59 protein-coding genes and 1 rRNA gene (1 of these 60 running past the window's edge) are annotated in these 57671 nt (G+C 46.3%); 58 read left to right on the top strand and 2 right to left on the bottom strand.

All coding sequences use genetic code 11. The features are described 5' to 3' along the window. Positions 1-75 (top strand): 5S ribosomal RNA (gene rrf / locus KJS52_RS28000); the annotation flags it as partial. Between the two features lie 165 nt (positions 76-240). Further along, a complete protein-coding gene (locus KJS52_RS26185) occupies positions 241-2439 on the top strand; it encodes an Ig-like domain-containing protein (protein WP_213520448.1) in 2199 nt (732 codons plus the stop codon). Positions 2440-2510: 71 nt separating this feature from the next. On the opposite strand, the gene KJS52_RS26190 is transcribed toward KJS52_RS26185, so the two are convergent. After that, complete coding sequence (locus tag KJS52_RS26190; RefSeq protein WP_213520451.1) at positions 2511-3050, bottom strand: transposase; 540 nt, start codon at positions 3048-3050, stop codon at positions 2511-2513. Positions 3051-3224: 174 nt separating this feature from the next. Here KJS52_RS26190 and KJS52_RS26195 point away from each other — a divergent pair, with 174 nt between their 5' ends. The 10 genes from KJS52_RS26195 (at position 3225) to rsmI (ending at position 10535) form a co-directional block, all read left to right on the top strand. Continuing rightward, a complete protein-coding gene (locus KJS52_RS26195) occupies positions 3225-3413 on the top strand; it encodes a sigma factor G inhibitor Gin (RefSeq protein ID WP_213520453.1) in 189 nt (62 codons plus the stop codon). 99 nt (positions 3414-3512) lie between these two features. Further along, on the top strand, positions 3513-5027 hold the full coding sequence (locus KJS52_RS26200; RefSeq protein WP_213520455.1) for an aminotransferase class I/II-fold pyridoxal phosphate-dependent enzyme: 1515 nt from the start codon (positions 3513-3515) through the stop codon (positions 5025-5027). 65 nt (positions 5028-5092) lie between these two features. Then, positions 5093-5731 (top strand): dTMP kinase, encoded by a 639-nt coding sequence (gene tmk / locus KJS52_RS26205; RefSeq protein WP_213520457.1) that lies wholly within the window; start codon positions 5093-5095, stop codon positions 5729-5731. Positions 5732-5837: 106 nt separating this feature from the next. Then, positions 5838-6167 carry a cyclic di-AMP receptor DarA gene (darA, locus tag KJS52_RS26210; RefSeq protein ID WP_213520459.1) on the top strand — a complete coding sequence of 110 codons (330 nt, stop codon included), beginning with the start codon at positions 5838-5840 and terminating at the stop codon, positions 6165-6167. Between the two features lie 17 nt (positions 6168-6184). Further along, positions 6185-6628: a YaaR family protein gene (locus tag KJS52_RS26215; RefSeq protein WP_213520461.1), complete on the top strand. Its 444-nt coding sequence runs from the start codon at positions 6185-6187 to the stop codon at positions 6626-6628. Between the two features lie 16 nt (positions 6629-6644). Further along, a complete protein-coding gene (gene holB, locus KJS52_RS26220) occupies positions 6645-7628 on the top strand; it encodes a DNA polymerase III subunit delta' (protein WP_213520463.1) in 984 nt (327 codons plus the stop codon). 3 nt (positions 7629-7631) lie between these two features. After that, entirely contained in the window at positions 7632-8435 is an 804-nt protein-coding gene (locus KJS52_RS26225) for a PSP1 domain-containing protein (protein WP_213520465.1), read from the top strand. Positions 8436-8482: 47 nt separating this feature from the next. Next, positions 8483-8857: an initiation-control protein YabA gene (locus KJS52_RS26230; protein ID WP_213520467.1), complete on the top strand. Its 375-nt coding sequence runs from the start codon at positions 8483-8485 to the stop codon at positions 8855-8857. A gap of 50 nt (positions 8858-8907) precedes the next feature. Beyond that, the gene (locus KJS52_RS26235; RefSeq protein WP_213520469.1) at positions 8908-9660 is read left to right on the top strand and encodes a tRNA1(Val) (adenine(37)-N6)-methyltransferase; all 753 of its coding nucleotides are present in this window, start codon (positions 8908-8910) and stop codon (positions 9658-9660) included. After that, positions 9657-10535: a 16S rRNA (cytidine(1402)-2'-O)-methyltransferase gene (gene rsmI / locus KJS52_RS26240; RefSeq protein ID WP_213520471.1), complete on the top strand. Its 879-nt coding sequence runs from the start codon at positions 9657-9659 to the stop codon at positions 10533-10535. The genes KJS52_RS26235 and rsmI overlap by 4 nt, the downstream gene beginning before the upstream one ends. Before the next feature lie 144 nt (positions 10536-10679). Here the strand turns inward: rsmI and KJS52_RS26245 are convergent, their stop codons facing one another. Beyond that, complete coding sequence (locus KJS52_RS26245; protein ID WP_213520473.1) at positions 10680-10934, bottom strand: AbrB/MazE/SpoVT family DNA-binding domain-containing protein; 255 nt, start codon at positions 10932-10934, stop codon at positions 10680-10682. Positions 10935-11200: 266 nt separating this feature from the next. Here KJS52_RS26245 and KJS52_RS26250 point away from each other — a divergent pair, with 266 nt between their 5' ends. The 46 genes from KJS52_RS26250 to dusB form a co-directional block, all read left to right on the top strand. Then, positions 11201-12520, top strand: a complete 1320-nt coding sequence (locus KJS52_RS26250) for an HD domain-containing protein (RefSeq protein WP_213520475.1) — start codon at positions 11201-11203, stop codon at positions 12518-12520. Beyond that, the gene (locus KJS52_RS26255) at positions 12513-13286 is read left to right on the top strand and encodes a TatD family hydrolase (protein ID WP_213520477.1); all 774 of its coding nucleotides are present in this window, start codon (positions 12513-12515) and stop codon (positions 13284-13286) included. Before KJS52_RS26250 ends, KJS52_RS26255 begins: the two co-directional genes overlap by 8 nt. A 555-nt stretch (positions 13287-13841) precedes the next feature. Beyond that, positions 13842-14861, top strand: a complete 1020-nt coding sequence (locus KJS52_RS26260) for a resuscitation-promoting factor (RefSeq protein WP_306433606.1) — start codon at positions 13842-13844, stop codon at positions 14859-14861. Between the two features lie 128 nt (positions 14862-14989). Then, positions 14990-15547 (top strand): ribonuclease M5, encoded by a 558-nt coding sequence (gene rnmV / locus KJS52_RS26265; protein WP_213520481.1) that lies wholly within the window; start codon positions 14990-14992, stop codon positions 15545-15547. Further along, positions 15544-16425, top strand: a complete 882-nt coding sequence (gene rsmA / locus KJS52_RS26270) for a 16S rRNA (adenine(1518)-N(6)/adenine(1519)-N(6))-dimethyltransferase RsmA (RefSeq protein ID WP_213520483.1) — start codon at positions 15544-15546, stop codon at positions 16423-16425. The genes rnmV and rsmA overlap by 4 nt, the downstream gene beginning before the upstream one ends. Before the next feature lie 69 nt (positions 16426-16494). Continuing rightward, a complete protein-coding gene (gene yabG, locus KJS52_RS26275; protein WP_213520485.1) occupies positions 16495-17358 on the top strand; it encodes a sporulation peptidase YabG in 864 nt (287 codons plus the stop codon). A 160-nt stretch (positions 17359-17518) separates the two neighbouring features. Next, positions 17519-17794, top strand: a complete 276-nt coding sequence (gene veg / locus KJS52_RS26280; protein ID WP_213520487.1) for a biofilm formation stimulator Veg — start codon at positions 17519-17521, stop codon at positions 17792-17794. Positions 17795-17971: 177 nt separating this feature from the next. Next, a complete protein-coding gene (locus KJS52_RS26285; RefSeq protein WP_213520489.1) occupies positions 17972-18151 on the top strand; it encodes a small, acid-soluble spore protein, alpha/beta type in 180 nt (59 codons plus the stop codon). A 106-nt stretch (positions 18152-18257) separates the two neighbouring features. Then, the gene (ispE, locus tag KJS52_RS26290; RefSeq protein WP_213520491.1) at positions 18258-19112 is read left to right on the top strand and encodes a 4-(cytidine 5'-diphospho)-2-C-methyl-D-erythritol kinase; all 855 of its coding nucleotides are present in this window, start codon (positions 18258-18260) and stop codon (positions 19110-19112) included. A 737-nt stretch (positions 19113-19849) separates the two neighbouring features. Then, positions 19850-20677, top strand: coding sequence for a pur operon repressor (gene purR / locus KJS52_RS26295; protein WP_213520492.1), 828 nt, complete (start codon positions 19850-19852; stop codon positions 20675-20677). A 248-nt stretch (positions 20678-20925) separates the two neighbouring features. After that, complete coding sequence (spoVG, locus tag KJS52_RS26300; RefSeq protein WP_213520565.1) at positions 20926-21207, top strand: septation regulator SpoVG; 282 nt, start codon at positions 20926-20928, stop codon at positions 21205-21207. Between the two features lie 119 nt (positions 21208-21326). Beyond that, positions 21327-22718, top strand: coding sequence for a bifunctional UDP-N-acetylglucosamine diphosphorylase/glucosamine-1-phosphate N-acetyltransferase GlmU (gene glmU / locus KJS52_RS26305; protein WP_213520495.1), 1392 nt, complete (start codon positions 21327-21329; stop codon positions 22716-22718). A 14-nt stretch (positions 22719-22732) separates the two neighbouring features. After that, positions 22733-23293, top strand: a complete 561-nt coding sequence (gene pth / locus KJS52_RS26310; RefSeq protein WP_213520497.1) for an aminoacyl-tRNA hydrolase — start codon at positions 22733-22735, stop codon at positions 23291-23293. Between the two features lie 57 nt (positions 23294-23350). Beyond that, positions 23351-23581, top strand: coding sequence for an anti-sigma-F factor Fin (fin, locus tag KJS52_RS26315; protein WP_213520499.1), 231 nt, complete (start codon positions 23351-23353; stop codon positions 23579-23581). Between the two features lie 143 nt (positions 23582-23724). Continuing rightward, positions 23725-27264: a transcription-repair coupling factor gene (gene mfd, locus KJS52_RS26320; protein WP_213520501.1), complete on the top strand. Its 3540-nt coding sequence runs from the start codon at positions 23725-23727 to the stop codon at positions 27262-27264. A gap of 134 nt (positions 27265-27398) precedes the next feature. Beyond that, on the top strand, positions 27399-28541 hold the full coding sequence (locus tag KJS52_RS26325; protein WP_213520503.1) for a foldase protein PrsA: 1143 nt from the start codon (positions 27399-27401) through the stop codon (positions 28539-28541). Between the two features lie 378 nt (positions 28542-28919). Beyond that, a complete protein-coding gene (gene spoVT, locus KJS52_RS26330; RefSeq protein ID WP_281425713.1) occupies positions 28920-29462 on the top strand; it encodes a stage V sporulation protein T in 543 nt (180 codons plus the stop codon). Between the two features lie 132 nt (positions 29463-29594). Beyond that, the gene (locus KJS52_RS26335; protein WP_213520504.1) at positions 29595-31160 is read left to right on the top strand and encodes a polysaccharide biosynthesis protein; all 1566 of its coding nucleotides are present in this window, start codon (positions 29595-29597) and stop codon (positions 31158-31160) included. Between the two features lie 101 nt (positions 31161-31261). Further along, on the top strand, positions 31262-32758 hold the full coding sequence (gene yabN / locus KJS52_RS26340; RefSeq protein ID WP_213520569.1) for a bifunctional methyltransferase/pyrophosphohydrolase YabN: 1497 nt from the start codon (positions 31262-31264) through the stop codon (positions 32756-32758). A 423-nt stretch (positions 32759-33181) separates the two neighbouring features. Further along, positions 33182-33454, top strand: a complete 273-nt coding sequence (locus KJS52_RS26345) for an HU family DNA-binding protein (protein WP_213520506.1) — start codon at positions 33182-33184, stop codon at positions 33452-33454. A 3-nt stretch (positions 33455-33457) separates the two neighbouring features. After that, a complete protein-coding gene (locus KJS52_RS26350) occupies positions 33458-33739 on the top strand; it encodes an RNA-binding S4 domain-containing protein (protein WP_213520508.1) in 282 nt (93 codons plus the stop codon). Positions 33740-33851: 112 nt separating this feature from the next. Next, the gene (yabP, locus tag KJS52_RS26355) at positions 33852-34136 is read left to right on the top strand and encodes a sporulation protein YabP (RefSeq protein WP_213520510.1); all 285 of its coding nucleotides are present in this window, start codon (positions 33852-33854) and stop codon (positions 34134-34136) included. After that, on the top strand, positions 34133-34744 hold the full coding sequence (gene yabQ, locus KJS52_RS26360; RefSeq protein WP_213520512.1) for a spore cortex biosynthesis protein YabQ: 612 nt from the start codon (positions 34133-34135) through the stop codon (positions 34742-34744). The genes yabP and yabQ overlap by 4 nt, the downstream gene beginning before the upstream one ends. Positions 34745-34747: 3 nt before the next feature. Next, positions 34748-35044: an FtsB family cell division protein gene (locus tag KJS52_RS26365; protein ID WP_213520514.1), complete on the top strand. Its 297-nt coding sequence runs from the start codon at positions 34748-34750 to the stop codon at positions 35042-35044. 123 nt (positions 35045-35167) lie between these two features. Next, entirely contained in the window at positions 35168-35659 is a 492-nt protein-coding gene (locus tag KJS52_RS26370; protein ID WP_213520516.1) for a S1 domain-containing RNA-binding protein, read from the top strand. A 415-nt stretch (positions 35660-36074) separates the two neighbouring features. Next, entirely contained in the window at positions 36075-38540 is a 2466-nt protein-coding gene (gene spoIIE / locus KJS52_RS26375) for a stage II sporulation protein E (RefSeq protein WP_213520518.1), read from the top strand. A 240-nt stretch (positions 38541-38780) separates the two neighbouring features. Further along, complete coding sequence (locus KJS52_RS26380; RefSeq protein WP_213520519.1) at positions 38781-39494, top strand: vWA domain-containing protein; 714 nt, start codon at positions 38781-38783, stop codon at positions 39492-39494. Then, entirely contained in the window at positions 39478-40413 is a 936-nt protein-coding gene (locus tag KJS52_RS26385) for a protein kinase domain-containing protein (RefSeq protein WP_213520521.1), read from the top strand. The genes KJS52_RS26380 and KJS52_RS26385 overlap by 17 nt, the downstream gene beginning before the upstream one ends. A gap of 13 nt (positions 40414-40426) precedes the next feature. Then, positions 40427-41851, top strand: coding sequence for a tRNA lysidine(34) synthetase TilS (gene tilS, locus KJS52_RS26390; RefSeq protein WP_213520523.1), 1425 nt, complete (start codon positions 40427-40429; stop codon positions 41849-41851). A gap of 62 nt (positions 41852-41913) precedes the next feature. Next, positions 41914-42450: a hypoxanthine phosphoribosyltransferase gene (gene hpt, locus KJS52_RS26395; protein ID WP_213520525.1), complete on the top strand. Its 537-nt coding sequence runs from the start codon at positions 41914-41916 to the stop codon at positions 42448-42450. Positions 42451-42538: 88 nt separating this feature from the next. Next, positions 42539-44581, top strand: coding sequence for an ATP-dependent zinc metalloprotease FtsH (gene ftsH / locus KJS52_RS26400; protein ID WP_213520527.1), 2043 nt, complete (start codon positions 42539-42541; stop codon positions 44579-44581). 340 nt (positions 44582-44921) lie between these two features. After that, on the top strand, positions 44922-45860 hold the full coding sequence (nadA, locus tag KJS52_RS26405) for a quinolinate synthase NadA (RefSeq protein ID WP_213520529.1): 939 nt from the start codon (positions 44922-44924) through the stop codon (positions 45858-45860). 45 nt (positions 45861-45905) lie between these two features. Continuing rightward, positions 45906-47519, top strand: a complete 1614-nt coding sequence (gene nadB, locus KJS52_RS26410) for an L-aspartate oxidase (protein WP_213520531.1) — start codon at positions 45906-45908, stop codon at positions 47517-47519. Then, entirely contained in the window at positions 47512-48396 is an 885-nt protein-coding gene (gene nadC / locus KJS52_RS26415) for a carboxylating nicotinate-nucleotide diphosphorylase (RefSeq protein ID WP_213520533.1), read from the top strand. Before nadB ends, nadC begins: the two co-directional genes overlap by 8 nt. Then, positions 48393-49160: a type III pantothenate kinase gene (locus tag KJS52_RS26420; RefSeq protein WP_213520535.1), complete on the top strand. Its 768-nt coding sequence runs from the start codon at positions 48393-48395 to the stop codon at positions 49158-49160. The genes nadC and KJS52_RS26420 overlap by 4 nt, the downstream gene beginning before the upstream one ends. Positions 49161-49164: 4 nt before the next feature. After that, on the top strand, positions 49165-50055 hold the full coding sequence (gene hslO, locus KJS52_RS26425; protein ID WP_246563954.1) for an Hsp33 family molecular chaperone HslO: 891 nt from the start codon (positions 49165-49167) through the stop codon (positions 50053-50055). A gap of 16 nt (positions 50056-50071) precedes the next feature. Then, positions 50072-51019, top strand: coding sequence for a peptidylprolyl isomerase (locus KJS52_RS26430; protein WP_213520539.1), 948 nt, complete (start codon positions 50072-50074; stop codon positions 51017-51019). A gap of 114 nt (positions 51020-51133) precedes the next feature. Further along, a complete protein-coding gene (gene cysK, locus KJS52_RS26435; protein WP_213520541.1) occupies positions 51134-52072 on the top strand; it encodes a cysteine synthase A in 939 nt (312 codons plus the stop codon). A gap of 163 nt (positions 52073-52235) precedes the next feature. Continuing rightward, positions 52236-53807: an anthranilate synthase component I family protein gene (locus tag KJS52_RS26440; RefSeq protein WP_213520543.1), complete on the top strand. Its 1572-nt coding sequence runs from the start codon at positions 52236-52238 to the stop codon at positions 53805-53807. Positions 53808-53827: 20 nt separating this feature from the next. Further along, positions 53828-54406, top strand: coding sequence for an aminodeoxychorismate/anthranilate synthase component II (gene pabA / locus KJS52_RS26445; RefSeq protein WP_213520545.1), 579 nt, complete (start codon positions 53828-53830; stop codon positions 54404-54406). A gap of 22 nt (positions 54407-54428) precedes the next feature. After that, positions 54429-55319 carry an aminodeoxychorismate lyase gene (gene pabC / locus KJS52_RS26450; protein WP_213520547.1) on the top strand — a complete coding sequence of 297 codons (891 nt, stop codon included), beginning with the start codon at positions 54429-54431 and terminating at the stop codon, positions 55317-55319. A gap of 36 nt (positions 55320-55355) precedes the next feature. Further along, positions 55356-56225 carry a dihydropteroate synthase gene (gene folP / locus KJS52_RS26455; RefSeq protein WP_213520549.1) on the top strand — a complete coding sequence of 290 codons (870 nt, stop codon included), beginning with the start codon at positions 55356-55358 and terminating at the stop codon, positions 56223-56225. Next, positions 56218-56589 carry a dihydroneopterin aldolase gene (gene folB, locus KJS52_RS26460; RefSeq protein ID WP_213520552.1) on the top strand — a complete coding sequence of 124 codons (372 nt, stop codon included), beginning with the start codon at positions 56218-56220 and terminating at the stop codon, positions 56587-56589. The genes folP and folB overlap by 8 nt, the downstream gene beginning before the upstream one ends. Continuing rightward, on the top strand, positions 56582-57106 hold the full coding sequence (gene folK, locus KJS52_RS26465) for a 2-amino-4-hydroxy-6-hydroxymethyldihydropteridine diphosphokinase (RefSeq protein ID WP_213520553.1): 525 nt from the start codon (positions 56582-56584) through the stop codon (positions 57104-57106). The genes folB and folK overlap by 8 nt, the downstream gene beginning before the upstream one ends. Then, the gene (locus KJS52_RS26470) at positions 57076-57288 is read left to right on the top strand and encodes a helix-turn-helix domain-containing protein (RefSeq protein WP_213520555.1); all 213 of its coding nucleotides are present in this window, start codon (positions 57076-57078) and stop codon (positions 57286-57288) included. Before folK ends, KJS52_RS26470 begins: the two co-directional genes overlap by 31 nt. A 6-nt stretch (positions 57289-57294) precedes the next feature. After that, positions 57295-57671, top strand: partial view of a tRNA dihydrouridine synthase DusB gene (gene dusB / locus KJS52_RS26475; RefSeq protein ID WP_213520557.1) — the beginning only. Its footprint extends 619 nt past the window's final position; the window shows 377 of its 996 coding nt (coding positions 1-377); it begins with the start codon at positions 57295-57297; its stop codon lies beyond the right edge, outside the window.

Raw genomic sequence — 57671 nt, forward strand, 5'->3', positions numbered from 1 at the left:
AACACGACCGTTAAGCCTTTCAGCGCCGATGGTACTTGGACCGCAGGGTCCTGGGAGAGTAGGACATCGCCAAGCGCAAGAAGAGTCTGCTGCTTTTGCAGTAGGCTCTTTTTTTGTGCTTTTTTGCTGAACATTGGTCAAATAATTTGGTAAAGCTTATCTAATTGTTATTCATTTTCCTGTTGATTAAGCCGTTAATAGAATAGACGGTATATTTCAACTTGGAAAGGATTGGGTATTTTGAACTTGCTTGATCATGGGATTACATTGTTAAGTCGAGGACAGAGATGGTTGGCGATGATACTTATCATTGCACTGCTATCATCATTAGCGACGATTACAGCATATGCAGCGGAGGATAAAGTTACTGGAATCGAATTCGATTATGATTCTTTTGATTACAATAGTGGAACATCCTCACTTCAATTATTTGTTGAACACGACAAGGTAAACCTGGATGTGCTTGCATCAATAGAAGGATCTACTTCCAAGAAGGATGTTACATCGCTAGTAACGTGGAAGTCTTCTAATACGAATTATGTAAAGGTTGATAAAGGGGTGCTCACAGGAGTCGGCAAAGGTACGGCAACCATTAGCGCCACGTATAAGGATTATAAAATTTCGATCAAAGCAACTTCCGATTATGTGTACGAAAATGTGACCTTAATGGACAACAACACGACTGCACCAGCAAAAGCAGAAGGTGAAGTCGGCAAGAGTCACACCTATAAACTTAATGGATTAAAAAATGGTGTAGTGGAGGATGTTACCTCAGAAGCAACATGGACAACCTCCAACGCTTCAGTTGCTACTATCGATGAAGGAACCGTTACATTTGTTGGGACTGGTACAGCTACCATTACTGCAAAATTAAAAGGTAAATCGGATTCGATAACCTTTACCGTAACCTCTCCATATAAGTCTATTACAATTACACCGGGCAAACAAATGGAGATGGAAATAGGGGGAGACGATGAAGCTCTTCAAGCTGTCGCTACTCTTAAAATTGGTGGAACAATCGATGTAACGAAAACAGGAGTATGGACAAGTGCCAATCCTAAGGTTGCTTCTGTTGAGGATGGAATCGTAAAAGCAGTAGGGACAGGAAAGACAACGATCAGTGTCACACATATGGGCGTTACATCATCTATTGATGTAATTGTTCGTACTGCATATCAGTCGATTCGATTATCACCTGAAAAAGAATATCATATGTTTCTTCAGGACCAGCCTTTGCAAATTGAAGCTGAAGTATTGAATAACTCCAATATTTCCTATAACGCAACTCAACTTGCCGATTGGAGCTCCTCCGATGAGGTTGTCGCTACCGTAACGAATGGATTAGTTAAGCCAAGAGCTGTAGGCACGACAAAAATTACGGCTTCATACAAAGGCTTAAGCCGCAGCATTAGCGTGACTGTATATCCGAGTATTTCTGGTCTTTCCGTAGAAACCGATTCAATCAACGGTTTTGTAAAAAGCAGTGATAAGCTGCCAGCTGTATCAGGCAAATTATTTGATGGCTCGAAGGTTGATGTTTCCAAGCTTGTTCAGTGGTCCTCAAAGGATGAGAAGATTGCCGTAATAGAGGATGGCAAGTGGGTTGCAAAAGCAATTGGAGAAACTACTTTGACAGCTAAAATTAATAACTATGAAGTAGATGTAAAGCTAGTTGTAAACTTAAAGCCGCTTAAGCTTGTTCCTGAGGTTTCGAACTTGAATATTGTGATCGGTAAAGATATTGCCTATCCGTCTGTCACTGTCATTAACGAGAACGGAGAGGAAGAGGATGTATCGAAGAAGGTAACTTGGAAATCTTCCAGCGATAATCTTTTACTTAAGCCAACTACAATTAAAGGACTTGAAGCTTCTACGGTTACATTAACAGCTACGTATTTAAATAAATCAACGTCCATTAAGGTTAGAATTGAGGAAGAAATCGTTAAAGTTGTTGCGGAACCGGAAGTGTTGGAGCTTTATCCAAACCAGTCAAAATCAATAAAAGTAACTGGTTATTACAAGGATGGCAGAACTGTAGTGCTTAGCTCAAAAATAGATTGGAGCGTAGCATCATCTAAAATCGCTTCAATTAATGGCAAGACGGTTAAAGCATTGACAGTAGGCAATACGATCGTATCTGGATCATACCAAGGCATTAACATAAATATTCCGGTAAATGTGGTACCGAAGCTGAAATCAATAACGTTATCCGATAAATCTGCTACATTGTCTCCAGGCAGTACGTTTGTTGTAAAGCTTACAGCCAACTATACGACAGGTAACCCTGTAGAAGTGACAAACGAGGCAGTATGGACATCATCAAAGGCTAGCGTGGCAACTGTCAAAAACGGTAAAATAACCGCTGTAGGAAAAGGTAGTGCAACGATTAAAGCAAGCTATGGTGGAAAAAATACAACGATTCGCATAGTAGTAAAGTAAATGAAAAAGCAGGATGGAAAAACGATTTGTTTTTCATCCTGCTTTTTTATTGTTCATGAAACAAAAAAAGCTTAAGGCTGATATAAATTGACTTCTTTTGTCTGGATACGTAATATACTTGCTTTTTTCGTTTTAGAAAACTTGCGCAAGCGCAGCTGCAGCAATAATTTGGGGGACAGCAGCCATATATGCCAGAAGAATAAGCTTAGCATAAGTGATGGCGGAAGCCAAGGATACAGAATAGCGATAATGATCAACCCTAGCCAAAACAACTGGATATGTACCTTGCGAAAAACAGAAAAGCTAATATCATTGGCAGGCTTGAATCCTGTCCAAGGAGGAACAATGCTCCATCTCCATTTACGATCGGCTGCCTGATGCACATTTATAAAGGTAATGAGTATAATGAGCAAATGTATGATTTGCACGGCGGCAAATCCAATAGCCCAGCTAAATAATCCATACAAGCGATCAACGGTATATTGAAAGCCGAGCAAAATCAAGGCGCATAGCAAGTAGCTGACAAGCATTTCATTGCGTACGATGATTCGTTTGACATGCTTGTATTGATAAATGGTAGCAGTTGGGTGATCCGTCAAAGACTGCTTCATAATGTTCTCCTTTCCATGTTGCTTATCTATTATATCGGTTAAATCAAATCATGGAATTAGAGCTGATACAGGCACCTCGCTTGCTGTTATCGCATAGTATATTGAAAATTGATTGTATATTTTCATAGACTTGGAGTTATACTATTACAAATAGGGTGCAAAGGTGGTATCACTATGAATGCTACGGATCAAGTATGTACGATATGCGGCAAAGAAAGCGAGCTCGGGATTCACATCGTAACGAGCTTTATATGCTCTGATTGTGAGCAGGAAATTGTTTCGATAGATGTAAAGGACGAACGCTATCCTTTTTTTGTGAATCGGATGAAAACGATATTTTTTGAGCGTAATGCTAATGTGTAAAGCGGCTGACGATAATCAGTCGTTTTTTATTTTTCTTAAAAATTTGATTTATGGTAAAGTTAAAGCAGAAAATTTGGCTTAATTAAGGGAGCAGTACAGATGAACAAAATATATTGGCAGACGCCATTGCTCGATCATTTAGTTAAATTTGCTGCAAGCAAGCCGCAGTCCTACCATGTTCCAGGTCATCGCAACGGCGCGGTTTATGAAAGCCTGCTGCAAGTCGATCGGCCTGAGCAGCAGCCTTATATCGCAGCCTTTGCCAGCTTAACGCAGCTCGATGTAACCGAGCTTTCTCATACGGATGATCTGCATGATCCGCAAGGAGTGATAGACCAGGCTCAGCAGCTTGCAGCACGGCTTTACCAAGCGTCTGATAGCTTCTTCTTAGTAGGGGGAAGCACAGCAGGCAATTTAGCTTTATTATTAACAATATGCAATCCCGGCGACCTTATTATTGTTCAGCGCAATGTACATAAATCAATGATTAATGGCTGCAAGCTTGCAGGGGCGAGCGTGGTGTTCCTTACTCCGGAGCTGGATGAGCATACTCAGTTGTCAGTGCTGCCTGGGCTTGGCACATTGAAGCAAGCGCTTGAGCAATATCCGCAGGCAAAGGCAGTATTTCTTACAAACCCGAATTATTATGGGCTCAGTGCTGATTTAGAGCCTTATATAGAAGCAGCCCATCTTTATCGTATTCCCGTAATCGTCGACGAAGCACACGGGGCCCATTATGGAATTGCACCATTTAGTCCGGCTTCAGCGCTTGCAGCTGGCGCAGACGCCGTTGTACAGTCTGCGCACAAAACATTGCCTGCTTTGACGATGGGGGCTTATTTGCATATTCAAGGGGATAGAATCAATAAGCAAGAGCTGCAGCAGCAGCTTGCCATGCTGGAAAGCTCGAGTCCTTCCTACTTAATTATGGCTAGTCTTGATCTGGCGCGCGCGACACTGGAATGCTACGGACGGCAATGGTTTCTGCAGTCTTATCAATTGCGCTCATTATTTATAGAATGGCTGGAGCAGCAGAGCAGATTTTCGATTGAAGTGCTCCCTGCTGACAGCTTGTACCGCCAGGATCCTTATCGTCTGTTGTTAGTTGATCGCCAGGCTCAATATAGCGGCTACGACATACAGAAGCAGTTAGAAGCACACGGGATTTGGACAGAAATGGCATCCTCACGTTATGTTGTGCTTGTATGGCATATGGCGATGAGAATGGAGCATTTGCAGCATTTGCAGCATGCACTAGCGCAAGCGGAGCAGCAGCTTGCGCTAAAATATGCTTCATCCGCCGCAGTAAGCGCGGCAAGCTCTTTAGCGGCTATAAAGCAAGCGAAGTTAGATCAGTCGCTTGCAGTAAGCGAGCCGGTTGCATTTAAAAGGAAGGACAATGCTGATACGATGCTTATCGCCTTGTCGCAAGCGGAGGGCTATCGCTGTGCTGAGCAAATAATCCCGTATCCGCCGGGCATCCCGTTATTATATGAAGGAGAGCGGATTACGAAGGGACATATGACGGAAATGATGCGTTATTTGGAGGCTGGTGCAAGATTTCAAGGAGCTGCCGGGCTGGAGCAGCAATTGATTAAAGTATTTGTCCCATAACGTATAATAAGTCATTTGAGTCTGCTACAATAGAAGATAGATCGTTAAGAATAGGAGCAATAGCTTTGAATAGAGGAATATTCATTACATTTGAAGGCGGAGAAGGTGCGGGTAAAACTTCCGTTATTGCACGACTGCAGCAGGAGCTTGCAGCAGGCGGCAACGAAGTGCTCGTTACGCGTGAGCCTGGCGGCATTCCGATTGCCGAGCAAATTCGCAGCATTATCCTTGACCGAGCCCATACGATGATGGATGAGCGGACAGAGGCACTGCTCTATGCGGCAGCAAGACGACAGCATTTGGTGGAGAAGGTGCTGCCTGCCCTTAATGACGGACAAATTGTATTATGCGATCGTTTTATCGACAGCAGCCTCGCTTATCAAGGAATAGCTCGTGGGCTGGGCATGGAGCAGGTATGGTCGATCAATCAATTTGCAATTGGCGATATGCTGCCTGATTTGACGATTTATTTGGATGTAGCGCCAGAGGTCGGCTTGCAGCGGATCGCTAACGCAGCAGGGCGTGAGGTAAACCGGCTTGATTTGGAAAGCAATGACTTTCACCAAAAGGTAAGAGCAGGCTACTTGGCGCTATGCGAAAAATTTCCTGAGCGTATCGTGAAAATTAATGCTGAACATGAGCCGGATGTCGTCTATCAGCAGGTGCTGCAACATATTGGACGTTTTTTAAATAATATAGAGTAAAATTCTTTTGTGGTAAATAACGTCAAAAAGTAACACATACAAGCGGTTTCACGGTATTATATAGTATAAGCATGCAGCAGTTATTAAATGATTTAGGAGGGATATTATGAAATTGGTGATTGCGGTAATTCAGGATAAGGATAGTAATCGACTTTCTAATGCGCTTGTTAAGGAAGGCTTTCGAGCTACCAAGCTGGCAAGTACAGGTGGATTTTTACGCGCAGGCAATACTACCTTTATGATCGGTGTCGAAGATGAACGAGTACATGAAGTCTTTCAGGTAATCAGCAATAACTGTAAGGTGCGGGATCAGCTAGTGACACCAGTTTCACCGATGGGCGGAGCTACCGATTCGTATATTCCATTCCCGGTTGAAGTGCAGGTAGGCGGAGCGACTGTCTTTGTAGTGCCAGTCGAAAGATTCGAACATTTTTAAGTTGGAAGTGATATTCGATGAGAGTAGACCAAAGCTTCAGACCGCTCGGCCAAAATCGCGCAGCAAGCGGAGCAGTTACGAAACAGCCTGCTTCAACAACGTTTTCTGATATGCTGGCGCAAAAGGACCGCGCGCATACCGTTGACGAGCTGCAGCAAAAAATTAAAAGCATTCAAGAGCAGGGTGATCGCCTTGCCAGACATATGACTGTGCGTGAGCTGAAGCTTTATCGGCAGATGATTAAGCAATTTTTAGAGGATACGCTTAGACGCGGCATCGGCTTGAAGGAAGTCCGCGGCTTTGATCGCAGAGGACGAATCAAGCGCTACAAGCTGCTGGATGAGGTCGATTCGAAGCTTGTTTTGCTTGCGGAAGAGCTGCTTGAAACAGAGGAGGGCCGTATCGAATTGCTTCAAACATTAGGAGAAATTCGCGGCATTTTAATAAATTTAGCGTTTTGATTGAAGGAGCTTGTGCATGAAAACAGAGGAAACCTTGACGCCACAATGGAAAGCAAAGCGAATATTGCATCACGCCCTTACTGAGCAGCGCATATCGCATGCTTATTTGTTCGAAGGTCCCTCAGGAACAGGAAAGCTTGCGGCAGCCAATGCATTTGCCAAAGCATTGTTTTGCTTGCAGCCTGTAGACGGAAAGGCTTGCGACTCATGTCAGGAATGCCGCAAGTTTGAGCATGGGAATCAGTCAGATGTTCGATATATCACACCAGAAGGACAATCGATTAAAATAGATCAGATTAGACAACTGCAGCGAGACTTGTCATACCGGACAACGGCCAATCGACAGATGGTCTACATTATTGAGCAAGCTGAAAAAATGACGATTCAAGCGGCAAACAGCTTGCTTAAATTTTTGGAAGAACCGATCTCGCCTGTCGTTGCCTTGCTTATTACAAGCAATGAACAGGCGATGCTGCCTACCATTCGCTCGCGAACAATGCGAGTCCCTTTTACACCGTTAGCGCCCGAGGTCATGCTGGAGCAATTAATAGCAGAAGGAGCAGCACCAACGCTTGCAAGAGCGGCTGTTCAGCTAAGCTCAGGATTGGATGGTGCGCGCGCAATACTTGAAAAGAATGGGTTTGCAGAAATTAGAACGCTAGTGATACAATTAGGGAAGGAAAGCATTACGAAGTATACAGCCGCAATGATAACGGCAGCACAGAAGCTATTTAAAGGGGACTTTGCCGATCAGATTGAGCTTGTGCTGCAATTATTGTTGCTCTGGTTTAAAGATATGACGCAATTCCAGGCCGGAAGACAAGATAAACTGGTGTTTATCGATCAACTGGAGTGGATAAGCGCACATGCTTTTTCACGCTCTTTCGCCGGATGGATTGCTTGTATGGAGCATGTTCTGGAAGCGGACAAGCGTATGAAAGCAAATGTGACGCCTCAGCTTTCTTTTGAGCAACTTTTGGTAAAATTACAGGAGGGCTAATCCTTGTATAATGTAATAGGTGTTCGCTTCAAGAAGGCGGGCAAGATATACTACTTTGACCCGGTAGAGCATCCTGTCGAGAAAGATCAGCATGTCATAGTTGAGACAGCTCGCGGAATAGAGTACGGCAAAGTAGTAATCGGTCAAAAGCAGGTTGAAGAAGAGGATGTTGTATTGCCGCTTAAGCGCGTTATACGAATTGCCAATGAGGCCGATGCTCAAGTTGTAGAAGAAAACCGCGCTGCAGCAGCGCAAGCTTTTACAACTTGTCTTGAAAAAATTCAAAATCATCAGCTTCGCATGAAGCTGGTAGATGTAGAATTTACCTTCGATCGCAACAAAATTATTTTTTATTTCACAGCGGAAGGACGAGTAGATTTTCGCGATCTCGTCAAGGATTTAGCAAGTGTATTTCGCACAAGAATCGAGCTGCGTCAAATCGGTGTACGTGACGAAGCGAAAATGCTTGGCGGAATTGGTCCTTGTGGACGGGTATTATGCTGTTCTTCCTGGTTAGGCGATTTTGAGCCGGTATCGATTAAAATGGCCAAGGATCAAAATCTTTCGCTTAATCCAACTAAAATATCTGGACTTTGCGGACGTTTAATGTGCTGCTTGAAATATGAACATGATAATTATGAAAGTGTGCGAGAGGAGCTGCCAACAGTTGGCAAGCTTGTCATAACTTCGCTTGGAGAAGGCAAAGTAACAGCGATTAATGCTTCAACCAAAACCGTCTTCGTACAATTATTTGATATTCCAGGCAAGCCTAAGGAGCTTTCCATGGATGATGTTGTAACAAAATAGTTTGGGTCTTGTAGCTTAGCATGTAACTCTGGGGTGGATACTTAGAGATGAAGGATATATTCGTACAATTGAATGAGCTTGAAGCTCGTGCCGGCGCAATGCATCACGATCTTGGCTTGCTGAAGCAGCAGGTTGTTGCGTTGCTGGAGGAGAATCAACGATTGACACAAGAGAATGAACAGCTCAGAGCAATCCTTAAGCTTGAACATGAGCAGCAAGAGCAGCAATCAGCGCAATCGTTATCTGCCGAGCATGTGCATGACGAAGCTCAGCAGCACGACGAACGTGCTAACGAAATCGGCGAAGGTCATGACAACCTCGCTAAGCTTTATTATGAAGGCTTCCATATATGCAATGTATATTATGGACATCTGCGAACTGAGGGAGACTGCTTGTTTTGCTTGTCCTTCCTTAATAAATAAAAACGATCCAGCGCCGCTCCTTATATGTATAAGGGCGGCTTTTTTTGAAAATGAATAGAGCCAAAGGAGAGAAAAGCTTGAGCGAGCAAAAAGAGGTTGCCCTGCTCGAAGGGGAACGGATTGATGATTTGCTGACCGATTCAGGGTTGAAAATTATTCAGAGCAGAGAGGTATTCAGCTTCTCGCTTGATGCAGTATTGCTGGCGCGTTTTGCCAAGCTGCCAAAACGCGGCCGAATTGCTGATTTTTGTACAGGAAATGGCGTAATCGCCTTATTGTGCTCCGATAAAACCGAGGCGCAAATAGATGCGATTGAAATTCAGCCTCGTCTGGCAGAGATGGCAAGGCGTAACGTGACCATGAATGACCTGCAGCATCGTATTGAGGTTATTGAAGAAGATTTAAGGAGCTATGCCCTGCATGCTGGTAATGGCATCTATCACGCCATTACCGTTAATCCGCCATATATGAGGCCTGCGGCTGGCGACAAAAATGATAATGAGCATTATGCAATTGCACGACATGAGCTGTACTGCACGATCGAGGATATAGCCAAGGCAACCTGCAAGCTGCTCCGTCCTGGCGGCAAGCTGTTTATGGTGCATCGGCCGTCGAGATTGGCTGATATTATCCAATCATTAAGAAATTGGAAGATTGAGCCTAAAGTGATTCAGTTTGTGCATCCTAATCAGCATGGTGAAGCAAATATGGTATTAATAGAAGCAATACGGGATGGCAGGCCTGATCTGCGCGTGCTGCCGCCGCAAATTGTATATAATGAAGCGGGAGAACAAATGATATGAATATTCAAAAGAGCTTTCAAGGTTTACAGCAATATGGCAGCTTATATCTCGTCGCCACGCCAATTGGCAATTTGGAGGATATGACGATGAGAGCGATTCGCACACTGCAGGAGGTAGCGCTTATTGCTGCTGAGGATACACGCAATACACGCAAGCTGCTTACCCATTTTGAGATAAAAACAAGGCTGGTCAGCTACCATGAGCATAATAAGGAAGCGAGCGGCCCGGAATTGATCAAGCTGCTGCTGCAAGGCGAGAGCATTGCGATTGTAAGTGATGCCGGTCTGCCGGCTATTTCTGATCCTGGAGCTGACATTGCCCGTGATGCAATTGCGCAAGGAATTGCAGTCGTGCCGATTCCAGGAGCAAACGCTGCGCTATCCTCGCTCATCGTATCGGGCTTGAATACGGATCGCTTTACCTTTGTCGGTTTTTTGCCGCGCGACAAAAAAAGTATAGTCGCCTTGCTGCAGCAGTATGCTGCTTATCGAGAGACGCTTATATTTTATGAATCGCCCTATCGCATTCAAAAAACGCTGCAATATATGCTGGAATGCTGGGGAGATCGTCAAGCAGCGGTTGCGCGCGAGCTGACAAAAAGACATGAGGAAATCGTGAGAGGCCATTTATCGCAATGTATCGCGCATTTTAATGAGCATCAGCCGCTCGGAGAGTTTTGTATTATTGTTGAAGGATTGAATGATGCTGAGCTGGAGAAGCTGGAGGAGGCGTCTCAGGCATGGTGGAAGGAGCTATCGATTGCAGAGCATGTTAAACATTATGAATCCAGCATGTCACATAAAGATGCCATGAAGCAGACTGCGATTGATAGAGGCGTTTCAAAGCGAGATGTGTACAATGAAATCCATCGCTAATTAATGATTTTCTAGCAATTAGCAACTCTATTAGAAGTTTACGGTAAAAAAAGACCTTCCTGGCACAATATGTCCAGGAAGGCATCAAGGAGTATAAAAAGGTTAGAATTAACATGTCGATAATTATAGTATACCTTATTTTTTTTATTTTGTCACAGGAGATGGCATTTCTGATAAACAATTTTGGCAAACAATTTTTCCTTTGAAGTACGTTACGTCTTCAGCGTTGCCACAGAAGATACAAGCAGGCTCGTATTTTTTTAGCATAATGCGCTCGCCATCAACATAAATTTCCAGCGCATCCTTTTCGCCAATGCCTAACGTGCGGCGCAATTCGATTGGAATAACGACACGACCTAGCTCGTCCACTTTACGTACAATTCCAGTTGATTTCATCATAAAAATTCCGTCCTCTCACATTTTTGAACGTTGTCATTATTCGACATTGTTCGTGTAATTTTAAATTAATAATACCAACTCTTACCAATCGAGTCAATATCATTTTGAAGCAAAAATCGCTTATATTATAAGAATTCAGCTAAAATTTTTATGGTTTTTTCCTTTTAATAGAATACTATACATTCGAGATTTTGCAAACAGTTTTCCGACATTCTTCGACAAAAACATTTAATTTTGACAAAAAATTGAACAAGGGAGGCGTTAAGATGAGCACATTAAAAGAGGAAAAGGTTTTTAAGGATCCGGTACATAGCTATATTTATGTTCAGGATGAGCTAATTTGGAATTTAATTAATAGTGCGGAGTTTCAACGATTGCGAAGAATTCGACAATTGGGCACTACTTTTTTAACCTTTCATGGAGCGGAGCATAGTCGTTTCTCTCATTCTTTAGGAGTCTATGAAATTACGCGTCGCATCATTTCTCAATTTGAGCGCTACAACTATCCAGACTGGCCAAAGGAGGAACGTATCGTAGCATTATGCGCCGCTTTGCTGCATGATATTGGACACGCGCCGTTTTCCCATTCTATAGAAGAAATATTTGAAACAGATCATGAGCAATGGACGGTGAAAATTTTACTAGAGGATACAGAAATTAACCATATTCTTGCCGCCTATGCGCCAGATCTTCCATTAAAGGTAGCTCAGGTTATACAAAAAACGTATAGCCAATCGATTGTTGTTAGTTTAATTTCCAGCCAGCTTGATGCGGACCGCATGGATTATTTACTTCGAGATGCATATTTTACCGGAACAGATTATGGCAATTTTGATTTGGAGCGCATTTTGCGCGTGCTGCGTCCGCATCAAGGAACGATTGTAGTTAAGGAGAGCGGTATGCATGCTGTCGAGCATTATTTAATGTCGCGCTATCAAATGTATTGGCAAATTTATTTCCATCCTGTAACGCGCAGCTCAGAAATTATTTTGCGTCAAATTTTCAAGCGGGCCAAGCAGCTTTATACAGAAAAATATACGTTCCAATGGATGGATCCGGCGATCTTCTCTTTAATAGAAGGAACACTGCATTTAAATTCCTATTTAAGCCTTGATGAGTCGTTAGTGCAGTATACGTTTAGCCGTTGGCAGCATGAGAATGACCAACTTTTGTCCGAGCTGTGCGAACGCTTTCTCAATCGCAAGCTGTACAAATATATTACCGCTACAGAAATGCCGGAGCAATGGCTCGAAGAGATCAAGAAAGCCTTTACATCAATCGGGCTTGATCCCGAATATCATATGGAAATTGATTATCCAATGGACAGACCGTATGATATATACAGAACGGAGCAGCCAATCATTAGCGGCAGGGAGAAAGCGCCAATCATGCTGCTTGAAAAAGATGGTACATTGACAGAAATTGCATCAAAATCAGACATTATTTCGTCAATAAGCGGGTTGCATCAAGGACGGTTTCATTTGTACTATCCTGAAGAAGCGTTAATTAGACATCGTCACCAATTAAGTGCCAGGATCAAACAAATTTTCAACATACAAGATGAGGAGCAGTCAAGCAATGATTAAACTATTCGACACCCATGCGCATTTGGATGCCTCGCAATTTGACGACGATCGCGAGCAAATGATTGCGCGTGCCAAAGAGGCAGGAGTAGAGCTGATTGTAAATATTGGCTTTGATCGACAAACAATTCCGACAACAATCGCATTAGCCGAACAATATGATTTTATTTATGCGGCCGTAGGCTGGCATCCTGTGGAAAGCGTCCATATGAAGGACGGGGATTTGGCCTGGATTGAATCCTTGTGTGCTCATCCCAAAGTAGTAGCAATTGGCGAAATCGGCTTGGATTACCATTGGGATACTTCGCCAAAGCATGTACAGCATGAGGTGTTCCGCCAGCAAATCGCGCTTGCGAAAAAGCTGAACAAGCCGATTATTATCCACAATCGCGACGCCCATGCCGATGTAGTTCGTATTTTGCAGGAGGAAGGCGCTGCAGAGGTTGGCGGCATTATGCACTGCTTCTCTGGCAGCTGGGAAACAGCGAAACAGTGTCTCGATATGAATTTTTATATTTCGTTCGGCGGACCTGTTACCTTCAAAAATGCAAGAGTGCCCAAAGAGGTGCTGAAAAGGGTTCCATTAGACCGTTTATTAATCGAAACAGATTGCCCGTATTTAGCACCTCATCCATATCGTGGAAAGAGAAATGAGAGCGCCTATGTGTCACTTGTAGCAGAGGCAGCAGCACAAATAAAGGAAATTTCCCTTGAGCAATTAGCTGAAATTACTCTTGAAAATGGGAAAAAATGTTTCCGAATTATGTAGAAACGCTTGAAAAGCGAAGAAAAAAAGACTTTTCGTACGATAAAACTAATTTTTATCGGCAAATTTAATATAATTTTCGTGAAAGACCTTAATTTTTCTTGAAAATCGCATTTTATCGCTTCTTTACAAGTCCACCGTGAACAGGGTATGATTCATTTCAGAACTTTTACACTCTGTATTGAATTTCCAGTTTTCTCAAACTCAAATTTGAATCGCGCGTTTCAAAATTTTGGGAGAGTTGAGCACTTGATGTTAAAGCTTCCTGATCTATCGATTTTGCATAAATGAGAGATAGAGCTCATAGAGATAGTGATGAGGAGGAACAAGAAAACAGGAAGCGTGCAAAGCACGCCATATAGGTTATAGTCGCGTCAGTTGTAACATGCGTAATTATTGGCGGCGGGGCTATGAAGGAGGACCGATGAAGTGGGATTAATTCCAGTCAAGGACACCCATGGCAAACGATCATCCAGCATGACTTTCGCAATGCGATGGAAGCATGGAAACTTGCGTTTGATTATGTTAAGTATTGCAATCTCAATCGCTATGACTTTCATGTTTTTGGTGTTGTTATACGGCAAGACGGAAAAAAGCGTCTCCGTAGTAGTGAATGGACAAGAAACTGTTGTAACAACCAAACAATGGGATCTACAACGCCTACTGGATGAACAAGCTATTACGGTTGGACCGCATGATCAGGTGTCAGCATCGCTTAATGCGCCGATTAAAGACGGCGATGTGATCGAGATCAATTATGCGATACCTGTCAACGTAGTAGCAGACGGAAAAACGTCTAAGGTATACACAACAGAGAAAACGGTGCAGGCGGCGATCGAGCAGTTGAATATATCGATTCGCAGTCAAGATAAAATAGAACCTCCACTGGAAGCAGAACTGGAGGCTAACGATACAATAAAGGTTGTTCGTGTCGAAACAAAAGTGACGTCTCAAGAAAAGACGGTACCTTTCTCTATTGTGAAGAAGGAAGATAGCAGCCTGACAAAAGGCACGGAAAAAGTAGTACAGACAGGCAAGGTTGGCGTTGTCGTGGAGCAAGTCGAGCAGCGCTATGAGGATGGCGTGCTTGTTGCCGATTCGGTCGTAAAGGAAACGGTGAAGGCTGAAGCTGTTGACCAAGTGGTTGCGATCGGTACAGCAAAAGCAAAATCATCCATCACAACGATGTCGAACAGCAGTGGCTCGTCTGAGACAGTCACGGTTGGCGATTATACGTTCAAGGCGTCTGAGGTATTGTCTAATGTCACATTGACAGCCTATACAGCAGGCCCTGAATCAACAGGAAAAGATGTTGGTGATAAAGGCTATGGGATTACTGCATCTGGAACAAAGGTTGAGGAAGGGCGAACGATTGCCGTTGATACTTCTGTTATTCCGATGGGCTGGTGGGTTTACATCGAAGGTGTAGGCTTGCGGCGCGCGGAAGACAAGGGTGGCGCTATTAAAGGCAAGAAAATAGATGTGTACTTCGACGATGTCGATGTCGCAACAAAATTTGGCAGAAAGAAAGGCGTAACAGTTTACGTCATCGGGCCAAACAAGCCGACAGCAAGCTAATTAAGCGTTTTGCTGCGGTAAATAGCTATAGTGAAGAAGAGGCAATTGCCTCTTCTTTTGTTTTTGTTCGGCTTCATTATCGGCTATACTAAGAGCATAAGGTTGTTTGGCGGAAGGATGGATAACGATTGATCAAAGAAGTAATTGTTGTCGAGGGCAAGGATGATACTGTAGCGATCAAGCGTGCTGTTGAGGCAGATACGATTGAAACGAACGGCTCCGCCATCGGCAAGGATGTGCTGGCTCGGATCAAGCTGGCCAATGAACGCAGAGGCATTATAATTTTTACGGACCCTGATCACGCTGGTGAAAGAATTCGCAAAATTGTAGCTAGCCACGCACCCGGCTGCAAGCACGCTTTTTTGCCGCAGGAGCTGGCTTCTTATAACGGGGATATCGGGATTGAAAATGCAAGCCCGGAAGCGATTCGTCAGGCGCTGTCGTCGCTGCGTACGGAAACGGACAGCATACATGGCGAAATAACGCTGGACGATTTAATGCAGGCAGGGCTGCTTGTGCATCCGCAGGCGTCCGAGAGACGTTTGCAGCTCGGCAAGCTGCTTGGCATCGGCTATGCCAACGGCAAGCAATTTTACAAGCGCTGCGCCAGCTTTCATATATCACGAGAAGAATTTTACACTGCTGTTGATCAATTAGGCTATAGGCTGGAGGATAATGGTTCATGAAGCAAATCGAGGTATCTACACCGAAACGGACGAAAGAAATTATTGCCCGACACGGCTTTTCCTTTAAGAAAAGCTTGGGTCAAAACTTTTTGATCGACAGCAATATTTTAAATCGCATTGTAGACGCTGCCGAGCTAAGCAAGGATAAAGCTGCGCTAGAGATCGGACCAGGCATTGGCGCTTTAACGCAGCGTCTGGCACAGGAGGCCGGTAAAGTAACGGCTGTTGAAATTGATCAGCGGCTCATTCCGATTTTAAGTGAAATTTTGGCAGAGGAAGAGCATGTTGATGTGGTGCATGGAGATGTGCTTCAGCTTGACTTGGCGAAGCTGTTTCAGGACAAATTTGCAGGCTTCAGTAAAGTGAGTGTCGTCGCCAATTTGCCTTATTACGTTACGACACCGATTCTGATGAAGCTGCTGGAGGAGAAATTGCCGCTTGAGCATATCGTGGTGATGATTCAAAAAGAAGTGGCGCAGCGGATGGCAGCGAAGCCAGGCGGCAAAGATTATGGGAGCCTTTCGATTGCGGTGCAATATTATTGCACGACGGAAATCGTCTGCATGGTGCCGCATACGGTGTTTATTCCGCAGCCCAATGTTGATTCAGCGGTTATCAAGCTATCGCTGCGCCAGCAGCCAGCCGTTGCGGTCGATGATGAGGCCTTTTTCTTCCGCGTTGTACAGAGTGCATTTGCACAGCGCCGCAAAACACTTATTAATAATTTACTGCAGCTTACAGGCAAGGAGAAGCGGCCACAGCTTACGGAGCTGCTGGAACAAATCGAAATTGATCCTGGACGCCGAGGCGAAACGCTAAGCCTTGATGAATATGCAAAGCTGAGCCAGGCGCTTAAGGCGTCTGGACTGGCGGGCTAGATTTTCTGCAAGGAATTACTCACCATTCCTCTTTGTCATCCATACGATAGATGAAGAGGTGATTAGCCTATGAAGCAAGGTGATTTAGTCGTTCGTCAATCCTATGGCGGAGATGTATTATTCCGAATTGAAATGCTGCAAAGCGAAAATGTTATTTTAAAAGGGCTAGATTTTCGGCTTTTGGCAGATGCGCCAAGGCATGATTTAATGTCGATACATGACTTTACCGGTTCCCATTCAACTGGTTTGATGCGTCAGAAAGCGAGTCAGGCTTTCCGGCAGATGCAATCTGCCGTAGAGGAATCCTTAAGCTCTGAGCGATTTGAAGCATTGAATCGCACTAATGGAGATAGCCTTTATTTTGAATGGCCGGGAAAGGTGCTGCATTTGGACGGCGATGCCAACTACTTGAAAAAAAGCATGCAGCTTTATGAATCGATGAAAATTCCAGCAGATGGCTACTTTGTCAGCGAATCTAAAATGGCAGAGGCTTTGCTGCGTCTGCTGCCGCAATCGCAGCCGGACATCGTTGTCATTACCGGGCATGATGGCGTGCTTAAAAATCGTCAGGGCGTAGATCTCAATAGCTTGAGCAGCTATAAAAACTCACAGCATTTTGTTAATGCAGTTCGAGTAGCTCGCGAATACGAGCGCAATCTCGACAGTCTAATCGTTGTAGCGGGAGCCTGCCAATCGCATTATGAGGCGCTATTGCATGCTGGGGCTAATTTTGCAAGCTCTCCAGGGAGAATACTTATTCATGCGCTTGATCCTGTCTACATTGCCGTTAAGGCCAGCTACACGCCGCTTAAGGACGTTATAGACTTGCCAGAGCTGGTATCGGGCACGATTAGCGGTATTGATGGAGTTGGCGGGATTGAGACCTTTGGGCGCTATCGCGTAGGCTATCCGCGTCCAAAAACTTACGCATAAACGGGAAAATTATGGCGGATTCTTAAAAATATATAGGATTTGTTTAAAATGTATATTTTAACCGTTGACAAGAAATATAAACGACTGTTATAATATTTTGCTTATTTGACAAACCCCTCTTTTTTCGGTATAATGGACAAGGAAAGAGGTGGTAGTCACAATGGCAAAAAATGCGCTATTGGATATAAAACGCAGCTTAGAAGCTCATGTTGGCTCGAGGATTATGCTGAGAGCAAATGGTGGTCGCCGCAAGACGGTGGAACGTACTGGCACGTTAGAAGAAACCTACCCTTCTGTCTTCATCGTGAAGCTGGATGAAGATCAGCACGCATTTAAACGCGTGTCCTATAGCTATGCTGATATACTAACGGAATCGGTAGAAGTTACTGTTTGTAATGATGAGGGGCAAATTCGTATTGCACACCTTCAGCAATAACCAATGATTCACGTATAGAAATAGTTCCAAGGTTTTTGAAGACGCGAAGCTTTTCGCGTCTTCTTTTTTGTTTTAAGGATGTGTTCACGCACGGGGGGAATTCCCCAGCATGCATGTCCGTCAGTTGCGCATACTAAGCTCGTGCAGTATCATGAAAAGCTTTAGGAGGTCCTTGTTATGGGCAGACGCAGACAAATGTCTGAGCAGCTTAAGCTGGAAATCGCGCGTGATCTCGGCTTGCTTGAAACGGTTGAACAGCAGGGCTGGGGTGCAATAACAGCCAAAGATGCAGGCAATATCGTAAAGCGTGCGATCCAAATGGCTGAGGAAGCTGCGGCACGCGGAGCAAAGCAGTAAAGAAGGGAAGCTAAACCTTGCTGAGCAACTTGCAGCATTGTTTAGCTTTTCTGCTTTTCCTTTGCTATAATGTACCTATGCTAAAATGGACGGGTGAAAAGGATTCATGAAAATTTATGAGAAGGCGCCAGCCAAAATTAATCTAATACTAGACGTACTACGCAGGCGAGAGGACGGCTTTCACGAGGTAGAAATGATTATGACAATGGTTGATTTGGCAGACCGTCTGGAGATGGAGCCATTGTCGCGTGATCAAATCATTATTAGCTCACAGGTGGGCTATATACCATTAGATGAGAAAAATTTGGCATTTCAGGCTGCACAGCTTATTAAAGAACGCTATGGCGTCAAGCAAGGGGTATACATACATCTTGATAAAAAAATTCCAGTTGCGGCAGGCTTAGCTGGAGGCAGCAGCGATGCGGCAGCAACGTTAAGAGGTTTAAATCGCCTATGGCAGCTCGGCATCTCTGAGCGGGAGCTATGCGAGCTGGGAGCTGAGCTAGGCTCTGATGTTCCTTTTTGTGTAACGGGCGGCACAGCGCTTGCTACAGGCCGTGGCGAGAGGCTGGAGCGTATCGCTAATCCACCGCAATGCTGGGTGGTGCTTGCCAAGCCTCCAATCAATGTATCGACAGCCGACGTATATGGGCGCTTCAGAGTCAACAAAGTAGACAAGCATCCATCAGCAGCTGCAATGCGAGCAGCGCTTGAAGAAGGCTCATTTGCTGGCATGTGCGCTTCTCTGGGCAATGTGCTTGAGCAAGTAACATTAAATATGCATCCGGAGGTCAGACAGCTTAAAGAAAGCATGATCCGGCTCGGCGCGGATGGCGTGCTCATGTCTGGCAGCGGCCCAACGGTATTCGGCCTTGTCAGCAAGGAAGCCAAGCTGTCGCGTATTTACAATGGGTTGCGGGGGTATTGTAAAGAGGTATACGTAGTACGCATGCTCACTTAAAGGTGGGTTATAAAGTAGGACTTTGATGACGATGCGATTGCGTTGTAGCGTAGTCGACGGCGAATATGTCACGCTACCGAAGGCTGCGGTGCTCACGTAGCTAATAGCCTACGCTGCGCTCCTCGCCTTCTAGTATCGTGCCATCTTCTTGGTCCTGAAAGCCCTGATTTTGAACCTTTATTGAAAAGGTAGGTTCAAAATCAGGACTTTGATGACGATGCGCCGCTTCGTAGTGGATTCGACGGCGAATCTTGAACGCTAGCGAAAACTGCGGTGCTCACGTAGCAAGTGCCTACGCTGCGCTCCTCGTTTTCTACTATCGTCCAAGCTGCTTGGTCCTTTGATGACGATGTGATTGCGTTGTAGCGTAGTCGACGGCGAATATGTCACGCTACCGAAGGCTGCGGTGCTCACGTAGCTAATGGCCCCAGCTAGCGCTCCTTGCCTCCTACTATCGTCCAAGCTGCTTGGTCCTGCACTCAAAAAAGCTCCAGCGGAGGAGCAAAGCATCCGGAAAACGAAGTGGGTCGCCTTTAACATCGTAATGCAACCATAAAATTCAAATAAGAGCATTACGATTTAAAAAGCGACTGAAGGATGCTTTGCTCCGGAGCGCTGATAGGGTGATTCAAGATTTGATCTTTTTCTATACGCATTTCATGCAAATAACTTGATTAAATCCGTATAATTATGTAATATTTACATTATATTATTCGGATTTAGGGGGAGAGAATGCGTTGAAAAAATTGAAGCGTAGTTCACGGCTTGTAGAAATGACTCAGTACCTGCTTGCTCATCCCCATACGTTGATCTCTTTGACGGCCTTTGCAGAGCGATATCAGTCTGCCAAATCCTCGATTAGTGAAGATCTTGCGATCATTAAGGAAGTTTTTGAGGAAGAAGGAATCGGTCAACTGCATACTTTGGCTGGGGCAGCAGGCGGCGTGAAGTTCAAGCCAATGATGCCAAAAGAAACCTCGCTCGACATAATAAAGCAGGTTTGTGAAACTTTACAGCAGCCTGATCGGGTATTGCCTGGTGGATATTTATATATGACGGATATGCTTGGTCAACCGGAGCTGCTGGCGGATGTTGGCAAAATGTTTGCAACCGCCTTTGCAGATCGGCCAATTGATTTAATTATGACGGTGGAAACAAAAGGCATATCGTTAGCTTATGCGACGGCTGCCTGCATGAACATCCCGGTAGTCATTGTACGGCGCGATAATAAGGTTACCGAGGGCTCGGCAGTAAGCATAAATTATGTTTCAGGCTCAACCAAACGAATTCAGACGATGTCATTGGCAAGACGAGCGTTAAAGGAGCAGTCGCGAGTGCTCATTATCGACGACTTTATGAAGGTCGGCGGAACGGTACAGGGCATGATCGATTTGCTGCATGAATTCAACGCTACTGTCGCGGGCGTAGGGGTGTTTGTTGAATCGGGTGCCATCGAAAGCGAAGAGCGGCTGCTGCAGGATTATGTATCGTTAGCCAAGCTGACTGCAATCGATTTAAAAACAAAGCAGGCTGAGGTTGTTCCTGGTAATTATTTCAGCACTTAGCATGAACGAAGGATGCCGATTTTGTGCTATAAACAGCGGCAAAGCATTTCTTTTTTGTGAACGGGCGAATGTAGGGTTTTGTCGTATGTAAACCGTTTTCATCGCTTTATGTCGAATGGAGACGAATATCCTTTTTATCAAAAAAATTTTTTAAAAAAAGAATCAAAATTGTCAAAAAATAAGAAGGATTTAGCTTCAAAATGTGGAATTATACACCAAGTCTCCAATAGACAAAGGTGGTGAACACAATGCAAATTACAGATGTAAGACTCCGCCGCGTGAACTCTGAAGGACGTATGAAGGCAATCGCATCTATCACGATTGATAATGAATTTGTCGTTCATGATATTCGTGTAATCGATGGCAACAACGGTATGTTTGTCGCAATGCCTAGTAAGCGTACTCCAGACGGAGAATTCCGCGATATCGCTCATCCGATCTCTTCTGCTACAAGAGAGAAGATTCAATCTGCTGTCTTGGCAGAGTACGAGCGTGCAGCTGAGGAAGTTGCAATCGAAGAAGTTGTGTAAAGCATTCCATGATTCATGATTACCAAGGGGGAGAAGAGAGCTAACGCTCTCTTTTCTTTTTTTGTATAATACGATATATTCAGTTGAGGGTTTGATTGTAAGGAAGGGAGTTTTCATCCATGAAAATTATGTCCATTATACTGGCGGCAGGCCAGGGCAAACGAATGAAATCCAAGCAGTACAAAGTATTGCATTCAGTATGTGGTAAACCGATGGTCGGTCATGTTCTAGATACAGTAAAGCAGGCGAATAGCGAACAGACAGTAGTCGTAGTTGGTCATGGCGCTGAGCAAGTCATGTCATATATTGGAGATCAGGCGCAATTTGTAAAACAAGAGCAGCAGCTGGGAACTGGTCATGCAGTGCAGCAGGCAGAAGGGCTGCTTGGCGGCGAGGAAGGCATTACAATCGTTATTTGCGGCGATACACCGCTTGTACAGGCAAGCACGATCGAATCTATGCTACAGCTGCATCAGCAGACAGGCGCTGCAGCGACCATTTTGACAGCGTCGTTCGATAACCCTGCAGGCTATGGCCGCATTATTCGCAATGGTGATGGCTTGGTTGAACGGATTGTCGAGCAAAAGGATTGCTCTGCTGAGGAAGCGGCAATTAAGGAAATCAACACAGGCACCTACTGCTTTGACAATAAAAAGCTGTTTGCCGCACTCAATCAAGTGACGAACAACAATGCGCAAGGGGAATACTACTTAACGGATGTAATCGGCATTTTACGCGCTCAAGGCGAAGCTGTGCAAGGCTATTGTACGTCAGATATCGCCGAGGCGATTGGCGTAAATGATCGGGTGGCGCTTGCTGAAGCCGAGCAATTGATGCGCGCTCGTATCAATCGTCAGCATCTGATTAATGGCGTAACTATTATTGATCCTGCTTCTACGTATATTGAAGCAGATGTCGTGATTGGCGCCGATACGATTGTTTATCCAGGCGCAATCATTAAAGGCAAAACGGTAATCGGCGAGGATTGCGTAATTGGCGCCCAGTCTGAAATTTCCAACAGTGTCATTGCAAATGGTGTCAGCATCAAGCATTCCGTGCTTGATAAGGCAGAGGTAGGCGACGAAAGCAGCATCGGTCCTTTTGCGTACCTGCGTCCTGGCAGCAAGGTCGGCAAGGGCTGCAAGGTTGGCGATTTTGTCGAGCTGAAAAATGCACAGCTTGATGACGGCAGTAAAGTTTCGCATCTCAGCTATGTGGGCGATGCTGTAGTAGGCAAGGAGGTCAATATTGGCTGTGGCGCGATAACAGTCAACTATGACGGTATTAATAAGTTCAAGACCGAAATTGGCGATCATGCATTTATTGGCAGCAACGTTAATTTGGTAGCGCCGGTTAAAGTTGGTGAAGGTGCTTATGTAGTAGCTGGCTCAACCATTACGAAGGATGTGCCGGCAGGAGATTTGGCGATTGCTCGTCAGCGTCAGGAAAACAAGCCAGACTATGCAGAAAAAATTAGAGCTCGCGCCAGAGCGAAGAAGGAAAGCAAGTAGAGGAGCGCTGCAGCATGAAATGGATTGTAGGCTTAGGCAACCCTGGAACCAAGTATGAAAAAACGAGACATAATGTCGGCTTTCTGGTCATTGATGAGTTGGCCCGTCGCTGGAGCATTGCTGTTAATCAGAGCAAGTGCAAGGCTTTAATGGGGGAAGGCAATGTGGCGGGAGTGAAAGTTGCGCTTATTAAGCCGATGACCTATATGAATTTGTCAGGCGAGTCCGTTAGAGCGTTTCTGGATTATTACAAGCAGGACGTAGCAGACGGATTAATCGTATACGATGATCTTGATACCGAAATCGGCAGGCTGCGACTGCGTTATCAAGGCAGCGCCGGCGGTCACAACGGCATTAAGTCGATTATTGCTCATCTCAATACGCAAACCTTTAATCGGGTGCGCATGGGCATTTCGCGACCAGAGCCGGGCTTTGCGATTGCAGATTACGTATTGAGCAATTTTGCAAAAAGCGAGCAAGAGCAGCTCACAGCTATGATTAATCATGCATGTGATGCGATAGAATATAGCCTGACCCATCCTTTTGAGGATACAATGGGGAAGTATAACAAGTAATAGATTGCAAGCAGTTGGGCATACTGAAGGGTATAAAAGACCTTCAGGAGGCATAACATGGCTGTAAACTATATATGCAGGTATTGCAAAACGCATATCGGTTCGATTGACAATGCACTTGTTTCCGAGCAGCAGCTGGGCTTGCATTCCTTGACCGCTGATGAGCGTAACGATATGATTACGTATAATGGAAATGGTGATCTCGTTGTTCATCTGGTATGCGATTACTGCAACGAAGCGTTAAACAGTAACCCTGAGCTGAATCTTGTTAACAATCCATTACAATAGGTGCAGAGATTCACTAGATACAGACAGACATATGATTAAGCAGCGACAGCCGTCCATAAGACAGCATTGTTTTATGGAGGGCTTGTTTGCGCAGTTATGTATAAGATTTTTACAGCACGGGTTACGACGCTTGTAGCTGAGAAATGAGGTGCCTCAACGTTTTGAAAGCGCTAATTGATTTATTTGCTGAAGATTCGGAATTAAAATCGGTCGTCACTGGGTTTGCCAAAGGGATGAAGGAGCAAATGGTTTCCGGCCTTGCCGGCTCATCTCGTCAAGTTTTTCTTGCTGCTCTGCAGCAGCAGCTTGACAAACCTTTGCTTGTCGTTACGCATAATATGTTCTCTGCACAAAAGATAGCAGAGGACTTGCATGATTTACGTGAAAATGTGCTGCTCTACCCTGCCAACGAGCTTATGGCGGCAGAAGCAGCTATATCCAGTCCAGAAACGCTTGCACAGCGCATGGACGTGCTAATCTCGCTAGCTAAGGGCTTCCGCGGGATTGTTGTCGTTCCTTTCTCAGGCATCAGACGCTATTTGCCGAGCAAGGATGCGATCATTGAGGCTGAGATGCCGATAAAAGTAGGCGAAGAGCTTGCGACTGAAAGCTTTATTCAGAAGCTTGTAGAGCTTGGCTATACTAGAGCAGATATGGTGGAAACGAAGGGCGAGTTCAGCGTTCGCGGCGGAATTATTGACTTCTACCCGCTTACTTCAAAGCTAGCGATTCGGGTAGAATGGTTTGGCGACGAAATAGATTCCATTCGTACCTTTGATACGACGGATCAGCGTACAGTTGATCGTATGGAGCAATATGTGGTGCCTCCCGCTCAGGAAATTCTCGCTTCCCGTGAGCGCATGACGACAGCGGCCCGGCATGCGGCCAATCTACTAGAAGGTCAACTGGACAAGATGAATGACCGTACAGCGAAGGAAAAGCTGCGCGAGGAAATTGGCGCCGAGCTGAACAAGCTGAGAGAGGGCATCTACTTTTCGGAAATCTATAAATATATTTCCTTGCTCTATCCTGAAAAACAAACGATCATCGACTATATGCCGGCAGACACGCTGCTCGTGCTCGATGAGCCGAGCCGCTTAATTGAGACAGCGAGACAGCTTGAGCGTGATGAGACGGAATGGAACTTGCATTTGCTGCAAAATGGAAAATCATTGCCAAGCCTGGTGCTGGCTCGCGATACGAATGAAATATTGCAGCATCGCCCGTATCAAACATTGTTTTTGCAGCTGTTTTTGAAGCAAATTCCGCATACTCAGCCGCAAAACATCGTGAACATTACGACGCGCACGATGCAAAACTTCCACGGGCAAATGAATGTGCTCAAGTCGGAGATGGAGCGCTGGCATAAGCATGGAAGCCATATTATGATGCTTGCAGGCAACAAGGAGCGTCTGGATCGGATGCGCCGCGTGCTGGAAGACTATGATATATTAAAGCCAACTTTGCTAGAGGGCAATTTGCAGCAGGGCTTTGAGCTGCCTTCCTCCAATTTGGTGGTCATTACCGAAGGCGAAATGTTTACGCAAAAGCAGCGCAAGGCCAGACGCGTAGACAAGAAGCTAGACAATGCCGAGCGAATTAAAAGCTACACTGAGCTTAAGGTAGGTGATTACGTCGTTCACCAAAACCACGGTATCGGTAAATATGTTGGCATCGGCACCTTGGAAATCGGCGGCATTCACCGCGATTATTTGCATATTGTCTATGCAGGCGGCGACAAGCTGTCAGTGCCTGTTGACCAGGTTGATTTGATTCAGAAATATGTCGGCTCTGAGGATAAGGAGCCGAAAATTAATAAATTGGGCGGTACGGAATGGACGAAGGCGAAAAGCAAGGCGCGCGCCTCTGTTCAGGACATCGCCGATGATTTGATTAAGCTGTACGCAGAAAGACAAGCTACACCGGGCTATGCTTTTGGGCCGGACACGACCTATCAGCAGGAGTTTGAAGCGATGTTTCCGTATGAAGAAACAACGGATCAGCTGCGTGCAATCGAGGAAATTAAGCGCGATATGGAGAAGGCCCGTCCAATGGACCGCTTGCTGTGCGGCGATGTCGGCTACGGCAAAACTGAGGTAGCGATCCGCGCTGCCTTCAAGGCGGCCATGGAAGGCAAGCAGGTAGCTGTGCTCGTGCCTACAACGATTCTTGCGCAGCAGCACTATGAGACGTTCAAGGAACGATTTAACGGTTATCCGATCAATGTGCAGGTTATGAGCCGCTTCCGCTCGCGCAAGGAGCAAAACGACACGATCAAAGGCTTGAAGAACGGTACCGTAGATGTCGTAATCGGCACGCATCGCCTGCTGTCGCAGGACGTAGTGTTCTATGCATTGGGGCTGGTCATCGTCGATGAGGAGCAGCGCTTTGGCGTTACGCATAAGGAAAAGCTGAAAAAGCTTAAAACAAGTGTCGATGTGCTGACGCTGACAGCGACGCCAATTCCGCGCACGCTGCATATGTCGATGCTTGGCGTACGCGATCTGTCGGTCATTGAAACGCCGCCAGAGAATCGCTTCCCGGTGCAAACCTATGTGCTGGAGCATAGCCCTGCTATGGTGAGAGAAGCGATTGAGCGCGAGCTGGCGCGCGGTGGACAGGTATATTACTTGTTTAACCGTGTACAGGGCATCTATCAAATGGCCGAGGAGATTAATATGCTGGTGCCGGAAGCGCGCGTTACAGTCGGCCATGGCAGAATGAGCGAGCAGGAATTGGAGAAAACAATTCTTGATTTCCTTGATGGCGAATCCGATGTGCTCGTTAGTACATCGATTATCGAGACAGGAGTAGATATTCCGAATGTTAATACGCTAATCGTGCATGATGCTGACAAGATGGGACTGTCCCAGCTTTATCAGCTGCGCGGCCGTGTAGGGCGCTCCAATCGAATCGCTTACGCCTATTTTACGTATCAGCGCGACAAGGTGCTTACAGAGGTCGCCGAAAAGCGTCTGCAGTCGATTAAGGAATTTACAGAGCTCGGTTCCGGCTTTAAAATTGCGATGCGCGACCTTTCCATACGCGGAGCGGGCAATCTGCTCGGTGCGGAGCAGCACGGCTTTATCGCTTCTGTCGGCTTTGAAATGTTCTCGCAAATGCTGGCTGAGGAAATTAAGCTGAGAAAGCTGAAAATGGAAGGCGAAGAGGTCGAGGAACAAAAGCAAGTGCAGACGGCGATCGATTTGAGCGTCGATGCTTATTTGCCGAACGAATATATTTACGACAGCATGCAAAAAATTGAAATCTATAAGAAAGCGGCATCGATTAGTTCCATTGAGGAATCTGATGAGCTAATTGGCGAGCTGCTGGACCGCTTTGGTGATCTGCCGCAGCCTGTTATGAATTTAATGACGGTTGCCCGCTTAAAGGTGCTTGGTTCCTCCTTGGGCATAGCAAGCATTGGAGGCCGTGGTGATGATTTCCGTCTTACATTCGAGCAAGCGCCTAAGAAAAAGTCGATTCGCAAGGATATCGACAAGCTTTGTATGAAGCTGGAAAACCGCTTCAAGCAAGCTCGCGAGGAGGAGTCTCCGTATTACATTGATTTGCGCGGCAAAGGGCTGGACATGGAGCAGAAGCTGCATTTGACAGAGAAGTTTTTGTTCGAGTATATCGATGTGGTGCAAATGGAATCGCAATTGCATAAGACGATTTCATAATTCGAAAATTCGCTTTTTATTTATTGAATCTGCTACAATGAGTAGCAGATTCTATTTTTGAAAGGGGCTTGTACATGCTTTACAATTTCACTACAAATAAAAGAAATAAATGGTTAATGCTACTGCTATCAGCAGTGCTGACAATCAGTTTGCTTTCTGCTTGCGGCAAGGATGAGCTAAATCCATCGCTTGCGTTTGAAGATGTAGAAGGAGGAGAGGTTGTTGCTACCTATAAGGACGGCACAGTTACCGATCTGGAATTTAACAAATTTAAGTCAGCGTTAGCCTTTACCCAAGGCATGGACCCGACGATACTCGACATGGAAGGCTACCGTGAATATATACTGGAGCAATATGTAGTGTATAAGGTGCTGTCAGGCCGTGCGAATCAAGAGCAGCAGGACGCAGCAAAGGAAGATGCGCTGGCTAGCTGGGCGAGCCTTGAGGAGTATTTGAAAAGCGTTGGTGACGTTAAGGATCAGTTGAAAACCTATAACCTGACAATCAATGATGTTGCTTCGTTTCTAATGATGGGCAGCGCCGTTACTAAGTATATCGATTCGCAAATAACTGATGAAATGATGAAAACAGAGTATGACGAGAATAAAGCGGACTATACGTTGTATGATATTCGTCAAATCGTTGTAAATCTTGCTGTACAGGACCCAACTACGGGAGAGGTTACAGTTACACGTACAGAAGAGGAAGCGCTGGCACGTGCACAAGAGGTGAAAGAAAAGCTCGAAGCTGGCGGCAGCTGGGATGAGCTGGCTAAACAATATTCCGACGATACAACTACGAAAGAAACAGGCGGCGTCTACACTGACTACATGGGTGGCAGATGGTACGAGCCTGTTAAGGAAGCAGCATTTACACAAGAGTTGAACAAAGTTGGCGAGCCTGTGCTTTCTGCAGTTGGCTACCATGTGATTCAGGTGGAAGGCCGCGATATTTTGGAATATGAATCAATTGCAGATACAACGAAAGATATGATTCGTTATGTGCTGTCCAATCAAGTAATGGACAACTTCATGAAGGATGAGCTGCCTGGCTATGAGCTCAATATTACATTGCCTCCTGTGGAAGGCGCTGAGCAAGGTGAGGGCGCAGAGAGCGGCGATGGTGGCGCAGCCAACGAGCAAAATGGTGAAGCGGATGGAGCAGCTAATGACACTGCGACAGACGATGCAGCCAATGACGCCGGCACTGATGCTTCCGGCAATGCAGCCAATGATTCTGCAACTAATGAAACAAAAACCGATGAAGCTGCACAGTAAACAATAGTTCAGCTCGAAGCAAATGATAAAGGTTAATGAATGCTAATCAAAAAGAGGCTTGTTCAGATTGTCAGTTTTCGTTGACTTTCTCGACAAGCCTTTTGTTTATTCGGCAAATTCCAGCCTATTTCGCTACTGTAAAAAGTAATCCACCGATGTATAAGATGTCAAATAAGGATGAATACTATGGTCAGATTCAAATTTTGGCTGCGCTGTAGCAAAAAGCTAAAAGGTGTTTTTTTTACAGCAATGATGGGCATGCTATATTCATCGCTGAAATTGGCGCGCGGTGTGGTCTGAAACATATGTACATTTGGTTTACTTATACAAGCGGCTTTTCACGCCATGTTAATCGATGTGAAAGAGAGGTATATTAGGATGAAAGCTACTGGTATTGTTCGTCGTATTGACGATTTAGGTCGTGTTGTTATTCCTAAAGAAATTCGTCGCACGTTAAGGATTCGTGAAGGCGATCCATTAGAGATTTTTGTTGATCGTGATGGTGAGGTTATTCTGAAAAAATATTCACCGATTGGTGAGCTTGGTGATTTTGCGAAGGAGTATGCTGAATCTTTGTTTGAAAGCGTCGGACATACGACAATCATTTCCGACCGTGATTCCATTATTGCAGTGGCAGGAGCTTCTAAAAAAGAGCTGCTTGATCGTCCAATTGGACAAACACTGGAAGCATGTATGGAAAATCGCAAAACATCTATAGAAACAAACAATGGAAATTACGAAATTATTAAAGATCACCATGACAACTATAGCTCTTATGTAATAGCTCCAATTATTGCTGGTGGCGATCCGATTGGAACAGTTGTCATTATTAGCAAGGACGAAGGAACAAAGGTCGGACAGCTTGAGCAGAAGATGGCTGAAACAGCAGCGGCATTTCTTGCAAAGCAGATGGAACAATAATCGACATTTTTCCACGTGGAACATATAAGCTTCCTCAGCCAACAGCAGTTAAGATGGCAGAGGAAGCTTTTTTCACCTATAATGAAGGGATGGTGGTTGTAGTTGAAGGTTGGAAAGTAGTGTGATACTGGTTTGAGCATAAAAAGAAAATGGCTGAAGCTGACGAGCTATGGAGCGTTATGGCTAACGGCGGCTACACTGCTGACGAAGCTAATAGGTGTGCTGCAAAAAATACCGCTGCAAAATTTGGCTGGAGATTCAGTATTTGGCATTTATAATATCGTTTATCCCATTTATCAAATGATGATGGCTTTAGGCATTGCAGGGATACCAACTGCGCTTGCGTCTTATATCGCGATGCAGCCTCCGCTAGAGCGTGAACGCACATTGCGTGTTGGCTTAACCATCAGCAGCGCTGCATCGCTTATTATGGCAGTAATTGGCTTTGCAGCAGCGCCATGGCTAGGCAGCTTGATTGGACATAAAGAGGTGGTCAGCTCCTTGCGTGTGCTTGCGCTTGCGCTGTTGATTACGCCATTGATTGCGGTATACCGCGGCTATTATCAAGGCCTGGACGATGCGAAAACTTCCTCCCTGTCGCAGCTGCTGGAGCAGCTCATTCGCGTAGCTTGCATGGTGCTGCTGCTATGGCTTGGCTTAAAGCTCGACTGGTCCGATGCGACCATGTCGGCTGCTGTAATGTGGGGTTCCGTTATTGGGGCGCTTGCAACCCTGCTCTGGTTTTGGCAGCGCAAGCCTAAGCAGCCCAAACAGGAAGACACATCGACCAGTTGGATAAAGGAAGGCGCAGTGCTCTTAAAGCTGGCGCTGCCAACTGCACTGGCGGCAATTGTTGTGCCGATGGTGGCAGTAGTTGATGCGCTAACTATTCCTCGTCTACTGGCGGATAGCGGTGTCCAGGGGACAGAGGCGATGGCGCAATTTGGACAATACAGCAGAATCCAACCGCTGATTCAGCTCGTTTCAATGCTGCTTGCCGCACTAGCTGCCGGATTTCTGCCGCGCTGGGTCAAGCAGGAACGAGATGGAATAGCTGGGCATTGGCTGGGTACTCGCTTGCTGCTGATGCATCGTATTGCGTTGCTTATAAGCTTTGGCGCTGCTGCCGGCTTGTACATTTTGTCGGAGCCAATTAATATCGCGCTGTACAAAGACGCTGCAGGCATCGCAACCTTTCGCCTGCTCGCTATTTCTACTGCAGCAAGCTGTGTGCTTGCTGTTCAGGCGCCGTTGCTGCAGGGAGCGGGAATTACACGGCTATCGATTTGGCTGGTCATTATTGCAGCCGGCAGCAAGGCGCTGTTAAACGGCTGGCTGGTGCCGATACACGGAATTGAAGGAGCGGCACTAGCTGCCAATCTATCGCTGCTAGTGCCGGCTGTAATCGGCGGCTGGGCATTGTATCGCACAGTTCAGCCAATAAATGGCGTACCTTACAACATGCTGACAATAGTAAACCGTGAGCTGGCTCGTCCATTGCTTGCCGCCAGCCTTGGTATGCTTATTATGCTGGCTGCGCTGCGGCTGCTGAAGCAGCTGTGGCCGCAGGAGCTGGAAACAAGATTGGATATGACCGCTTATATATTGGTTGCAGTTGTGATAGGAGCATCCTTGTATGGACTTGCTATGCTTCTCAGCCGCGCCATAACGGCAGAAGAGCTGAGACGGCTAGGATGAGTGGACATTAGCATGGAAATACACCAGGTTTCGTTATAACATAACCAGGGATAGCTTCAGTAGCGGTAATGCCTTGCGTTATAGCAGATAGGAGGAGAAAGATAAGTATGCAGATTTCGGTTGTTGGATTAGGATCAGGAGGCGCGGAGCAGCTCACGCTCGGCATTTGGAAGCTTCTGCAAAGCGCAGACCAGCTGTTTATACGAACGAAGCACCATCCTGTAATGGCTTTGCTTGACGAGGAGTCGATCGGCTATACGAGCTTTGATGATGTATATGAGCGTCATCACAATTTTCCGGACGTATATGAGGAGATCGTTGCAGCATTGATCGATCATACGAAAGAGCTGGCAGCACAAGGGAAAGCCGCTCATGTAGTGTACGCTGTGCCCGGTCATCCAATGGTTGCTGAAAGTACAGTTCAGCAATTGCTGGCTCGCTGTGAGACTGAAGGGATCAAGCTTGACATTCGCGGTGGTGAAAGCTTCCTGGATGCAGCCTTTGCCGCACTGCGCTTCGATCCGATCGAAGGCTTTGCTTTGCTTGATGCAGCGGATTTGCAGCCTGCTCAGCTGCAGCCACAGTTGCATACGATCATCGGTCAGGTGTATGATCAATATACGGCGTCAGATGTTAAGCTAGCGTTGATGGAGCGTTACCCGGATGATTACGAGGTAATCGTTGGACATGCTTTAGGCGTAGCGGAACAGGAGCAAATCATCAAGCTGCCGATCTATGAATTAGATCGCATAGAAGGCTACCACAATTTATCGATTATTTATGTGCCTCGCTCTACAGATGATGCATTGCGCAATCGCACCTTTGATCGTCTGCATGAAATTATAGCCGTATTGCGCGGGCCTAATGGCTGCCCGTGGGATATGGAGCAAACGCATCAATCGATTCGCAAAAATTTTATCGAGGAGCTGTATGAGGCGCTTGAAGCAATTGATGCCGATGATCCTGCGGCGATGCAGGAGGAGTTCGGCGATGTTCTGCTGCAAATTATGCTGCATAGTCAAATGGAAGAGGAGCTGGGCAGCTTTTCCGTTTACGATGTGCTGCAATCATTGAATGAGAAGCTGATCTACCGTCATCCGCATGTATTTGGCGAGAACTCTGCCAGCGACGCAGAGGATGCGCTGAAAAATTGGGAGGCTATGAAAGCAAAAGAGCAGGAGGAAAAAGGAATTGCTGCGACACGGCCTTCTGTGCTGGATGGCATTCCTAAGGACTTGCCGGCTATATTAACGGCTTACAAGCTGCAAAAAAAAGCTGCCAAGGTAGGCTTCGATTGGGATTCGATCGAGCCGGTGCTCGATAAAATTGCTGAGGAGCTGGAGGAGCTTAAAGCGGAAATTGCTTCTGGTAATGTGGACAAGCAAGCTGCAGAGCTAGGTGATCTGCTGTTCGCTGTCGTAAACGCATCGCGCTTTATAGACGCTGACCCGGAACAGTCGCTAGCACGCACAAATCTCAAATTTAAAACTAGATTTCAATATATTGAGGAGAAGCTTCGTATAAATGGCAAAAGCTTTGACCATACTAATCTAGTAGAGATGGATCAATGGTGGGACGAAGCAAAGAAGATATTATAGAGGAAGTTCAAAATGTACGGCTTTGATGACGAAGCCAAGCTTAAGAGGATTACTCGACATCGAATATGAAACGCTGCCGAAAACTGCGGTGCTCACGTAGGTCTCTCTACGCTGCGCTCCTCGTTTTCTAGCATCGTCTCATCTTCTCGGTCCTGAAAGCCGAACATTTTGAACGCTCATTATAAGGGGAAGTTCAAAATGCGCTGCTTGATGACGAAGCTACATTTTGAACCTCTTTATAGACTAAAGTCGTCAAAATCATCGCTTATTCAGCAAATCTTGTAATTTTTTAATAGATGCAAGAAGGATTTTGTAAACTTTAGTTGAATTAATATTCTTCGTGAGAACAGAACATACATACTGCGACTCACTATTAGGCGCTAGCCCCATACTATGGATATATTGTCAGGAGGAATATAAGAGATGAACAAAACAGATCTAATCAATAACATTGCTGAAAAAAATGGCCTAACTAAACGTGATGTTGAAACGGTAATTAATGGTTTTCTAGCTGAGGTAACAGAAGCTCTGTCTAAAGGCGACAAAGTACAATTGATTGGCTTCGGTACGTTTGAAACTCGCAAACGTTCTGGCCGTGTTGGTCGCAACCCGCAAACTGGTGAAGATATCAACATTCCTGAATCTACAGTACCTGCTTTCAAAGCTGGTAACAAGCTGAAAGAAGCGATCAAGTAATCGATGCGCCTCGATAAATTTCTCAAGGTATCGAGACTGATCAAGCGACGGACGGTAGCTAAGGATGTGTCCGAGCAAGGACGCGTTTGGATTAACGGCCGAGAAGCTAAGGCAAGCAGCACGGTGAAGGTAGGCGATGAGCTGCAAATCCAGTACGGTCAAAAGATCGTAACGGTAAAAGTGGAGCGAATTGCTGAAACGACACGCAAGGATGAGGCAGCCGAGATGTATACCTTGTTGAAAGAAGAAGCACGCCCAAAAGAGAATCTTCTCGAGTGGGAATAGACAGACAAGAGAGTAAGCTGATATTAACAGCTTGCTCTCTTTTTTTGTTCTAAACTGGCTCCTGCTTCCATACGTTAGAGTAATGAGATTAATGGAAGTGGAGGACGAGTCTATGTCAGAACTGCAGAAAAAGCAGAAGCAGCAGGATGTAAAGCTAACTAATCGCAAGCTGCTCGAGCTTACAGGGGTGACGAAGGTCGAAAGCTTTGACAATCAGTTGTTTTTGCTTAATACTGAGCTTGGCATGCTGACGGTTACAGGGCATAATCTGCATATGAAGCATCTCAGTTTGGAACAGGGCTTGGTCGCGATAGAAGGTTCAATTCAATCACTCGCCTATTCTGATGGAGCGTCTGCCAACAAAGGCAAGGGCTTATTAGGCAAGCTGTTTCGATGAACTTAACGATTCAATGGCTTACGCTGGGAGCAATGCTGATGTCGGGAATTGGCATGGGAATTTTGTTTGACGGCTATCGGGTAGTGTCGTCTGAACTGAAATTCCCTCGCTGGACTTTATCATTGCTTGATTTGGCGTATTGGGTGGTCTCCGCTATTCTGGTGTTTCGAATGCTATATGTAAGTAATAGTGGCGAGGTACGAGCATATGTATTTATCGGACTAGCTATAGGAGCACTTCTCTATTATTGGTTGTTCAGCGCCTATACAACAGCGTTGACGCGCTGGATCATTCGCGCGATTAAGTGGCTGATTGCCCTCATTATTCGTATTTTTCACATCTTTCTCATTAAGCCAATTGTATTTATATGGTCCGTGCTATTATATTTAATAAATCTTGGGACTAAGTTCACTATTGGCATCGGGAAAATTATGCTACAATTATTGCAACCTATCTTTAAATTAGTGCTGTGGCTATTGTCGCCGATTACGAAGCCGTTAGGCAGGTGGCTTTCACCATTTTGGAAGAGGCTCAGCTCAAATGATAGGCTGCAACATTTGTGGCGGGCAGCTACTAGCAAGCTGCGGTCATGGCTAAGGAGGAAGTAGCACATGGTGCAATCCAAAACTGTACAAGCTGCAACAAAGCGCAGACTGAAAATATGGCTATTTCTCATCGTAGTATTTTTGGCTTGGGCAATGTATACCGTATTTAACCAAGCGAATCAAAAAGATGAACTAAACGAGAAACTAATGTCTCTTGAAGCGGATCGCAACGCTCTGCAGCAAGAGCTTGATCAACTGGAAAAAGACGTCATGCTGCTCAATGACCCCGAGTATATGAGTCAGCTGGCCACGAAAGAACAAGGCATGGTAAAAGAAGGAGAGCAGCAAATTTTTAGTGAGTGACCGCGGCGCCTGTCTGTTGACCTTGTTTCGTTCCTTCGGTTATAATCACGATATAAGCTACCTGTTATGCTAGTCGCTGACAGAAACGCTTAATAATACTTTAAGAGAGGAACATTTTATTTTATGGCAATTGAAGTGGGCGCCAAATTAGAAGGAAAAGTGACAGGTATTACAAATTTCGGAGCTTTTGTTGATCTATCCGGAGGAGTCACTGGGCTGGTTCATATTTCTGAAATCGCTGATAACTACGTCAAGGACGTAAAGGATCATCTGAAAATTGATGATATCGTTACAGTGAAAGTCATTAATGTGGACAAAGATGGCAAAATCGGCCTATCGATCAAACAAGCTGTTGAACGTCCAGCAGGGGAGCAAGCCGCATCTTCTCAATCAGGAGGACATAGCGGAGAAAGATTTAATCGTGCCGGCGGTAGCGGATCCTTCGAACGAGGCGGACGTCCATTCAACAAGCAGGGCTTTGGTAAGCCAAATCATAATAAAACTTCATTTGAGGATAAAATGTCTAAGTTCTTAAAGGATAGTGAAGAGCGCATTTCATCTTTGAAAAAGAATACAGAAGGCAAACGCGGAGGTCGTGGCGCTAAGCGCATGTAACGAAATCTGATGTGTTGAAATAACAAGCAGAGCATATGCTCTGCTTTTTTGTTTTGTCTAAACACGCCACGGATACCCATTTGGCAAATGCTACTGTCGAGCGCTCGCTAGAACAAAAACTTTCAGTCACTTTTCACCATCTGCACACGTAAGTCACGTTGTTTCGTCATCAATTGGCTCGACTTCCGACAAGCACGGCTGAGCGCTTCAGCTTGCGGTGTAAGCTATAATCCCTTGACTGCGCTGGCATTGCAAAAATTCCGACAGCAGCTGCGAGCCATACATTTTTGTCGGAAAAAACTTTTTGCTTGGCTACGCCATCTGACAAAAATTGTTTGGACGAGCCTCTATAATGAGGAGCACGTGAGAAAACCTCAGCCGAGGTGTTCCGAGAAAAATAATGGTGGTGTAAAGCATGAAGAAAAGTGAAAGTGTTCTGATGCGGGTAAGTTTTAGTGAGCGATTGCTGCAGCACAAATGGGTGCAGGCTGCTTACGAGCTAGTAGAAAGCAGGAAATGGCATATTATCCTGGTTGGACTTGCCTTTTTGCTTGGCCGAGCTGTTATTTTGGAATCGTTGATGTCCTTTGCTGTTGCCTACTTTGCCGTTATTTACTACATGCGACGAGATCTTGCGCTTTTCTCTGGCCTGGCAATTGTGCTCGGCAGCATGCTCTCGCTCAATCCTGCTCCTTTATGGATTGCATTGGAGCTGCTCGTTGTCTACTTGCTGTTTCGCGGCCTGCAGGCCTTTGAGAAGGTTTCAATATCCAAGGTTCCGCTAATCGTATTTATTTCAGTCATTTTAGTGCAGCTGTTTCATGCATTTATAGGCAATTCCGTAGATTGGTATCGGCTAATGATGGTTTTTATAGAAGCCGCACTCGCCTTTGTGCTTACGCTCGTTTTTATTCACGCATTGCCAGTCATTACATTAACCCGCAAATCAGCCAAGCTTAAAAGTGAAGAAATGATTTGCGTAATGATTCTGCTTGCTTGCGTCATGACAGGAACGGTTGGCTGGGTTGTGCAGGGGATATCGGTTGAGCATGTGCTTTCACGATATATGCTGCTAGTTTTTGCCGTTGCCGGCGGCGCGCCACTAGGGGCAACCGTTGGCGTTATTGCCGGGCTCATTATTAGTCTTGCTGATTTTAGCGCGGTGCTGCAAATTGGCGTGCTCGCCTTTGCCGGTTTGCTGGCAGGCTTGCTGCGCGAAGGTGGCAAGATGGGAGCGGCGTTCGGCTTGCTGCTCGGCTCTACGATTCTAACCGTATATGTAGGCAGCCAGGAGCAAATGTTCACCTCTGTCTGGGAGTCTTCGCTTGCAGCCCTGCTGCTAGTCTTCACGCCAAAAGCGATGATTCAAGCCATTAGCAAATATGTGCCCGGCTCAGTCGAGCATACCAAGTCGCATTACGAGTATGCCAAGCATGTACGAAATGCTACGGCATCACGGGTGTTGCATTTTTCCGAAATGTTTAAAGCGCTGTCCAACAGCTTTTATCCAAATTATATAAATGAAAAGGAGCTTGATCATGATGAACAGGTCACTAAATTTATGGAAGCGGTGGCAGACGAGAGCTGCGCCAATTGTCACCGGCAAAAGGTTTGCTGGGGGGAGAAGCTGTTTCAAACTCGAAAAATGATGGGAGAGATGATGAGCAGTATGGAAGCAGGCAGCCGCGGCATGAAGGAGCTGCCGAAAGCATGGCAAAGCCACTGCATTCATGTGCAGGAGGTGCAGCACGCGATGCGGCATCAATATGAGCTGCATCAGATTAATTATAAATGGCAAAGGCAGCTGCATGAGCTGAAAGGGTTAGTTGCGGATCAACTGCTAGGCGTATCTCAGGTAATGGAGGATCTGTCGCAGGAAATTAAGCGCGAGGGGCAGGCATTGCACGTACAGGAGGAGCAAATAAAGGAGGCGGTGGAGGAGCTCGGCTTATCGATTCATAGCATTGATATTATTAGCCTGGAGGTGGGAAATGTAGAAATTGAAATTCAGCATACATTTGAGCAAGGGTTTGAGGAATGCCGTAAAATTATTGCACCGCTGCTGAGTGAAATTTTAGGCGAAAATATTACAGTGCGCAGCGAGTCGGCGGTATCGCCGCATAGTGAGCTGCAGCGCGCCATTTTAGCTTCAGCCAAGCAGTTCGAGGTCGATATAGGTGTAGCAGGTGTAGCGAAGGGAGGAGATTTGCTATCGGGAGACAGCTTTAGCATGATGGAGCTGGATAGCGGCAAATTTGCAGTGGCAATAAGCGATGGAATGGGCAATGGCGAGCGTGCGCGGCAAGAAAGCAGCGCGGCGCTCAACATCCTTCAGCAGTTGCTGCAGTCAGGCATGAATGAGCAGCTTGCCGTCAAATCAGTCAACTCGATTTTGCTGCTGCGTTCGCCTGAGGAAATTTACGCAACGGTTGATTTGGCCATTATTGATCTGTACTCAGCTAATACAACCTTTCTCAAAATTGGTTCGACACCAAGCTTTATTAAAAGGGGGAATGAAGTAATTCCGATTATCGCCAGCAATTTGCCAATTGGCATTATTCAAGAAATTGATGTTGATTTTATTCATATGACGCTGCAGCCAGGCGATCTGTTAATTATGATGAGCGATGGCATTTATGATGCGCCTGGCTATGCAGTCAATAAGGAGCTGTGGATGAAGCGGGTGATTAGCGAGCTGCGCAGCAATGATCCGCAGGAGATTGCTGACAGTCTGCTGGAAACCGTCGTACGTTTTCATGAGGGGGCGATTCATGATGATATGACCGTACTTGTTACGCGTGTAGATCGCTATGTGCCGCAATGGGCAACCTTCAAATGGCCGGGCGTTGGAAAAATCGAGCGTAAAAAAAGTGCAAGCTGAGCATAAAAGCTTGCTTTAAGCATAGATGAAGAGCACAACCCTTTCTAGCTTTGCCGCTGCGCAGGTTGGAAAGGGTTGTGCTGTGCGTGGAACAGATCAATATTAGCCATCCAGCACTTTACTCATGTATAATAAAACTTATGTAGAGCTAGATTGATAGGGTTAAGCTTCTCTCGTTCAGGCAATGCTAGTAATAGTTTGTCATGCTATTCAGCGTGCGTGTATGAGGAGGAGTATGAAATGAAGCAAATTTTATTAATTACAGATGGTTGTTCTAATGTAGGGATGAGCCCTATCGTAGCCGCTGCTCATGCAAAATCAGAAGGAATCGCAGTCAATGTTGTAGGTGTGGTCGACCATGGTGAGTTGGGAGAGTATGGTGCATCAGAGATTCATGAAATTGCTAGAGCTGGAGGTGGATTAAGTAGATTAGTCCAGGCGAAGGAGCTTGCGCAGACTGTGCAGATGATGACGCGCAAAACAGTGGTGCAAACGATTCAGCTGGCGGTGCAGCGAGAGCTGCAATCTGTGCTGGGTAATGATTCGATTGAGGCGCTTCCGCCTGAAAAACGTGGGGAAGTGGTTAAAGTAATGGATGAGCTTACCGAAACGAGCGGGCTGCAGGTTGCTCTGCTTATAGACGCAAGCGCAAGCATGCGACCTAAGCTTGCATCAGTCGAGGAAGCCATTCATGATTTAATGCTCAGCTTGCAGGCAAGAGCGGGCAAGAGCGAGATTGCAGTCTTCCATTTTCCTGGCTCCAAGCAAGAGGATTGCGTGCTTAGCCTCGATTGGACGACGCATTTAAAGGGCGTACCCTCGATCTTTCCTAAATTGCATATGAGTGGCACGACGCCTACAGGACCGGCATTGATGAAGGTCGTTGAGCATTTTATCGAAAGCAGCTCGCAGCGTAAAGAAATGGATGGGATGATTGGTGACGACGTCATTTAAGCTTCCGTTGAAAAAAGGCAGCGTCATTGTTGGCAAGTGGAAGCATGGGCATTATCGAGTGGAGCGCTTGCTTGGCGAGGGAGCAAACGGCAAGGTCATCCTGGTGTCCAAGGATTGGCAGTGGTATGCCTTGAAAATCGGGCAGGATGCGGTTGATCTGCAATCCGAGATTAATGCCTTAAAGGCGTTGGCATCGACCAGCATGGCGCGTGATTCTTATTTAAAGGATGTCGATGACTGGGTGACGCCGCAGGGCAAGGAGCTTCCCTTCTATACGATGCGTTATGTCAAAGGGCTCGATATGTCGGCTTATTTAACACAGCATGGGGAAGATTGGTTTCCGCTGCTCGGGCTTAATTTGCTGCGCAGCTTAGGGGAGCTGCATCAAGCTGGCTGGATATTTGGCGACTTGAAGCTGGAAAATATTATTGTAGGTCAGTACGGCGATGTGGAGCTGATTGATTTTGGCGGCGCAACGCAAATCGGCAAAGGCGTCAAGCAGTTTACTGAAATTTACGATCGCGGCTATTGGAATTGCGGCTCGCGCACAGCTGATGCCCAGTATGATCTGTTTTCCTTTGCTGTGCTGTGCCTGCAATTATTTGCTCCACGCAAGCTTCACCAATTGTCGAAGGAGCTTCTACCGCAAAATCGCTCGATCGAGGAATTAATGGAGCTGGCTAAGGAAACGCCCCAGCTTGCCCCCTACTTAAAGTGGCTGGAGCAAGCCTTTTCCGGCAGCTTTAAGCATGGCAAGGAAGCGGCGTCAGCCTGGCGGATGCTGGCTCATCAACGCAGATCGCTTGCCAAAAGCAAAAAGACTCCGCGCTGGCTTAAGGTAATGATCGCGATTTCGCTCATTTCGCTAGGCATCTCGGCTTCTCTCTATGTGCTGGACTATGCGGGACTATTAAAATAGCGGGTGAGGTAGCATGAATGTTGTAGAAGAAGTCAAAGCGGTCATCAGCGAAGCGGGCTTGCTTCGGGCGCCTGCTGCGATTGTAGTTGCGGTGTCAGGCGGTGCAGACTCGATGGCGCTGCTATATAGTTTACACCGTCTGGCATTAACGCATGAGCTGGAGCTGATCGCTGCGCATGTAAATCATGGATTTCGCCCGGAGGAATCTGCTGCGGAGGCTGAGCTGGTACGCGGCTATTGCGAGCAGCATCATATTTTGTTTGAAATGATTGAGCTTGATATGCCGCGCTATTTGCAACAGGCTGGGGGCAACAGTCAGGCTGAGTCGCGGCGAAGAAGATACCAGTTTTTCCATCATATAGCTCAGCAATATGGAGCGGCTGCAATTGCGCTTGCACATCATGCGGATGATCAGGCGGAAACGGTGCTGATGCATGTTTTGCGCGGCACAGGGCTGTCCGGATTAACCGGAATGTCATTTAAACGGAAAGAAAAAAACGTGGAACTAATCCGCCCGCTGTTACGTATGAGAAAGAACGAGCTTCTTTTGCTTTGTCAGCAGTACAATATTCCTTATCTCGAGGATAGCAGCAATCAATCGAGGCATTATCAGCGCAATGAGTTAAGGCTTGATATTATCCCTCAGCTTGAGCGCTACAACCCTCGGCTAGTATCTTCGCTAGCCAGACTGGCGGAAATAGCCAGCGAGGAGGATGCTTGGCTGCAGCAGCAAACGGAGCAGCGATTTTCAGCAATTGTAACTAAGATGGATAATAGCTTAATGATGTCATGCACCGCGTTAAATGCTGAGCCTGTTGCTTTACAAAGGAGACTGATTAAACTAATATTAAGTTATCTGTCTCAAGATGAGGAGCTTATATCGTTCGAAGCTATTGAACGAATTAGAGCGATAGCCATCGATCCGGTAAAGAGCGTCTGTCGGCTGGACGTAGGCGCTGGTCTGATATGCGTTCGCGAATACGAACGATTACGATTTGTACATATTAAGCATTACCAAGCTTTAAATTTTTCCATTGCGCCATTGACCATTCATTCGGAGCAACTGCCTTGTGAGCTGCAATATGGAGATTGGCTAATACAAGCCAGCATCATATCGAATCGACAACAGCCTCAACTGCGTTCGAAGTATGAGGCCGTCTTTGATATAGAAGCGCTTGCCATGCCGCTTACGATTCGCAGCCGGGAAACTGGAGATCGAATGCAGGTTTTAGGGTTAAATGGCACGAAAAAAGTGCAAGATATGTTCGTAGATGCTAAGATAGCAGCATCAGAGCGTGATATTTATCCTATCGTTGAGGATGGCAAAGGGCAATTGATATGGTTGCCAGGCATTCGTCGTTCATCGTATGGACTTGTGAGCGAGCTGACGCAAAGGATGCTGCATATTCAATGCATCAGACGAGAGCTTGCGCCTTGATCGATGAATAGGAATGAACTTGTATTACCAACATAACATAGTTAAGTGTAGGGGGATCACAGTTGTTAAACGATATTGAGAAGGTGCTGTACAGCGAGGAGGATATCCGCCAAAAGGTAAAGGAGCTTGGCGAGCAGTTGACGAAGGATTTTGCTGGTCGCAATCCGCTCGTTATTTGCATATTAAAGGGCGCATTTATCTTTATGTCGGATCTCGTTAAGGAAATTAAAATTCCGCTTGAAATAGATTTTATGGCGGTTTCAAGCTACGGACAGTCAACGAAATCCTCTGGAGTTGTGAAAATTATTAAGGATCTTGACGTTTCAGTTGAAGGTCGCAACGTCCTTATCGTAGAAGATATTATCGACAGTGGTTTGACGCTTAGCTACTTAATTGATGTGCTGGAGCATCGCAATGCGGCATCGGTCACGGTCGCTACATTATTTGACAAGCCTGCTCGCAGAGCAGTAGAACTTCAGCCACATTACAAAGGGTATACTTTGCCAGACGAGTTTGTTGTAGGCTATGGACTTGATTATGCGGAAAAGTACCGCAATCTTCCATTTATAGGCGTGTTGAAGCCTGAAGTGTATTCATAAGCCTCGCATGTAGTCTCCGAGCAGCCTCTATTGTGATGGAAAGTCATGCTATGGTAAAATATTTTAAGCGTCTGAGAGGAGGTAGGGGATGAAACGGTTCATCCGTAATAGTAGTTATTATTTAATTATTTTTTTGGTTACGATAGGGATCTATAATTACATCAGTAATTCAGGCGAATCTTCTACGCCTTTAAGATTTGATGAGCTCATTACAGCTATTGAGTCAGGAAATGTAGAGGATTTGACCTTAAGGTTTGAGGATCAATCCTATTTAGTAACTGGTAAGTATAAGGTAGCACCTGATGGTGGCAGTCAAAGCTTTACTTCACGTGCTGGAACAGCCTCAACCGATCAGATTGAAGAGCTAAGGCAGCAGTACGGCTTTACTTTGAAGTACGAAAAGATGAAAACAGCAGGCTTCTGGTCGAATTTCTTAATTACGATCATTCCGTTCGTGCTGATTATTATTTTGTTCTTCTTCCTTATGAATCAAGCTCAGGGCGGTGGCGGCAAAGTCATGAACTTTGGTAAAAGCCGCGCCAAGCTTTATAATGAAGAGAAAAAGCGCGTTACCTTCCAGGATGTAGCGGGAGCCGATGAAGAGAAGCAGGAGCTCGTCGAGGTTGTCGAGTTTTTGAAGGATCCGCGCAAATTCAATATGGTTGGCGCACGCATTCCGAAAGGGGTTCTATTGGTAGGCCCTCCTGGTACAGGTAAAACGTTGCTAGCCCGCGCTGTAGCCGGTGAAGCAGGCGTTCCGTTTTTCAGCATTTCAGGTTCCGACTTCGTTGAAATGTTCGTCGGTGTCGGTGCATCTCGCGTACGCGATTTGTTCGAGAATGCAAAGAAAAACGCGCCTTGTATTATCTTTATCGATGAAATTGACGCAGTAGGACGTCAACGTGGCGCAGGTCTTGGCGGTGGACACGATGAGCGTGAACAAACGCTAAACCAAATGCTCGTTGAAATGGACGGCTTCGGAGCAAATGAAGGTATTATCATTATTGCTGCTACGAACCGTGCCGATATTCTTGACCCGGCATTGCTTCGTCCAGGCCGCTTTGACCGTCAAATTACGGTTGATCGCCCTGACGTGAAAGGCCGCGAGGCAGTACTGAAAGTACATGCGCGCAACAAGCCTTTAACAAGCGATGTTAAGCTGGATGTTATTGCCAAGCGTACGACAGGCTTTAGTGGTGCTGACTTGGAAAACTTGTTGAACGAAGCAGCATTGCTTGCAGCTCGCCGCAACAAAAAAGAAATTAACATGGTTGATATAGACGATGCGATTGACCGCGTCATTGTTGGTACGGAGAAGAAGAGCCGTGTCATTAGTGATCGTGAGAAGCGCATTGTGGCCTATCATGAAGCTGGTCATACGATTGCAGGCTATTTTCTGGAGCATGCAGACCAGGTGCATAAGGTTACGATTATTCCTCGTGGTCGCGCTGGCGGTTACGTCATTATGCTGCCGAAAGAGGATCGCATGCTTATTACTAAAAATGAGCTGCTTGATCGCGTATGCGGCTTGCTTGCAGGTCGTGTTGCCGAAGAGCTGTTTATCGGTGAAATCGGTACAGGCGCATACAGTGACTTCAAACAAGCAACTGCCATCGTTCGCAGCATGATTACTGAATACGGTATGAGTGATCGTCTTGGTCCAATGCAGTTCGGCAATTCGCAAGGTCAAGTATTTTTAGGTCGTGATATCGGTTCTGAGCAAAACTACTCTGATCAGATCGCCTATGAAATTGACCAGGAAATGCAAACGATTATTAACGATTGCTATGAGCGCACGAAAAAGCTGCTTCAAGAAAAAAGCAAGGAAATGCATCTTATTGCAACTACCTTGCTTGAAGTAGAAACGCTTGAAATCGAGCAAATTAAATCATTGCTTGAAACAGGAGTTTTGCCAGCAGCGTTTTCCGGCGGCAGCAGTTCCAATGATGGAACAGCGCAACCTGCTGAAGTAACAACTAGCGAGCCTGTTGTTGATGAAATTGGCGATGTTAAAGTTCGCATTCAAAAACGCGAGCAGGATGAGCCAACAGCAGAGCAAGGCATTATTGAGGAAACGCCAGCTCAAAATAATGAGCAAAGCGACAACAAGGATGACAAAAAGGAACAATAAGCAGTAAATGATGAGCCGTATTGCCAGCAATTGCGAATGCCTGGCGGTACGGCTTTTTTGCTGCCGCGTAGTTTAAATATGGAAATTATTTAAAGGGCTTGATGGATCGTCAATGAGAAAAAGCACAACATTTAATGTTTTGTTAAAGAATGATGAACATTTGCTATCAATTCCATTGACATGAGCCAGCAACACATGTAAATTTAATCTTGAATCATTTAGAAATTGTTCGCAATCATTTCATTTATTCGGCAGCGACTTGACTAGTAAGTGCACGATTTCACAAAGTCGTAAATCAAGGATAGGATTTACTCAATGCATACTTAAGGAGAGGATCATTGTGGAAACTTTAGCGCTTGAACGTAAGCAGGAGCAAAATCGCCAATTGCGGGAACGTCTGATGGAATTAAAGAAGGAGCGCAACGCCATTGTTTTGGCGCATTATTATCAGCGCGATGAAATTCAGGAGGTAGCGGATTTCCGTGGAGATTCATTCCTGCTGGCACAAAAAGCTGCACAGACTGATGCTGAGGTTATCGTTTTTTGTGGCGTTCATTTTATGGGGGAAAGCGCAAAAATATTAGCTCCGAACAAAACAGTTATTATTCCGGATGAACGTGCAGGCTGCCCGATGGCCGATATGGTCAACGTAGACGGCTTGCGCAAGCTGAAAGCACAGCATCCGAATGCAACGGTTGTAACCTATATTAACTCTTCTGCTGATGTTAAAGCAGAAACCGATATTTGCTGTACGTCTGCGAACGCTGTTAAAGTCGTCAATTCAGTTGAGAGCGATGAAGTAATTTGGGTTCCGGACAAAAACCTGGGGCATTATGTTCAGCAGCACACCGACAAAAAGATGATTATTTGGGAAGGCTATTGCAATACGCATGACATGCTAACGGTTAAAGACGTTGAGGAAATGAAAGCAAAGCACCCGAACGCGCAGTTTGTAGTTCATCCTGAGTGCCGTCCTGAGGTAGTCGCATTGGGCGATTTTGTTGGAAGCACAACGGCGATCATTAAATATTGCAAGGAATCTCCATGCCAGGAGTTTATCGTTGGCACAGAGGACGGAACAGGCTATCAGCTTCGTCTTGACAGTCCTAATAAACAATTCCACTTTGCATCCAAATACCTTGTATGCCCCAATATGAAAGTGAATAATTTGAAAAAGCTGGTCAAATGTCTTGAAACGATGCAGCCTCAAATTTATGTGCCTCCTCATATTGCTGATCAGGCACGTCAATCATTGGAGCGCATGCTACTTGTAAAGTAGCATGCGTTATTCCTATTCTGCAGGGAATATATGGAGGGTTCAACCGTGATTCCAAAATATTTAGTGGATGTTGATATTCAGGCTTTGCCAGTTGTAGAAACCGATGTTATCGTCATAGGAGCAGGTATTGCCGGATTGTTTACGGCGCTGCGCGCCAGCGAGACCTCCTCAGTTGTCATGGTAACGAAAAAGTCGCTGCTGGACAGCAATACACGCTACGCGCAGGGAGGAATAGCTGCTGTTATATCAGAGGATGATTCCCCCGAGTACCATTTGCACGATACATTAATGGCAGGAGCAGGGCTGTGCGAGCGCGACGCTGTAGACGTCCTGGTGCATGAAGGGCCAATGGGAGTGGAGCATCTGATCCAGCTTGGCACACAGTTTGACACGGAAAATGGCGAATATGCGCTGACCAAGGAAGGTGCGCATAGCCAGCGTCGCATCTTGCACGCCAATGGCGATGCGACTGGCTATGAGATCGTGCGCGCGCTTTCTGAGAAGGCGATTGCAGCGCCTGCTATAGAGGTTTGGGATAATCATTTTGTCATTGATCTTGTAACTGAAAACAACGTGTGCTATGGCGCAATCGTTCAAAAAAATAATGGCGAGCGCTTGTTTTTGCGAGGCAAGGCAACGGTGTTGTGCTCTGGTGGTGCCGGCCAGCTCTATCGCTATACGACAAACCCCGAGGTAGCAACTGGCGATGGCGTAGCAATGGCGTATCGTGCCGGTGCGAATATTCGCGACATGGAGTTCGTGCAATTTCATCCAACAGCGCTATGCTATCCAGGAGCTCCACGCTTCCTCATTTCTGAAGCGGTTCGTGGAGAAGGTGCGTATTTGCGTAATATTAAAGGCGAGCGCTTTATGGAGAAGTATGATGAGCGGCTTGAGCTGGCGCCGCGTGACATCGTTGCTCGCGCTATTGTGAGCGAAATGGAGGAAACGAAATCTACCTTCGTCTATATTGATATTACCCACGAAGCGGAGGATATGATTAAGCATCGTTTCCCGACGATTTACAAGTATTGTCTTGATTACGGGCTTGATCTGACAACTGATTGGATTCCGGTTGCACCTGCCATGCATTATTTAATGGGCGGTGTTCAGACCGATTTGAATGGCGAGACGAATATTTCACGGCTTTTCGCTTGTGGCGAGGTTTCCTCAACAGGCGTGCATGGAGCGAATCGGCTGGCCAGCAACTCTTTATCGGAGGCAATCGTGTTCGGCAAACGCATCGTGGACCGCATTGCCAGCCTGACCCCGGTTGAGCAGATCCCGAATATCGTATATAAAACGGAGCGTCAGCCTCATGCGATGCAGCCGTTTGTGGAGCGCCGTCTTAAGCTGCAAAAGGTTATGGTGCGCTATGTTGGCTTAAAGCGCAATCGTCAAGGACTGCAGCGAGGGTTGGATGAATTGAACCGCCAGCGCGCTATTTTTGATACGGTGCTGATGGAGCGAGAAGAGTTCGAATTTGCCAATATGCTGACCTGCGCACTGCTGACGACAACCTCTGCGCTGTATCGCGAAGAAAGTCGCGGCGGTCATTATCGTGAGGATCACCCGCAGCGTGATGACGAGAATTGGAGCAGACACACCGTATTGAATCGCAATCAAGGGCAATTAGAGGAGTGGATCGAATATGTTTGAATGGACAACGGGCGGCTATGCTGAGGAGCTTAAGCAGCAAATACGCAGCTGGCTGGCAGAGGATATCGGAAATGGCGACATTACGACGGAAACGACCATTCCCGCCAGCTCGCAAGCGAAAGCGATCATTCATATGAAGGAAGCAGGCATTATTGCCGGTATTCCGATTGCCCGGCTCGTATTTCAAGTCGTAGATGAATCCTTGCAGTTTAAGGCGTTTGTCCATGACGGCGATCGGGTAGACAAGGGTGCTGTTATTATTGAGGTTGAAGGCAGCACAAGAAGCTTGCTTACAGGCGAGCGGCTTGCGCTTAATTTGATGCAGCGCCTGTCTGGCATTGCGACCAAGACCAATCAATATGTACAGGCATTGCAGGGCTTGCCTACTCGTCTCGTTGATACAAGAAAGACGACTCCAGGCCACCGTTTGCTGGAAAAATATGCGGTACGCGTGGGCGGCGGACATAATCATCGCTTTGGCTTGTATGATGCCGTAATGATCAAGGATAATCATATTAAAGGCGCAGGCGGTATTACCGCTGCAGTTCAAGCTGCTCGCCAAGCGATTCCTCATACGATGAAAATTGAGGTAGAAACGGAATCAATGGAGCAAATAACAGAAGCGCTTGCTGCAGGTGCTGATATTATTATGCTTGACAATATGACGACGGCGGCGATGACGGAAGCAGTTGCGTATATTAAAGCGCAATCTCCACATGTTATAGTAGAAGCATCAGGCGGCATTACGCTTGAGACGATTTATGAGAAAGCGGCTGCTGGTGTCGATGTTATTTCTGTCGGAGCGCTAACGTATTCTTTTCAAGCACTGGATATAAGCCTGGACTTGAATGAGAAGAAGGGTGGAACAACTGCATGATTTTGGTTATTGATGTCGGCAATACGAACATCGTGCTTGGTATATATCAAGAAAAAGAGCTTTTGCATCATTGGCGCATCAGTACCAACCGATCAGGTACAGTCGATGAATACGGCATTATGATTCACAATTTATTTCAATATGCAGGGCTTAGACTCGATAAAATCGAAGGCGTAGCAATCTCTTCGGTTGTTCCACCGTTAATGGGCTTGCTTGAGCAGCTTTGCTTGAAATATTTGCAAAAGGCTCCGCTCATAGTTGGGCCTGGCATTAAAACAGGGCTAAACATTCGGTATGAAAACCCGCGCGAGGTTGGTGCCGATCGTATCGTCAACTCTGTTGCAGCTATTGAAAAATATGGCTCGCCATTAATCGTAGTCGATTTTGGCACGGCGACAACATTTGATTATATTGACGGCGATGCCAATTATTTAGGCGGCGCTATTGTGCCAGGAATCGGCATTTCTACAGAAGCGCTCTATCAGCGGGCAGCCAAGCTGCCGCGCATCGAGCTGGTTAAGCCTAAAAGCGTAGTAGGTCGCAATTCTGTTGCGTCCATGCAGGCAGGTATTATTTACGGCTATGTCGGGCAGGTTGATGGTATCGTCAATCGCATCAAGAAGGAATTTAAGGTGCAGCCGCGCGTCATCGCTACGGGCGGACTGGCCGAGTTGATTTTTACAGAATCGGAAACCATTGAGGTGATAGACTCAATGCTGACATTGGAAGGTCTGCGTATTATATATGAACGAAATCAGGAGTGATGAAATGGCAGAGCAACTAAAGGATATATTAGTGCGTGGCACCGCATGGGGCGGCAAGCTGCGTATCTTTTCCACACGTATTACTAACCTTGTAGAAGAAATGCGTCGGCGCCATGATATGTTTCCGACAGCAACAGCGGCACTTGGACGGACAACAGCTGTAGCAGCCATGATGGGCGCAATGCTGAAGGGCAATGAACGATTGACGATACAGGTTAAAGGGGATGGACCAATTGGGCAAATCGTGGTCGACGCTAATGCTGATGGTGAAATTCGCGGCTACGTCGATCATCCGCAGGCGCATCATGCCAGCAATGAGCAGGGCAAGCTTGATGTAGCTGGTGCGGTAGGCACTACGGGCAACATCTATGTAACGAAGGATTTGGGATTGAAGGAGCCTTATCGTGGCAGTGTGCCGATTATTTCCGGCGAGCTTGGCGAGGACTTTACGTATTACTTTACCGTATCAGAGCAAACACCGTCGGCTGTTGGGGTTGGCGTGCTTGTAGATGTTGATCATTCTGTTCTGCATGCTGGCGGATTGATTGTGCAAGTGCTGCCAGGTTTGACCGATGATGAGCTGACTCGGCTGGAAAATGCAGTAGCCGCACTGCCGCCGGTAACGAGCTTGCTCGATCAAGGCGAGACGCCTGAGGATATGATCAAGTGGCTAGTAGGCGATGATTATGTGATACATGATGAGATGGAGCTGCACTTCCAATGCAAGTGCTCTCGGGAAAGAGTAAGTGCAACATTGCTAAGCATCGGCGCAGAGGAGCTGCAAGAAATTATTGATGAAGATGGTCAGGCTGAGCTCGTATGCCATTACTGCAATGAAAAATATCATTTTGATAAAGAGCAATTAGAACAACTACGCGATCAAGCAGCACATTAATTAAGGATTGACCGAAATGAAGAAATATGACTGGTTAAAGGTGGTTGTAATTGTTCAAGCCATTGGAATGGTTGCTCTTGCTGCGGTAGTGGTATGGCACTACTTGCCTTATTTTGCGGGCAGCGGCAAAAGTGGAGCGGCGAATCAGCTGCAGGGCGAAGGCCATGCCGACGACGAGGTTGTTGCCGTTATTGCCGATAAGGAAATTTTGCGGCAGCAGCTGATAGAGGAGCTGCTTGAGCTGTATGGTGATCAAACATTAGAGCAAATGCTTGTTCATCAAGCGATCCAAATGGCAGCAGAAGAAAAAGGAATTGCACTTTCAGCTGATGAGCTGAGCCAGGCGCTTGCCGAGGCGATTAGCGGCTACGAAAGTGAAGAGCAATATTTTGAAATGATGAAAAATCAGTTTGGCTTATCGCAAAAGCGTGTCATGTCCGATATTCGAGATCATGCGTTGCTTATTAAAATAGCGACGCATGATGTTGCGGTCAGCGATGAGCAGATCAATGCCTTTTTAGTGGAAAAGCAAGCTGAGCTTGAGCCGAAGCAAAAGCTTACGCTTAGCTGGATTTTAAGCGATACTTATGATGAAGCGTTACAGATTGTAAATGAGCTAAGTGAAGGAGCAGAATTTGCCGAAATGGCAATAGAGCATTCGATTGATCCATACAGTGCGGCTCACGGTGGCAGCCTGGGCGAGATCGAAAGCGATGATCCTTTTTATGATAGAGGCATGCTGACGGAAGCAGAGCAAATGGAGGTCGGAACGATCTCAGGGCCAATCGAAACCGAGGACGGCTACGCAATCATCAGATTGCTGGGCAGGAAAACGGAAGCAGCGAGATCGGAAGCGGAGCTAAGGGAATGGGCAAGGCTTCAGCTTGCCTTGCAGCAGGTAGGTCCACTGTCGGAAGTAAAGCAGCAGCTGCTTAATCATTATGTTACCGTCATCCGTAAATAATTGCACATTTATTCCAAATGTTTGTATATTCATATTGACAAACTAGGTTTTAAGTTGATAAGATATTAGTATCAAAGCCAACTAAATTAGTCGGAATAAGGAGGATTCATTCCCATGGCAAGAATTGTACAGAGCGTAACAGAACTTATCGGTGATACACCATTAGTGCGTTTAAATCGTTTGGTTCCAGAAGGCAGCGCAGAAATATACGTTAAACTTGAATATCAAAATCCAGGTGCGAGTGTTAAAGACCGTATCGCGATCAGCATGATCGAGGTTGCTGAGGAGCAAGGCTTAATTAAGCCGGGCGATACAATTGTTGAGCCTACAAGCGGTAACACTGGTATTGGTCTTGCGCTGGTAGCTGCTGCAAAAGGCTACAATGCAATTCTAGTTATGCCAGAAACAATGAGTATTGAGCGTCGTAACCTGCTTCGTGCATACGGTGCCAACCTTGTTCTAACTCCTGGTTCTGAAGGCATGAACGGCGCGGTTCGCAAAGCTGAGGAATTGGTAGCAGAAAATCCTGGCTACTTTATGCCGCAGCAATTTAAAAATCAGGCGAACGTTAAAGTTCACCGTGAAACAACAGGTCCGGAAATTGTTGAAGCAATCAATTCATTGGACGGCAAGCTTGATGCATTCGTTGCAGGTATTGGTACTGGCGGTACAATTACAGGCGCTGGCGAAGTGCTGAAGGAAGCTTTCCCAGGTATTAAAATATATGCAGTTGAACCAGCAGCATCTCCATTGCTATCTGGCGGCAACCCTGGTCCTCATAAAATACAAGGGATTGGTGCGAACTTTGTCCCTGACATTTTGAACCGTGAAATCTACGATCAAGTCATTACAATTGAAAACGAGGAAGCATTTGAATATGCGCGTCGCGCTGCGAAAGAGGAAGGTATCCTTTGCGGTATTTCTTCTGGTGCTGCGATCTCTGCTGCACTTAAAGTCGCAAAAGAGCTTGGCGCTGGCAAACGTGTGATTGCGGTTGTTCCAAGTAACGGTGAGCGCTATCTGAGCACGCCTCTTTTCAACTTTGAAAACTAATTAAACATGTAACGTCCAGTAGAGGAATGCCATGCTTTTATGGTGCTCCTCTACTTTTTTTATTGGCATTATTGCTGCTATAATAAGCTCACCGGATATTAAGCTTTATTTTTTCTGATCAGTTTTGTATACTAGGCGAAAGTAGCAAGATCGGAGGATCACTATGAAGTTGACGTCTTGGGAAGCGTGGCAGCAATGGCATCGTGACGGATGCTACACCATCCTCCCTTATATAAAGAAGCTGGAGCTTGATTTTGCAGAGTATGGCTATGTCGCTGCATGGACGGAAGCATGGCAGGACGCGTCGCCATACGCATTTGTGCTTGAAAGCGGCAAGGTTGGCCGATATACCTATCTCGGCTTGTCACCGCAAAGTGTCATCTATGGCACCGGCGATCAGGCACAGTGCATGGATTATATAGAGGACGGCGATCAGGCTCAGCCATGGCGGCAGCTTAGCGGCAAGCCTCTTGATGTGGTGCGAGCCTGGATGAAGCCTTATGTCAGTCCAAGAGTGCCGGGTGCGCCAAAGTTTTCTGGCGGCTGCGTTGGCTTCTGGGGCTATGATGTTATTCGTACAATAGAACGGCTGCCTCAGCTTGCTCGGCGCGATCTGACCGTGCCGGATTACTTGTTCATGCGCATGGATGAGGTTTGGGTGCTTGATCACAAGGAGCAGGCCGTCTACTGCATCTCCCATCGCCAGATAGAGGCTGATTGGAGCGAGCAGCAGCTGCGGGCTTGCTTTGAACGGGCTGCTGGCCATGCTGAAAGCATGGCGGACTACTGGCTGACCTGGTTTGAAGGCGAGCAGCAGCGTACTGCAGCCGAAAAGGAGCGGCTGCAAAAGCTGGCCTTTATTGAATCGGAAAGTTTGCATATTAATATAGAGGAGCTGCAGGGCTTAAGCTCGCCATTTGCGAAGGATGCTTTTATTGCAGCGGTAGAGCGGATTAAGGCGTATATTGCGGCTGGGGATGTGTTTCAAGTCAATTTGTCGCAGCGGCAAAGCAAGCCGCTTTCCAGCCCGCCAGCAGAGCTGTATGAGTGGCTAAGGCTGTTTAATCCATCGCCTTATATGGGCTTCATTACAACGCCGCATTTTCAGCTCGTATCAGCATCTCCGGAACTGCTCGTTGAGCAGGTGAACGGCAGACTGGCAACGAGGCCGATTGCCGGTACGAGACGCCGTGGCCGTACGGAAGAAGAGGAGGCGCTGTTTGTCGAGGAGCTGCTCAGCAACGAAAAGGAAAAAGCTGAGCATATTATGCTTGTTGATCTGGAACGTAATGATCTTGGAAGAGTATCGGCCTACGGGACCGTTAACGTAGCAGAGCTTATGGTCATCGAGCGCTATTCTCATGTGATGCATCTTGTATCGCAAATCGAAGGGCAGCTGGCAGAAGGCAAGGACAACTTTGATGTAATAGCAGCTACATTTCCGGGCGGGACGATAACGGGAGCCCCGAAAATTCGTACGATGGAAATTATTGAAGAGCTAGAGCCGGTATGCCGCGGGCCGTATACAGGCTCGCTTGGCTGGATCGATTACAATGGCGACATGGACTTTAATATTATTATCCGCACGATGGTAGTGGCGGACAATCAAGTACATATTCAGGCAGGAGCAGGCATCGTCATTGATTCTGACCCTGTGCGAGAATATTATGAATCGCTCAGCAAGGCGAAGGCGTTGTGGAAGGCGATTCAATATAGCGAAACCTATCATTCATAATAATGGAAAGGGAGATTCCTATGATCCTTGTAATCGACAACTATGATTCATTTACGTACAATTTAGTGCAATATTTAGGTCAACTGGGACAGGAAATCATCGTCAAGCGCAATGATGAAATTGATATGGCGGGCATTGAGGAGCTTGCACCAGACCATATTATGATCTCACCGGGGCCGTGCTCACCTAATGAAGCGGGGATTAGTCTGGAGACGATTGAACACTTTAAAGGGAAAATTCCGATTATCGGCATTTGTCTGGGACATCAATCTATTGGTCAAGCTTTCGGGGGCGACGTTATACGTGCAGAGCAGCTGATGCACGGTAAAACCTCGCAAATTATTCACGATGGCAAAGGTGTATTCGAGGGCTTGCCATCGCCATTAACAGCAACGCGCTATCATTCTTTAATCGTGAGCCGCGAAACGTTGCCTGATTGTTTGGAGATTACAGCTGAAACGGAAACGGGCGAAATTATGGGCTTGCGTCATAAGGAGTATCCGATTGAAGGCTTGCAATTTCATCCAGAGTCCATTATTACAGAGCATGGCTTGCGCATGCTGGAAAATTTCTTGAAGCTGCGCGCAGCTCAGGCTTAATGGCCAAGCATGGAGGCTCGTGATGAGTATCGTTTATGTGAATGGACAAATGATGAATGCAGAGGAAGCCGTGGTCTCGGTATACGACCATGGCTTTTTATACGGTTTAGGTCTGTTTGAAACCTTCCGCACCTACCAAGGTAAATGCTTCTTGCTGGAGCGGCATATGCAGCGGCTTTCAGAAAGCTGCAAACAGCTTGGAATTGAGTTTAATATGGAGCCGGAGCATGTACAGCGCATTGTAAGCGAGCTTTTGCTGTTAAATCATTTAGCAGAAGGCTATGTGCGGCTGACCGTTAGCGGCGGTGTGGCAGAGCTTGGCCTGCCGGCAGGCGATTATGCTCAGCCTACAATTGTAATTATGGTAAAAAGCGTTGCCAGCCCAACCTTGGAAAGCTGGCGGCAAGGGAAGCCGCTGCAGCTTTTGCATACGAAGCGCAATACGCCGGAAGGCGCTTATCGGTTTAAATCGCTGCATTATATGAACAATATAATAGCTAAGCGCGAGCTGTTAAGTTTAGGCGAACGCACAATGGCGGGAGCGGAAGGCTTAATGCTGAACGAGCAGCATGTTTTGGCGGAAGGCATCGTTAGCAATCTGTTTTTTGTCCATGGCAATTGCTTATATACGCCTCATTTAAGTACGGGCATTTTGCCAGGCATAACCCGGCAGTTTGTAATCGAGCTGGCTGGTCAGCTTGGGTTCAGCATCGAGGAAGGAAAATACGACTTTTCCTTTTTGGCGCAAAGCTCGGAAATATGGATGACGAATTCCATTCAGGAGCTGGTGCCAATTACAACCTTGATTGATCTGGAAGGCAATCGGTTGCTCGTTTCCAATGGAACGGCTGGGCCTGTTTGCGAGCAGCTGGCAGCTGCCTATCGAACGGAAACTGTGAAAGTAGCGAATTGACATGAAATTTGTCGTAAATAGTCGAGGTGAGCGCACATGAATCAATTTTACAAGCGCAGCTATTCGTTAGCTGATGGTGTGGGTCTTGAGTTGGGCGAGCGCACATTGATTATGGGAATATTGAATGTTACGCCCGATTCATTTTCAGATGGCGGACAGCATAACTCGCTTGACAAAGCGCTTGATCATGCGGCGCAATTAATAGAAGAGGGCGCTGATATAATCGATATTGGCGGCGAATCGACAAGGCCCGGCTTCACACCGATTACCGTGGAGCAGGAGCTGGAGCGGATTTTGCCTGTTATTAAAGCGATAAAAAGGGAATTTCCACATATTCCGCTGTCGATTGATACCTACAAGTCAGCGACAGCGGCGAAAGCGCTGGATGCTGGCGCCCATATGATCAATGATATATGGAGCTTGCAGCACGATGGACAAATGGCTCAGGTTGCAGCAGCGCATCATTGCCCGGTAATTGTTAGTCACAATCGTCGTTCGGAGCAACCGTATACCGATGTTGTGCAGGATGTGATCGATGATTTGCAGCGCAGCGTTGAGCTCGCGCTAGCGGCTGGAGTCAAGCATGAAAACATTTGGCTTGATCCCGGCATTGGTTTCGCCAAAAATTACGAGCAGAATCTGCTGGTGCATGCCCATTTGGATCGCATTCATCGTCTTGGCTTTCCTGTATTGCTTGGAACGTCGCGCAAGCGATTCATTCGCGATACGCTGCAAGTAGAAGCGGCAGAAGCAGGAGAGGGTACACTGGCGTCGAATATTGTCGGAATTGCACAAGGCTGTCAAATTTTGCGCGTACATGATGTAAAAGCGATGAAAAAGGCAGCCACACTTGCTGATGCCATATTATATCGTCGATCGAATGAGAAGGAGCCTGCACATGGATAAGATGATCTTAAAGGGAATGCGCTTTTTCGGCTACCATGGCGTATTCCCGGAGGAAAACCGTTTGGGCCAGCAGTTTTACGTCGATTTGGAGCTGGCGATGGATATGAGTGAGGCAGGGAAAACGGATGAGCTGGCGCATGCGCTTGATTATTCGGAGCTGCATGCATTTGTTAAATCAATTGTTGAAGGTCCGCCCTTCAAGCTGATAGAAGCGTTGACCGCTCATGTTGCATCGCGCGTGCTGGAGCATTATACTATGGTGAATGAAGTTACTGTTCGGGTAACGAAGCCGCATCCGCCCTTTGATGTCCACTTTGACGGCGTGACGATTGAAATGCATAGAAAGAGAGCGGATTATGTCTAACACTACAAATGAGCAAATCGCTTATATCGCGCTTGGTTCCAATATGGGAGACCGTGAGCAGTGGCTGCTTGCGGCTATTAAGGCGCTTGACGCCAACAATGAGATTGTAGTAACTGCTGTTTCGTCCATATATGAAACAGATCCTGTTGGCTATACTGACCAGGATGCTTTTTTGAATATGGCTGTTCAGGTTAAGACGACGCTTTCTCCTGAGCAATTGCTGCTTCAGCAGCTTGCGATTGAACAGCAGCTCGGCAGAGTTCGCGATATTCGCTGGGGTCCACGTACAATTGATTTGGACCTGTTAATGTATCATAATATTAACTTGGAGACAGAGTTGTTAATTTTGCCGCACCCTAGAATGATGGAGCGAGCGTTTGTGCTTGTTCCTCTCCATGATGTGCTTGCTGCAGAGCACGAGCTTTATCATCAGATTAAGCCTGTTGTCGAGGAGGCACTGCAATCGAGAAAGGAAGGCATTACGCTATGGAAAACGATCAGTTGGCCCAACGTGTGAGAGCATTTCGCAAATTAAAGGGCTACACTCAAGTCGAGCTTGCTGAAGAGCTAGGCATATCAGTTGCCGTGCTTGGTTCATTGGAGCGCGGAACGAGAAAAAATGACCCCAAGCTGTTAAAGCTTATTGCAAATAAACTGGACATTAGCTATGAAGAATTAATTTCTATAAGAGAGGAGTGAATAAGCATGTTGAAAATCGGAGACATCGAGATGAAAAATCAGGTTGTGCTTGCGCCGATGGCAGGCGTGTGCAATCCGGCATTTCGGCTTATTGCCAAGGAATTCGGAGCAGGGCTTGTTTGTGCTGAAATGGTAAGCGACAAGGCAATTTTGCATGGCAACAAACGAACTATGGAAATGCTGTTCGTCGATGAGCGTGAAAAGCCGCTTAGCCTGCAAATTTTTGGCGGCGACCGTGAATCGTTGGTTGAAGCAGCCAAGGTTGTCGATAAGCAAACGAATGCAGATATTATCGACATTAACATGGGCTGTCCTGTACCAAAGGTAACAAAATGCGATGCAGGTGCACGCTGGCTGCTTGATCCGAATAAAATATACGAAAT

The organism is Paenibacillus montaniterrae, from assembly GCF_018403185.1.
Taxonomy (GTDB): Bacteria; Bacillota; Bacilli; order Paenibacillales; family Paenibacillaceae; genus Pristimantibacillus; species Pristimantibacillus montaniterrae.

Bases quoted from the DNA above. Each gene is read 5' to 3' on its own strand.
- KJS52_RS26255 (WP_213520477.1), top strand. From the start codon at position 12,513: ATGATTAAACTATTCGACACCCATGCGCATTTGGATGCCTCGCAATTT.
- spoIIE (WP_213520518.1), top strand. From the start codon at position 36,075: ATGAAGAAAAGTGAAAGTGTTCTGATGCGGGTAAGTTTTAGTGAGCGA.
- KJS52_RS26420 (WP_213520535.1), top strand. From the start codon at position 48,393: ATGATTTTGGTTATTGATGTCGGCAATACGAACATCGTGCTTGGTATA.
- folP (WP_213520549.1), top strand. From the start codon at position 55,356: ATGAATCAATTTTACAAGCGCAGCTATTCGTTAGCTGATGGTGTGGGT.
- yabP (WP_213520510.1), top strand. From the start codon at position 33,852: ATGTCAGAACTGCAGAAAAAGCAGAAGCAGCAGGATGTAAAGCTAACT.
- KJS52_RS26250 (WP_213520475.1), top strand. From the start codon at position 11,201: ATGAGCACATTAAAAGAGGAAAAGGTTTTTAAGGATCCGGTACATAGC.
- KJS52_RS26260 (WP_306433606.1), top strand. From the start codon at position 13,842: ATGTTTTTGGTGTTGTTATACGGCAAGACGGAAAAAAGCGTCTCCGTA.
- pabA (WP_213520545.1), top strand. From the start codon at position 53,828: ATGATCCTTGTAATCGACAACTATGATTCATTTACGTACAATTTAGTG.
- yabQ (WP_213520512.1), top strand. From the start codon at position 34,133: ATGAACTTAACGATTCAATGGCTTACGCTGGGAGCAATGCTGATGTCG.
- glmU (WP_213520495.1), top strand. From the start codon at position 21,327: ATGAAAATTATGTCCATTATACTGGCGGCAGGCCAGGGCAAACGAATG.
- KJS52_RS26245 (WP_213520473.1), bottom strand. From the start codon at position 10,934: ATGATGAAATCAACTGGAATTGTACGTAAAGTGGACGAGCTAGGTCGT.
- yabG (WP_213520485.1), top strand. From the start codon at position 16,495: ATGAAGCAAGGTGATTTAGTCGTTCGTCAATCCTATGGCGGAGATGTA.
- cysK (WP_213520541.1), top strand. From the start codon at position 51,134: ATGGCAAGAATTGTACAGAGCGTAACAGAACTTATCGGTGATACACCA.
- mfd (WP_213520501.1), top strand. From the start codon at position 23,725: ATGAGGTGCCTCAACGTTTTGAAAGCGCTAATTGATTTATTTGCTGAA.
- holB (WP_213520463.1), top strand. From the start codon at position 6,645: ATGAAAACAGAGGAAACCTTGACGCCACAATGGAAAGCAAAGCGAATA.
- fin (WP_213520499.1), top strand. From the start codon at position 23,351: ATGGCTGTAAACTATATATGCAGGTATTGCAAAACGCATATCGGTTCG.
- KJS52_RS26470 (WP_213520555.1), top strand. From the start codon at position 57,076: ATGGAAAACGATCAGTTGGCCCAACGTGTGAGAGCATTTCGCAAATTA.
- folK (WP_213520553.1), top strand. From the start codon at position 56,582: ATGTCTAACACTACAAATGAGCAAATCGCTTATATCGCGCTTGGTTCC.
- spoVT (WP_281425713.1), top strand. From the start codon at position 28,920: ATGAAAGCTACTGGTATTGTTCGTCGTATTGACGATTTAGGTCGTGTT.
- KJS52_RS26230 (WP_213520467.1), top strand. From the start codon at position 8,483: ATGAAGGATATATTCGTACAATTGAATGAGCTTGAAGCTCGTGCCGGC.
- KJS52_RS26380 (WP_213520519.1), top strand. From the start codon at position 38,781: ATGAAGCAAATTTTATTAATTACAGATGGTTGTTCTAATGTAGGGATG.
- ftsH (WP_213520527.1), top strand. From the start codon at position 42,539: ATGAAACGGTTCATCCGTAATAGTAGTTATTATTTAATTATTTTTTTG.
- pabC (WP_213520547.1), top strand. From the start codon at position 54,429: ATGAGTATCGTTTATGTGAATGGACAAATGATGAATGCAGAGGAAGCC.
- KJS52_RS26235 (WP_213520469.1), top strand. From the start codon at position 8,908: ATGAATAGAGCCAAAGGAGAGAAAAGCTTGAGCGAGCAAAAAGAGGTT.
- rsmA (WP_213520483.1), top strand. From the start codon at position 15,544: ATGAAGCAAATCGAGGTATCTACACCGAAACGGACGAAAGAAATTATT.
- folB (WP_213520552.1), top strand. From the start codon at position 56,218: ATGGATAAGATGATCTTAAAGGGAATGCGCTTTTTCGGCTACCATGGC.
- KJS52_RS26365 (WP_213520514.1), top strand. From the start codon at position 34,748: ATGGTGCAATCCAAAACTGTACAAGCTGCAACAAAGCGCAGACTGAAA.
- KJS52_RS26430 (WP_213520539.1), top strand. From the start codon at position 50,072: ATGAAGAAATATGACTGGTTAAAGGTGGTTGTAATTGTTCAAGCCATT.
- veg (WP_213520487.1), top strand. From the start codon at position 17,519: ATGGCAAAAAATGCGCTATTGGATATAAAACGCAGCTTAGAAGCTCAT.
- tilS (WP_213520523.1), top strand. From the start codon at position 40,427: ATGAATGTTGTAGAAGAAGTCAAAGCGGTCATCAGCGAAGCGGGCTTG.
- KJS52_RS26370 (WP_213520516.1), top strand. From the start codon at position 35,168: ATGGCAATTGAAGTGGGCGCCAAATTAGAAGGAAAAGTGACAGGTATT.
- KJS52_RS26190 (WP_213520451.1), bottom strand. From the start codon at position 3,050: ATGAAGCAGTCTTTGACGGATCACCCAACTGCTACCATTTATCAATAC.
- KJS52_RS26285 (WP_213520489.1), top strand. From the start codon at position 17,972: ATGGGCAGACGCAGACAAATGTCTGAGCAGCTTAAGCTGGAAATCGCG.
- ispE (WP_213520491.1), top strand. From the start codon at position 18,258: ATGAAAATTTATGAGAAGGCGCCAGCCAAAATTAATCTAATACTAGAC.
- rsmI (WP_213520471.1), top strand. From the start codon at position 9,657: ATGAATATTCAAAAGAGCTTTCAAGGTTTACAGCAATATGGCAGCTTA.
- KJS52_RS26440 (WP_213520543.1), top strand. From the start codon at position 52,236: ATGAAGTTGACGTCTTGGGAAGCGTGGCAGCAATGGCATCGTGACGGA.
- spoVG (WP_213520565.1), top strand. From the start codon at position 20,926: ATGCAAATTACAGATGTAAGACTCCGCCGCGTGAACTCTGAAGGACGT.
- KJS52_RS26350 (WP_213520508.1), top strand. From the start codon at position 33,458: ATGCGCCTCGATAAATTTCTCAAGGTATCGAGACTGATCAAGCGACGG.
- KJS52_RS26200 (WP_213520455.1), top strand. From the start codon at position 3,513: ATGAACAAAATATATTGGCAGACGCCATTGCTCGATCATTTAGTTAAA.
- KJS52_RS26345 (WP_213520506.1), top strand. From the start codon at position 33,182: ATGAACAAAACAGATCTAATCAATAACATTGCTGAAAAAAATGGCCTA.
- KJS52_RS26195 (WP_213520453.1), top strand. From the start codon at position 3,225: ATGAATGCTACGGATCAAGTATGTACGATATGCGGCAAAGAAAGCGAG.
- hslO (WP_246563954.1), top strand. From the start codon at position 49,165: ATGGCAGAGCAACTAAAGGATATATTAGTGCGTGGCACCGCATGGGGC.
- pth (WP_213520497.1), top strand. From the start codon at position 22,733: ATGAAATGGATTGTAGGCTTAGGCAACCCTGGAACCAAGTATGAAAAA.
- nadC (WP_213520533.1), top strand. From the start codon at position 47,512: ATGTTTGAATGGACAACGGGCGGCTATGCTGAGGAGCTTAAGCAGCAA.
- KJS52_RS26215 (WP_213520461.1), top strand. From the start codon at position 6,185: ATGAGAGTAGACCAAAGCTTCAGACCGCTCGGCCAAAATCGCGCAGCA.
- darA (WP_213520459.1), top strand. From the start codon at position 5,838: ATGAAATTGGTGATTGCGGTAATTCAGGATAAGGATAGTAATCGACTT.